Annotated in this window: 57 protein-coding genes, 6 pseudogenes and 1 riboswitch (1 of these 64 running past the window's edge); of the genes and pseudogenes, 19 read left to right on the top strand and 44 right to left on the bottom strand. The window is 34.9% G+C overall.

What is annotated here, in order from left to right; genetic code table 11:
- Window positions 1–50 precede the first annotated feature (50 nt).
- Window positions 51–404 (top strand): DUF5412 family protein, encoded by a 354-nt coding sequence (locus VF726_RS21845; protein ID WP_440172069.1) that lies wholly within the window; start codon window positions 51–53, stop codon window positions 402–404.
- Between the two features lie 33 nt (window positions 405–437).
- Entirely contained in the window at window positions 438–1,328 is an 891-nt protein-coding gene (locus VF726_RS21850; protein WP_440172071.1) for a lysostaphin resistance A-like protein, read from the top strand.
- Between the two features lie 142 nt (window positions 1,329–1,470).
- Here VF726_RS21850 and VF726_RS21855 read toward each other — a convergent pair whose 3' ends face one another.
- From VF726_RS21855 to VF726_RS21905, 11 genes and pseudogenes are all read right to left on the bottom strand, one after another.
- Complete coding sequence (locus VF726_RS21855) at window positions 1,471–2,577, bottom strand: metallophosphoesterase (RefSeq protein WP_440172072.1); 1,107 nt, start codon at window positions 2,575–2,577, stop codon at window positions 1,471–1,473.
- Between the two features lie 132 nt (window positions 2,578–2,709).
- Window positions 2,710–3,165 carry a DUF6882 domain-containing protein gene (locus tag VF726_RS21860; protein WP_440172515.1) on the bottom strand — a complete coding sequence of 152 codons (456 nt, stop codon included), beginning with the start codon at window positions 3,163–3,165 and terminating at the stop codon, window positions 2,710–2,712.
- Window positions 3,166–3,371: 206 nt separating this feature from the next.
- Window positions 3,372–3,895 (bottom strand): annotated as a pseudogene (locus VF726_RS21865) (hypothetical protein).
- Between the two features lie 89 nt (window positions 3,896–3,984).
- Window positions 3,985–4,230, bottom strand: a complete 246-nt coding sequence (locus VF726_RS21870) for a hypothetical protein (protein WP_440172074.1) — start codon at window positions 4,228–4,230, stop codon at window positions 3,985–3,987.
- An 82-nt stretch (window positions 4,231–4,312) separates the two neighbouring features.
- Window positions 4,313–4,792, bottom strand: coding sequence for a barstar family protein (locus tag VF726_RS21875; RefSeq protein ID WP_440172517.1), 480 nt, complete (start codon window positions 4,790–4,792; stop codon window positions 4,313–4,315).
- A 303-nt stretch (window positions 4,793–5,095) separates the two neighbouring features.
- A complete protein-coding gene (locus tag VF726_RS21880) occupies window positions 5,096–6,121 on the bottom strand; it encodes an NEAT domain-containing protein (RefSeq protein ID WP_440172076.1) in 1,026 nt (341 codons plus the stop codon).
- Between the two features lie 84 nt (window positions 6,122–6,205).
- Window positions 6,206–6,457, bottom strand: coding sequence for a hypothetical protein (locus VF726_RS21885; RefSeq protein ID WP_088095455.1), 252 nt, complete (start codon window positions 6,455–6,457; stop codon window positions 6,206–6,208).
- 112 nt (window positions 6,458–6,569) lie between these two features.
- Window positions 6,570–8,102, bottom strand: a complete 1,533-nt coding sequence (locus VF726_RS21890) for a fatty acid--CoA ligase family protein (RefSeq protein ID WP_440172078.1) — start codon at window positions 8,100–8,102, stop codon at window positions 6,570–6,572.
- A gap of 161 nt (window positions 8,103–8,263) precedes the next feature.
- Window positions 8,264–8,692 carry a hypothetical protein gene (locus VF726_RS21895; RefSeq protein ID WP_440172080.1) on the bottom strand — a complete coding sequence of 143 codons (429 nt, stop codon included), beginning with the start codon at window positions 8,690–8,692 and terminating at the stop codon, window positions 8,264–8,266.
- Between the two features lie 255 nt (window positions 8,693–8,947).
- Entirely contained in the window at window positions 8,948–9,937 is a 990-nt protein-coding gene (locus VF726_RS21900) for a lipoate--protein ligase (protein ID WP_440172082.1), read from the bottom strand.
- 9 nt (window positions 9,938–9,946) lie between these two features.
- On the bottom strand, window positions 9,947–10,681 hold the full coding sequence (locus tag VF726_RS21905) for an MBL fold metallo-hydrolase (RefSeq protein ID WP_000784658.1): 735 nt from the start codon (window positions 10,679–10,681) through the stop codon (window positions 9,947–9,949).
- A 180-nt stretch (window positions 10,682–10,861) separates the two neighbouring features.
- Here VF726_RS21905 and yhfH point away from each other — a divergent pair, with 180 nt between their 5' ends.
- The gene (gene yhfH, locus VF726_RS21910) at window positions 10,862–10,990 is read left to right on the top strand and encodes a protein YhfH (RefSeq protein WP_000567010.1); all 129 of its coding nucleotides are present in this window, start codon (window positions 10,862–10,864) and stop codon (window positions 10,988–10,990) included.
- A gap of 38 nt (window positions 10,991–11,028) precedes the next feature.
- Here yhfH and VF726_RS21915 read toward each other — a convergent pair whose 3' ends face one another.
- Window positions 11,029–12,042 carry a LacI family DNA-binding transcriptional regulator gene (locus tag VF726_RS21915; RefSeq protein ID WP_000103731.1) on the bottom strand — a complete coding sequence of 338 codons (1,014 nt, stop codon included), beginning with the start codon at window positions 12,040–12,042 and terminating at the stop codon, window positions 11,029–11,031.
- Between the two features lie 197 nt (window positions 12,043–12,239).
- Here VF726_RS21915 and VF726_RS21920 point away from each other — a divergent pair, with 197 nt between their 5' ends.
- Both VF726_RS21920 and VF726_RS21925 read left to right on the top strand, forming a co-directional pair.
- Window positions 12,240–13,181 (top strand): helix-turn-helix transcriptional regulator, encoded by a 942-nt coding sequence (locus tag VF726_RS21920; RefSeq protein ID WP_440172089.1) that lies wholly within the window; start codon window positions 12,240–12,242, stop codon window positions 13,179–13,181.
- A gap of 84 nt (window positions 13,182–13,265) precedes the next feature.
- A complete protein-coding gene (locus VF726_RS21925) occupies window positions 13,266–13,766 on the top strand; it encodes a DinB family protein (protein WP_440172091.1) in 501 nt (166 codons plus the stop codon).
- A 116-nt stretch (window positions 13,767–13,882) separates the two neighbouring features.
- Here VF726_RS21925 and VF726_RS21930 read toward each other — a convergent pair whose 3' ends face one another.
- The 5 genes from VF726_RS21930 to VF726_RS21950 all read right to left on the bottom strand — a co-directional run bounded on the left by VF726_RS21930 (window position 13,883) and on the right by VF726_RS21950 (window position 18,769).
- Window positions 13,883–14,392, bottom strand: a complete 510-nt coding sequence (locus VF726_RS21930; RefSeq protein WP_440172094.1) for an N-acetyltransferase family protein — start codon at window positions 14,390–14,392, stop codon at window positions 13,883–13,885.
- 71 nt (window positions 14,393–14,463) lie between these two features.
- Entirely contained in the window at window positions 14,464–14,769 is a 306-nt protein-coding gene (locus tag VF726_RS21935; RefSeq protein ID WP_440172097.1) for a DUF2087 domain-containing protein, read from the bottom strand.
- 36 nt (window positions 14,770–14,805) lie between these two features.
- Window positions 14,806–15,012, bottom strand: coding sequence for a hypothetical protein (locus VF726_RS21940; RefSeq protein WP_440172519.1), 207 nt, complete (start codon window positions 15,010–15,012; stop codon window positions 14,806–14,808).
- A 156-nt stretch (window positions 15,013–15,168) separates the two neighbouring features.
- A complete protein-coding gene (locus tag VF726_RS21945) occupies window positions 15,169–17,982 on the bottom strand; it encodes a YhgE/Pip family protein (protein ID WP_440172099.1) in 2,814 nt (937 codons plus the stop codon).
- A gap of 214 nt (window positions 17,983–18,196) precedes the next feature.
- Complete coding sequence (locus VF726_RS21950; protein WP_000963375.1) at window positions 18,197–18,769, bottom strand: TetR/AcrR family transcriptional regulator; 573 nt, start codon at window positions 18,767–18,769, stop codon at window positions 18,197–18,199.
- A gap of 327 nt (window positions 18,770–19,096) precedes the next feature.
- Between VF726_RS21950 and VF726_RS21955 the strand changes: the two genes are divergently transcribed.
- Window positions 19,097–19,951 (top strand): hypothetical protein, encoded by an 855-nt coding sequence (locus VF726_RS21955; protein WP_440172102.1) that lies wholly within the window; start codon window positions 19,097–19,099, stop codon window positions 19,949–19,951.
- A gap of 72 nt (window positions 19,952–20,023) precedes the next feature.
- Here the strand turns inward: VF726_RS21955 and VF726_RS21960 are convergent, their stop codons facing one another.
- Window positions 20,024–20,323 (bottom strand): hypothetical protein, encoded by a 300-nt coding sequence (locus VF726_RS21960; protein ID WP_440172104.1) that lies wholly within the window; start codon window positions 20,321–20,323, stop codon window positions 20,024–20,026.
- Between the two features lie 104 nt (window positions 20,324–20,427).
- A complete protein-coding gene (locus VF726_RS21965; RefSeq protein WP_440172106.1) occupies window positions 20,428–22,794 on the bottom strand; it encodes a DUF6359 domain-containing protein in 2,367 nt (788 codons plus the stop codon).
- A 239-nt stretch (window positions 22,795–23,033) separates the two neighbouring features.
- Here VF726_RS21965 and VF726_RS21970 point away from each other — a divergent pair, with 239 nt between their 5' ends.
- Complete coding sequence (locus VF726_RS21970) at window positions 23,034–24,386, top strand: DUF4026 domain-containing protein (protein WP_440172108.1); 1,353 nt, start codon at window positions 23,034–23,036, stop codon at window positions 24,384–24,386.
- Between the two features lie 39 nt (window positions 24,387–24,425).
- Here the strand turns inward: VF726_RS21970 and hemY are convergent, their stop codons facing one another.
- From hemY to VF726_RS21990, 4 genes are all read right to left on the bottom strand, one after another.
- Window positions 24,426–25,847, bottom strand: coding sequence for a protoporphyrinogen oxidase (gene hemY / locus VF726_RS21975; protein WP_440172110.1), 1,422 nt, complete (start codon window positions 25,845–25,847; stop codon window positions 24,426–24,428).
- Between the two features lie 19 nt (window positions 25,848–25,866).
- Window positions 25,867–26,802, bottom strand: coding sequence for a ferrochelatase (hemH, locus tag VF726_RS21980; protein WP_440172112.1), 936 nt, complete (start codon window positions 26,800–26,802; stop codon window positions 25,867–25,869).
- A gap of 14 nt (window positions 26,803–26,816) precedes the next feature.
- Window positions 26,817–27,863 (bottom strand): uroporphyrinogen decarboxylase, encoded by a 1,047-nt coding sequence (hemE, locus tag VF726_RS21985; protein WP_098270132.1) that lies wholly within the window; start codon window positions 27,861–27,863, stop codon window positions 26,817–26,819.
- 177 nt (window positions 27,864–28,040) lie between these two features.
- Window positions 28,041–30,158 carry a transglycosylase domain-containing protein gene (locus tag VF726_RS21990; protein WP_440172114.1) on the bottom strand — a complete coding sequence of 706 codons (2,118 nt, stop codon included), beginning with the start codon at window positions 30,156–30,158 and terminating at the stop codon, window positions 28,041–28,043.
- Between the two features lie 128 nt (window positions 30,159–30,286).
- Between VF726_RS21990 and hmoB the strand changes: the two genes are divergently transcribed.
- Window positions 30,287–30,790, top strand: coding sequence for a heme-degrading monooxygenase HmoB (gene hmoB, locus VF726_RS21995; RefSeq protein WP_440172116.1), 504 nt, complete (start codon window positions 30,287–30,289; stop codon window positions 30,788–30,790).
- 159 nt (window positions 30,791–30,949) lie between these two features.
- Here hmoB and VF726_RS22000 read toward each other — a convergent pair whose 3' ends face one another.
- The 4 genes from VF726_RS22000 to VF726_RS22015 all read right to left on the bottom strand — a co-directional run bounded on the left by VF726_RS22000 (window position 30,950) and on the right by VF726_RS22015 (window position 34,327).
- Window positions 30,950–32,368, bottom strand: a complete 1,419-nt coding sequence (locus VF726_RS22000; protein WP_440172118.1) for a PH domain-containing protein — start codon at window positions 32,366–32,368, stop codon at window positions 30,950–30,952.
- A complete protein-coding gene (locus VF726_RS22005; RefSeq protein ID WP_440172120.1) occupies window positions 32,361–32,837 on the bottom strand; it encodes a PH domain-containing protein in 477 nt (158 codons plus the stop codon). The genes VF726_RS22000 and VF726_RS22005 overlap by 8 nt, the downstream gene beginning before the upstream one ends.
- Window positions 32,838–32,910: 73 nt before the next feature.
- Window positions 32,911–33,207 carry a protoporphyrinogen oxidase gene (locus tag VF726_RS22010; RefSeq protein ID WP_440172122.1) on the bottom strand — a complete coding sequence of 99 codons (297 nt, stop codon included), beginning with the start codon at window positions 33,205–33,207 and terminating at the stop codon, window positions 32,911–32,913.
- A 316-nt stretch (window positions 33,208–33,523) separates the two neighbouring features.
- On the bottom strand, window positions 33,524–34,327 hold the full coding sequence (locus tag VF726_RS22015) for a MerR family transcriptional regulator (RefSeq protein WP_440172124.1): 804 nt from the start codon (window positions 34,325–34,327) through the stop codon (window positions 33,524–33,526).
- Window positions 34,328–34,460: 133 nt separating this feature from the next.
- Here VF726_RS22015 and VF726_RS22020 point away from each other — a divergent pair, with 133 nt between their 5' ends.
- Together VF726_RS22020 and VF726_RS22025 are read left to right on the top strand one after the other, a co-directional pair.
- Window positions 34,461–35,093 carry a CatA-like O-acetyltransferase gene (locus VF726_RS22020; RefSeq protein WP_440172126.1) on the top strand — a complete coding sequence of 211 codons (633 nt, stop codon included), beginning with the start codon at window positions 34,461–34,463 and terminating at the stop codon, window positions 35,091–35,093.
- 118 nt (window positions 35,094–35,211) lie between these two features.
- The gene (locus VF726_RS22025; protein WP_440172128.1) at window positions 35,212–35,847 is read left to right on the top strand and encodes a pentapeptide repeat-containing protein; all 636 of its coding nucleotides are present in this window, start codon (window positions 35,212–35,214) and stop codon (window positions 35,845–35,847) included.
- A 108-nt stretch (window positions 35,848–35,955) separates the two neighbouring features.
- On the opposite strand, the gene VF726_RS22030 is transcribed toward VF726_RS22025, so the two are convergent.
- The 3 genes from VF726_RS22030 to VF726_RS22040 all read right to left on the bottom strand — a co-directional run bounded on the left by VF726_RS22030 (window position 35,956) and on the right by VF726_RS22040 (window position 43,968).
- Window positions 35,956–36,897 (bottom strand): hypothetical protein, encoded by a 942-nt coding sequence (locus VF726_RS22030; protein ID WP_440172130.1) that lies wholly within the window; start codon window positions 36,895–36,897, stop codon window positions 35,956–35,958.
- Between the two features lie 923 nt (window positions 36,898–37,820).
- On the bottom strand, window positions 37,821–43,118 hold the full coding sequence (locus VF726_RS22035; protein WP_440172521.1) for a SpaA isopeptide-forming pilin-related protein: 5,298 nt from the start codon (window positions 43,116–43,118) through the stop codon (window positions 37,821–37,823).
- 59 nt (window positions 43,119–43,177) lie between these two features.
- Window positions 43,178–43,270: riboswitch (cyclic di-GMP riboswitch) on the bottom strand.
- Window positions 43,271–43,431: 161 nt separating this feature from the next.
- Complete coding sequence (locus VF726_RS22040; protein WP_440172132.1) at window positions 43,432–43,968, bottom strand: TetR/AcrR family transcriptional regulator; 537 nt, start codon at window positions 43,966–43,968, stop codon at window positions 43,432–43,434.
- A gap of 331 nt (window positions 43,969–44,299) precedes the next feature.
- Here VF726_RS22040 and VF726_RS22045 point away from each other — a divergent pair, with 331 nt between their 5' ends.
- Window positions 44,300–44,683 (top strand): hypothetical protein, encoded by a 384-nt coding sequence (locus VF726_RS22045; RefSeq protein ID WP_440172135.1) that lies wholly within the window; start codon window positions 44,300–44,302, stop codon window positions 44,681–44,683.
- Between the two features lie 74 nt (window positions 44,684–44,757).
- Here VF726_RS22045 and VF726_RS22050 read toward each other — a convergent pair whose 3' ends face one another.
- The 9 genes from VF726_RS22050 to VF726_RS22090 all read right to left on the bottom strand — a co-directional run bounded on the left by VF726_RS22050 (window position 44,758) and on the right by VF726_RS22090 (window position 50,946).
- Window positions 44,758–45,024: a CPCC family cysteine-rich protein gene (locus VF726_RS22050; RefSeq protein ID WP_440172137.1), complete on the bottom strand. Its 267-nt coding sequence runs from the start codon at window positions 45,022–45,024 to the stop codon at window positions 44,758–44,760.
- Window positions 45,025–45,044: 20 nt separating this feature from the next.
- Window positions 45,045–45,464, bottom strand: a complete 420-nt coding sequence (locus VF726_RS22055) for a hypothetical protein (protein WP_440172139.1) — start codon at window positions 45,462–45,464, stop codon at window positions 45,045–45,047.
- 168 nt (window positions 45,465–45,632) lie between these two features.
- Window positions 45,633–46,286: a DUF975 family protein gene (locus VF726_RS22060; RefSeq protein ID WP_098130013.1), complete on the bottom strand. Its 654-nt coding sequence runs from the start codon at window positions 46,284–46,286 to the stop codon at window positions 45,633–45,635.
- Between the two features lie 190 nt (window positions 46,287–46,476).
- Window positions 46,477–47,928: a PH domain-containing protein gene (locus VF726_RS22065; RefSeq protein ID WP_440172142.1), complete on the bottom strand. Its 1,452-nt coding sequence runs from the start codon at window positions 47,926–47,928 to the stop codon at window positions 46,477–46,479.
- Entirely contained in the window at window positions 47,921–48,397 is a 477-nt protein-coding gene (locus VF726_RS22070; RefSeq protein WP_000371356.1) for a PH domain-containing protein, read from the bottom strand. The genes VF726_RS22065 and VF726_RS22070 overlap by 8 nt, the downstream gene beginning before the upstream one ends.
- A gap of 79 nt (window positions 48,398–48,476) precedes the next feature.
- Window positions 48,477–48,644, bottom strand: coding sequence for a hypothetical protein (locus tag VF726_RS22075; protein ID WP_063546726.1), 168 nt, complete (start codon window positions 48,642–48,644; stop codon window positions 48,477–48,479).
- 2 nt (window positions 48,645–48,646) lie between these two features.
- Window positions 48,647–49,228 carry a TetR/AcrR family transcriptional regulator gene (locus VF726_RS22080; protein ID WP_042515605.1) on the bottom strand — a complete coding sequence of 194 codons (582 nt, stop codon included), beginning with the start codon at window positions 49,226–49,228 and terminating at the stop codon, window positions 48,647–48,649.
- 201 nt (window positions 49,229–49,429) lie between these two features.
- Entirely contained in the window at window positions 49,430–49,726 is a 297-nt protein-coding gene (locus VF726_RS22085; RefSeq protein ID WP_440172146.1) for a hypothetical protein, read from the bottom strand.
- A 14-nt stretch (window positions 49,727–49,740) separates the two neighbouring features.
- Complete coding sequence (locus tag VF726_RS22090) at window positions 49,741–50,946, bottom strand: lipase family protein (RefSeq protein ID WP_440172523.1); 1,206 nt, start codon at window positions 50,944–50,946, stop codon at window positions 49,741–49,743.
- Between the two features lie 114 nt (window positions 50,947–51,060).
- Between VF726_RS22090 and VF726_RS22095 the strand changes: the two genes are divergently transcribed.
- The 3 genes from VF726_RS22095 to VF726_RS22105 all read left to right on the top strand — a co-directional run bounded on the left by VF726_RS22095 (window position 51,061) and on the right by VF726_RS22105 (window position 52,368).
- Window positions 51,061–51,387 (top strand): hypothetical protein, encoded by a 327-nt coding sequence (locus VF726_RS22095; RefSeq protein ID WP_000511535.1) that lies wholly within the window; start codon window positions 51,061–51,063, stop codon window positions 51,385–51,387.
- A 220-nt stretch (window positions 51,388–51,607) separates the two neighbouring features.
- The gene (locus tag VF726_RS22100; protein WP_103627462.1) at window positions 51,608–51,937 is read left to right on the top strand and encodes a DUF1433 domain-containing protein; all 330 of its coding nucleotides are present in this window, start codon (window positions 51,608–51,610) and stop codon (window positions 51,935–51,937) included.
- A 110-nt stretch (window positions 51,938–52,047) separates the two neighbouring features.
- Window positions 52,048–52,368, top strand: coding sequence for a hypothetical protein (locus tag VF726_RS22105; RefSeq protein WP_103627463.1), 321 nt, complete (start codon window positions 52,048–52,050; stop codon window positions 52,366–52,368).
- Between the two features lie 130 nt (window positions 52,369–52,498).
- On the opposite strand, the pseudogene VF726_RS22110 reads toward VF726_RS22105, so the two are convergent.
- Window positions 52,499–52,824, bottom strand: a pseudogene (locus VF726_RS22110) (lipase family protein); the annotation flags it as partial.
- A gap of 48 nt (window positions 52,825–52,872) precedes the next feature.
- Here VF726_RS22110 and VF726_RS22115 point away from each other — a divergent pair.
- Both VF726_RS22115 and VF726_RS22120 read left to right on the top strand, forming a co-directional pair.
- A complete protein-coding gene (locus VF726_RS22115; RefSeq protein ID WP_440172150.1) occupies window positions 52,873–53,175 on the top strand; it encodes a hypothetical protein in 303 nt (100 codons plus the stop codon).
- A 237-nt stretch (window positions 53,176–53,412) separates the two neighbouring features.
- A complete protein-coding gene (locus tag VF726_RS22120; RefSeq protein ID WP_327977914.1) occupies window positions 53,413–53,724 on the top strand; it encodes a hypothetical protein in 312 nt (103 codons plus the stop codon).
- Between the two features lie 139 nt (window positions 53,725–53,863).
- On the opposite strand, the pseudogene VF726_RS22125 reads toward VF726_RS22120, so the two are convergent.
- A pseudogene (locus VF726_RS22125) lies at window positions 53,864–54,063 on the bottom strand (peptide ABC transporter substrate-binding protein); the annotation flags it as partial.
- Between the two features lie 229 nt (window positions 54,064–54,292).
- Here VF726_RS22125 and VF726_RS22130 point away from each other — a divergent pair.
- Window positions 54,293–54,553, top strand: coding sequence for a hypothetical protein (locus VF726_RS22130; protein WP_001060877.1), 261 nt, complete (start codon window positions 54,293–54,295; stop codon window positions 54,551–54,553).
- A gap of 55 nt (window positions 54,554–54,608) precedes the next feature.
- Here the strand turns inward: VF726_RS22130 and VF726_RS22135 are convergent.
- Window positions 54,609–54,904, bottom strand: a pseudogene (locus tag VF726_RS22135) (lipase family protein); the annotation flags it as partial.
- Between the two features lie 114 nt (window positions 54,905–55,018).
- On the opposite strand from VF726_RS22135, the pseudogene VF726_RS22140 reads away from it, so the two are divergent.
- Both VF726_RS22140 and VF726_RS22145 read left to right on the top strand, forming a co-directional pair.
- Window positions 55,019–55,343: pseudogene (locus tag VF726_RS22140) on the top strand (DUF1433 domain-containing protein).
- A gap of 464 nt (window positions 55,344–55,807) precedes the next feature.
- Window positions 55,808–55,894: pseudogene (locus VF726_RS22145) on the top strand (DUF1433 domain-containing protein); the annotation flags it as partial.
- Between the two features lie 117 nt (window positions 55,895–56,011).
- Here the strand turns inward: VF726_RS22145 and ecsC are convergent.
- Window positions 56,012–56,719, bottom strand: a complete 708-nt coding sequence (gene ecsC / locus VF726_RS22150; protein ID WP_000634125.1) for an ecs operon protein EcsC — start codon at window positions 56,717–56,719, stop codon at window positions 56,012–56,014.
- A 13-nt stretch (window positions 56,720–56,732) separates the two neighbouring features.
- Window positions 56,733–57,671, bottom strand: the 3' portion of a protein-coding gene (gene ecsB, locus VF726_RS22155) for an ABC transporter permease EcsB (protein ID WP_440172152.1). It continues 273 nt past the right edge of the window; only the last 939 of its 1,212 coding nucleotides appear in the window; its start codon lies off the right edge, out of view; its stop codon occupies window positions 56,733–56,735.

Raw genomic sequence — 57,671 nt, forward strand, 5'->3', positions numbered from 1 at the left:
TCTATTTTGATTTAATACAGGTATAGCTATTAAGGGAACGAGGGGGGAACATGAAAAAGATTTTCTTCACCATTCTATTCATCATTATTGTATTAATTAGTTTAGGATATTGGAAATTCTTCACTTTATCTGGGGGTTCAGGTGGTGAAAAGATTCACTCCATACTCTCACCAGATAAAACGTATACGTTACATATATACAGGCATAATGGCGGCGCAACGACTAGCTTTGCTATAAGAGGAGAGCTTGTAGCAAATAATAAAAAATTTATGAACACGAAAAATATATACTGGAATTATCGTGAAGAAGATGCAACTACACAGTGGTTAGACGATCATACAGTGATGATTAATAAACATAAATTACATGTCGAGACGGACACGTATGATTTTAGAAAAAACTAGTTTTACAGTTATAGTACGAAAGGTCGGGAATCTATGGACAGTTATTTTTCAAAAATGGGGAAGTTAATTGGTGGATTATGTGTACTTGTCATTTTGCTTTCATCCCTTTGGCTTATATGGATTGGCGAAACAAATATTCGTTATAGTGGTGATCATAAGGGCACGATGCCTTTTTGGCACAAGTGGGTCCCTGTTATGATCGGTATACTCCTTATCCGTTTCTTACCGTTTCATCATAAAAACTATAATCCTCTTCAACAGTTTGAACAAAGGCGCATCATGATTCAAGCTATTGTCTTATTCTTGAGCGGATCCCTCTTCACAATTAGTCTTCTCACCACGAACTTTGAAGGGATGGCATTACAATTTTGGTTTATGATATTTAAAATCATTTTATTATTATTCACGCCATTCATGCTTCTTTTGTTTTATAAAAGTAATCCAAAAAAAGAGAAACTAAAATCTATGAAATCAATAGAGAATCATAAATGGTATCGTTTTACACCACTTATTGTCATTATAATATGGGGGTACTTCAACTTCTTTTCTACATTCTCTACACCATTTGTTTCGGCTAAAATGGAACCCATGGTTTTAATATTAATCTTACTTGTAGGCTTTCTTATAAATAGTGTACTGGAAGAGTTTTTTTATAGGGTTTGGTTGCAAACACGTTTGGAATTATTACTAGGCACTTGGCCGGCTATTCTTCTTACATCATTGTTATGGGCCAGCTGGCATATCGCATTACATGGCTCTGGTCATTGGGATATTGATACCGCTACGGTTATTGTGAACCTTGGTATCGTAGGTCTATTCCTTGGATATTTGTGGACACGTTATCGTAAAGTATGGGCAATTATTATTGTCCATGGACTAATTAATGCACATCCACTACAACTAATTGAAATTTTTTTCAAGTAACGGGCGCGATCGCGAAACCAAAAAGGATTATACATATTAGTCATGTATAATCCTTTTTTACAATTCCAATCCTAGTAACAGATGAAAATTTCAGCTTACTGCGTATGTGACTCTACTTCTAAATAAGTAAAATTTTATAACACTACTCAAACGTAACTTCCACCTGCACAATCTCAGATCTACTCCCAAGCCTAAGCGGTGGTCCCCAGAATCCGAAACCAGAAGAAACAATCGCATGGAATGCACCTTTTTGTGCGTATCCCCAGTCTAGTTCGTACATTCTTCTCGTTACAATATGATTCGGCGCCATTTGTCCGCGGTGCGTGTGACCGGATAATAGTAAATCTACACCAGCATCCGCTGCTTGTTTCAACTCAAATGGTTGATGATCCATTGCGATAACTGGCATAGATTTATTCACCGTACTCATTAAACTTTCAAAACTTTGGCGATCTCGCTCTGTTTTATCTCTTCTTCCAACGATATAAAAATCATCTTCAATTGTAATCACTTCATCTAACAGAATACGAATATCAATCTTATCCATCTCTTGTAAAAATTCAGGAACCGCTCGTCCGTAATATTCGTGGTTTCCTAACACACCATATACGCCTAATGGAGCCTTCATTTGTTTCATAATTGGTCCCATATTCTTTTGAATGAATACACCTGGATGATCATCGATAATATCACCTGGCAGTAAAATAATATCAGGCTCCATCTCATTTACATGACGGACAAGTCTTTTTAAATGCGCAACGCCAGATAATTTACCGAAATGCATATCAGAAGCCATCGCAATGCGTAAGCTTTTACGTCCCTCTACTTTTTTCGGGATGTGCACCTCGTACTTTCTTACTACTGGGCTATATGCGTTGAATACCCCATATGAAAAAATAAAGATGAACGCAAGTAACACGGCCGTTCCTGTCCAAATAATTGCCGTCTCTTTCTCCACCCCAAACTGTAGAAGGAAAACTGTAATATCAGCAAGTGGCAACAACATAAGCGCATATTGTATGACCGCAAACCAAATTGAACCAATCGTTCGTAGGAATGGAAGGAACTTAAACACTTGCACGAGAATGTACGCATACGAAATAAAACCGACTACGAAAGCGTAATATCCCCAAGACTCCCAGCCGAACACCGCATGAAGCCAAACCCATCCGTTCCAGCCAATGTAAAACATGAGTAGTGTGTATACAATTAAAATAGTAAATATATTGAGATACCGAAAATTTTTCACTGATAGCCTCCTTCTTGATTTCTTCTATTATATCTTGTTATGCACGTTAAACGTAAATATTAAGCACTTTGTTCATCACATTAAAAACCTCTAAAGGTTGTAAAAAATGCACCCCTTAATTTGGGTGCATTTTCATTCTACCTTACCTAAAACAGCCATAAATACATCACTTCTCTCACCTGGTGCCATATACATTCCTTCCGCATCTAAATATTCAATAGAAAAGGCTGCTAGCTCATACGCCATTTCTTGATCACATTCAAAAAGCGAATTTATAAAAACCTCTTTCCCTGTAATCTTTTGTAAATCTTTCAAACAGTTAGACTTAAGTCTTGCATAATCAGCCACACTCTCATTAGCCCAAGACCACATCCAACTGTTACTCTTTCCAGACCAAGAACCTATAAAAACAACACGAAATTCAAGCAAAACTTGACCATTATTTTTAAACTGTAATATACATTGATCTTGATTATACCAATACTCATCAAAGTTATAGATATTATAATTCGAAATGAATTTTTGCTGTTTACTTTCTAATTTGTCATAACACATAACAAGATAATTCTCGAATTGTTCATCCGTCATTGCCAATTATTACACGCTCCGTTCCAATCACCACTATCTCATTGCCAGTAAACCGAATTACCTTATTAGGACTTTGGATTTTTTTCTCTCATTGATTCTAAACATAAAAAATAAGCTTCAAACTTCCTTAATGTTAATAAGTTTGACGCTTACTATCAATTACAATTTATTTAACTATAAACAATAGATTTTACTCTCTAAAAACTTTATATTTCCAAATTATTACTCACAACAGTTAATAATGCACCATCATATTGAATAAAAGCACACGCCGATGATGGGATAATGTGATTTTAGGAACAAAACAATCCCCCATTACATACTCTATAATCCTATTTTGATTTATTTTTTCAAATTCAATATGAACCTTTTCTCCAAAACAAACTACAGCTAAATTATTTTCTATCGTTACACTATAAAATAATTTGATAATATACAGTACGTCTTTCTTTTGTATAGATTCAAAAATAAAGAAAACATTGTCCCTTCCAAAGTCTAGCACCTTATAAAAAATATTTTTAGAATCGACTTCCTCTTTAAAATGTAATATTTCTGATTTACTTACATGTATAATGAATTGACGAATCCTCTGTTGAAAAAGCAAATTCAAATTATCAATATTAAAATCATCATTATTATTTAAATCCGTTATATATATATCAGTAAAATCATTCACCCGGTATATATTACTATCTTCAATACACTGAACTTTTTTGAATTCAAAGTTCATTTTAGTCCTCCTTATTCAGTTTTATATCTTTTTGTGCCCCTTTAGATTTTGCCCCAACAGCTTAGAACTTTGCGATAAAGCGCAAAATATTATTCAAGCGAATCTCCAAATATATCAATCCATTCCTCTAAAACTCTACCAAAATCATTAATATTATCCTGTTCATCAAAGCCTTTTTCAATTAACTCATCTGCCAAAATGTCTCTCAACTCATGTATTATTTCAATTTCTAACATACGAAAGTCTTTACAATCTACAATCCATAATAGTTCAGGTGCCTTTCTCCTTACTATCTGCTGCAATAATTCTTTTGTATCTTTCTTACCATTATACAAGTTGATTTTTCCTTTCTATAAACAAAGACGAATTCCTGACAGAGACTTCGTTTTTCATCTTATAATTATTCCCTATGTACAGTTATTTTAAAATATCAAATTCAACTATTCCAGTGGCCTTAAACCTCTCAATAATATGCTTCTCTTTATTATCTGTACAACAAAAAATCACATGAAAAGAGGTTGGGAAAGTTACTAACTCACCATACTCCCTGCCTTCTGCCCACTCCATACACGTAGTAGATAATATTCTTATTAACACTTCAAAACCCTCATTGTCGTTCACCAATAATTTATCTGTATCATTAATCAAAATTAAATATTGTTTAGACTCCAGCCAGCTTAAATCGTTTATGCACTCATCAAAAGCATTCCAGTTACCACCGAAATAATCTGGGAAATTCATTTTCTTTGAGAATTCGCTAAATACCCCATTCATATCCATACAGTTACTACCATCAATAGATATTAATTGGATATTCTCTTCTATTCTTAAATGTTTGGAACAATTAAATTCATTTATAAATAGTAAATGTATAAATGGAGGCGTTAACGATTTTATTTTATTTTATTATCAATTCGCATAATCTTATCATCCTCTTCACGTCGTAATTGAACAAAATTTTTATAGTGATTTTTTTGTATAATATGCTTTTTCATTTTGACCAATTACAAGCCTTTACTAGACATACACCACTTGAAGAGTATACATATTGACGACGTACTTTTCCACTACTATCCGTCTCATATAACGGATTAATACTACCTCCCACACTATCCTATTAATAATTGACACATAAAAAAAGCACACAATCCATTCACAAAAGTGAACGTTGTGCGCCTTCATTTTCTCACTCTATTTCATTTATTTCTTCAACTTATCTGTCTTCGCAATAAATTGTGCTGCTTCCGCACGGCTTACTGCTTTATCTGGTGCCCAGCCATTATCTGTTCCAACTGAAATGTTTTCTTGGATTAAAATATTGGCATACTTCGCACCCCAATGATTGTTTAAGTCTGCAAATTCTTTTGGTAGTTTAATATTTTCATTTCTTTCTAATTTATACGCATTTACTAACATCGTAGCCATTGATGCACGGTTAATCATTCCGTTCGGATTAAAGTTACCCTTCTCATCACCTTTTACAATACCTGCTTTTTCAACAGCAGCGATATATGGAGTTGCCCAGTGATTTTGTGCATCAGGGAATGATGGCTTTGCATCTTTATTAATTTCTAACCCTAAAACAGTTGCTAATATTTTTGCAGCTGAACTACGATCAATATTTTCAGCCGGAGCAAATGTACCGTTTGGCTTACCGTGTACTGCTTCTTTATCTACTAAGTATTGAACTGATTCTTGTGCCCAAGCTGGTACATCTGGGAATTTAGACTTCTGTTCAATTGCACTTGCATCGATTTCAAACTGTAGTTGATATTTATGATCATATTTAATTGCTGGAATTAATATATGCATTTGCATATTATATTTTTTCGAGAACTCACCAATTTCAAATTGAACCACTTTCGTACCGTTATTCGCTTTATCTTCGGAGATTACTTTTACATCATGGAATGTCCCTGCTTTATTTGGATCTTCTACTCTAAGGTACTGAAAATAGCTACTATCTTGAACTGTTAACGTAACGATTTTCTTATCACCTTGAATGGTTACTTTTGGATTTTTTAAATATGTAGACGCAACTGATGTATCATTCGTTTGATCTTTATAAGTCTTTAAAATAACGTCATATGTGCCATCTGCTAGTTTACTATTTGCTTTCATTTCTACTGCCGCTTCTGCTTTCGCAATCGGTGCCATAACACCACTAAATGGAACTGCTAAAGTTGCTGCTATAACGAATGCATTGATATATTTTTTCTTAATCATTATCAACATGACCTCTCTCTTTATATGATTATACCCAACATAACCATCATATTGATAATGATTATCAATGTCAAATAAAAAATATCATTTCCTGCACAAATATGCCTTTCGTTCATTTTTAAATAGTAAATAATGTGCCGTATGAACTTTCCGTTCTAAATAATCAATAGAATACGAGCTTGATGGATCAACTAAATCCCCTATTGCACCTGAAAGATGATCAATGACTTGCTGCAGTATTTCTAAGTTTTTCTTCTCATTTTCAGCATTCATTTCATCCATAATGTCACAAATCAAGTATTGAACTCTCCGTAAACGTAATTCCTTTTGCTCCACGTATATCTCCTCCTTATTAGTCATATTACGGTTTAAATATATGGGGTTATAGCTTAACCAATTCTAAAAAATACAAAGGCAACCATCTTCATAAAGATGGTTGCCCCTATTGTTATACTTGCATCGCTTTCTCTTTTAACGCTCTTCTTAACAATTTACCCGTCGTATTCTTCGGCAATTCTGCTAAAAATTCAATACTCATTGGTACTTTATATTTTGCTAAATGTAACGTGCAATAATGCATCAATTCTTCTTCTGTTACTTGAGCTTGTTTCAGAACGACGTAAGCTCGTACTGCTTCTCCTAAATTTTCATCAGGAACACCAATTACGACAACTTCTGCTACAGATTCGTGTGTATATAATACTTCCTCTACTTCACGAGGGTATACGTTATAACCGCCAACTAGGACGATATCCTTTTTACGATCAACGATATAGAAGTAACCTTCTTCATCCATTTTCGCTAAGTCTCCTGTATATAGCCAGCCGTCTTTTAGTGTTGCTGCTGTATCTTCTGGTGCGTTATAGTAGCCTTTCATAACGTTAGGTCCGCGAACAATTAATTCACCGACTGCACCAACAGGTACTTCTTCCCCAAGTTCGTTCACAATTTTATTTTCTACATGCCAAATATTTGTACCGATCGACCCTGGTTTACGCGGACGATCTAGCGGGTTAAAACAAGTAACTGGTGATGCTTCTGATAAACCGTATCCTTCTGAAACGATAACGCCAAAACGGTTTTCAAAGTTTTGCAGAAGAGCAACAGGCATTGATGCACCACCTGAAATACAAAGACGAAGTGTCTTCACATCTTCTGCACTTGCTTCTTCAAATAAATATAAATAATTGTACATTGTCGGTACACCAGCAAAAATTGTTGGTTCGTACGTGCGACAAATACGGAATACTTCTTTCGGACTAAATTTCGGTAACATTAAAATAGTTGCTCCGTTCACAATCGGTGCATTTACCGCCACTGTTAAACAAAATACATGGAACATTGGCAGTGCCGCAACGACGCGATCATCAGCCGTATATTGTAAATACGACGCTACATCGCTCGCATTACTATATAAATTTTTATGTGTTAACATAGCGCCTTTCGGTTTTCCAGTTGTGCCTGAAGTGTACAGAATAACCGCTACATCTTCTTCGTCTAGCTCTGGGCCTTCGTAAGTTAAATCTCCAGCCCCTATCATTCTCGTAAACGTTTTCATTTTTTCGGTTTCTGTATGGTTAAAATCTGATGAGGTTTCGCATATGATGATGTTTTCAAGTGAAGGAAGTCTTGTTGTAAGAGATTGTATAACAGGTAGAAGGACGTCGAGTACGATGATTGTTTTTACATCTCCATTTTGTAAAATGTAATGCATTTCGTCTGCTGTATAAATTGGATTCACTGGAATAACTGTTGCTCCAGCTTTCATTGTTCCATATAAACCGACCAAAAAATGTGGTGAGTTTCCAACAACTAATGCGACATTGTCCCCTTTTCCAATGCCCATTGCTGCCAAATTGCCAGAAAACCTTGTGACCATTTTGTTTAATTGGTCATACGAGACCGACTGATCCATAAATATATAAGCCGGTTTATCCCCCTTCTTTTTCGCCGTTTCAGCCAAAGATTGAACGAGATTCACACAAACCCCACCTTTATAAAATTTAGAATATTTAAAAATTCTAAATTAATTATATTAAAAGAAAATTAAAGTGGCAAGTGATATTCCATTAACTGCATATACAAGGATCGCCTCCTCTCGGTTTACTTTGGAAGAATAAGGGGATTTTATTTGTTAGCACATTATGAAACGAAGGCTAAAATCATTTTAGGATAATATGCATTCATCTCTTCTCTCAGTTTTTCTAGTTCCTCTTTATTCAAGCTCGTATGCTCTCCAAACAAGTTAATCGCGTCCGCTCCATCTTCATGAAAATACACCGTAACATACAATGTCGGTAACCCTGTATTGTCTTCATCTATTGAAAAAACGACATCTGGTGTCTTATTAACAGTGCTGAATGTTTCATTTCTTTTCCACTTCTTATTTTGAAACATGTCTTGTATTTCCTGTATCTTTCGTCTGTTATCTGTATGCGTAAAGTATATAACATTATCTTTCGCTGGCTTTCCAATCGATAAAAGTATGCGACTTGAGGGCGTTTCATCGTTACAAGCTGTCATTCCGATGACAAAGCTAAGCAATAATACAACGTACATTACTCTTTTCATTTCGATCCGCCTCCTTTTGAATATGTATATTCCTTTATAAGGCATAGATGTCCTGTGATTTTATCGTATATAAAATTATATCGGCGATTTTTCAGATATATCGAACGTAACTCGAAATATATCGGCGATTTTCCAAATATATCGACCGCAAATCGAAATATATCAGCGATTTTCCAAATATATCGACTTACCGACAAAACGCGACAATCAATGCAAAAAGAAAGAGGCTGCCCGTTATGGCAGCCTCCCTTATTTTTAGAAGAATAAATGTAAGAAATCTTCTGTTGTAATATTACCGAAGTAACGCGCGATATCTACGCCTTCTAAAGCTGTAGTGAATGCATCTTTATCAAATTGTACACCTGTTAGACGTTCTTCAATGTCATGAACATCTAGTGATCCGAAGAAGTCACCGTAAATTTTACATTCTGTTACTGTTCCTTTTTTCACTTCTAGACGAACATCAACTTGTCCAACTGGGAAGCGGTGTGAATGTTGTAAGTTGAACTTCGGAGATTTTCCGTAGTTCCAGTCCCAATTTTGGTAACGCTCTTCAGAAAGTTTATGAATTGCTTTCCAATCCTCTTCTGTTAATTCGTACGTTGGGATTTCTGTTTCCCCTTCGAAAATTGTTTCTAGAAGAAGTTGTCTAAATTCTTCTGTCGTCATTTTTTCGTTTAAGAACTCTGTAATATTCGCAACGCGGCTACGGATTGATTTGATTCCTTTTGATTGGATCTTATCCATTTTTACTTTTAACGCTGATACGACGTGATCGATTTCAGAATCAAATAGTAACGTACCGTGACTGAACATACGACCTTTCGTTGAGAACTGCGCGTTACCTGAAATTTTTCTGCCTTCAGCTAAAATGTCGTTACGACCACTTAGTTCTGCATTTACGCCTAATTTACCAAGCGCTTTCGTTACAGGCTCGGTGAATTTTTTGAAGTTACTGAAACTGTCCCCATCATCTTTCGTAATAAAGCTGAAGTTTAAGTTTCCTAAATCATGATATACTGCGCCTCCGCCTGATAGACGACGAACGACATGAATACCTTTTTCTTTTACGTAATCTGCATTAATTTCTTCTACTGTGTTTTGGTTTTTACCAATAATAATCGAAGGCTCATTAATGTAGAACAGTAAATATGTTTCGTTAATATCTAAATTCTTCACACAATATTCTTCAATCGCTAAGTTTATTCTAGGATCTGTAATCCCTTTATTATCAATAAATAACATCGTATCACCTCATGAGTTCCATACGTAGCCACTATGCGCTAACGTAATATGGCCACTGAAAATTTGTTTTGCTTCTGTTACTAAATCAGCTGGATTGCCTGTATGCGGTAAGTGCGTTAATAAAAGTTCTTTTACATTTGCATCTTTCGCAATACTTGCTACTTCTGTACTATTCATATGTCCCGCTTTTGCAGCCTCTTGATGTGCATACATATTACACTCACAAATGAACAAATCAGCATCTTTCGTGAATGGAATAAATTCAGGAATATAACTGGAATCAGCGCTGTACACTACGATATCATTACCTACTGTAATACGCATCGCAAAGCATGTAACAGGATGAACAGTTTTTAAGAATGAAATCGAGAACGGTCCAATTTGAAGTGTTTCTTCTGAATTGTACGGGATTCCTTTCGTATGCGGTTCATGCGTTAAAGAATGGAATCCATTCTCATCAAATGTATGACCGTATATTGGTAGTTCCGGTAGTTGTCCCTTTGTCGCACTCGTAATTAGTCTCGCATATTGCAATACCCCAATGTCTGCAACATGATCGTGATGATAATGCGAAAGTACAACTGCATCTATATCAGATGGTGTTATATATTTTTGAAGCTGTGCTAGTACACCACTACCACAGTCTACAAGTAAACGAAAACCATCGTGTTCAAACAAATACCCCGACGTTGCTTCTCCCGCTTCTGGAAAGCCGCCCCAAAAGCCGACAACAGTCATTTTCATATGTATCCATCCTTTCTAAAACCGAGTAGAAATGCAATTTTTACTTACACCCTACATTGTTAACTATAATCCATTTCCTAAACTTTTTCATTAATTTTCAATTTTGTTATAAAACAGTTATTGACTTTTGTTTTTTGTACTAATACAATGATAGTAAGAAATGGAAATGGAGGGATTGACATGATCGATCAACCAATGGAGTTTTTCAGAAATTTACCGACGAAAACTTGTGCGCACTGCGGGAAAGAAATTGATGAGCAGCATGAAGCATACCATAACAAATGTGATGACTGCGTTCACGAAGAATAGTAGTTTGTGAACATAAAAAACCTAGCAGACATAGTCTACTAGGCTAATAACATCGTATCCTTCATCGTTGAACCTTTCACCAAGAGCTCCAGTTCAAACTCATACAATTCTTTTTTTCGATAATTTTTCGTATGGATTTTATCCATCATCAGGTCGACAACTTTTCGGGCCATCTCATCGATTGGCTGTTCAATTGTCGTAATACCTGGCTCTGTAATCTGTGATAAAATTTGATTATCAAAACCGATAACAGCGAGATCATCTGGAATGCTCCAGTCATGGCGTTTCGCCTCTGAAATAATTCCAGCTGCAACCTCGTCGCCTCCTGCCAAAATCGCGGTAGGATTTTTTTTGTCCTTTAATACTTCATGGAATATTCGTTTTCCATCCTCCCAAGAGAAAGCGTTTTCAAGAAAATCGATCGCTTCTACTTGGCGGCTCTTCTCTGTTATCGCACGTAAAAAGCCCATTTTTCGCTGTTGGCTAACCACTTTGGTTTCGTTACCACGGCAAAAAATAAGATTACGATATCCTTGTTCTAACACATGCTTAGCAGCTATGTATGCTCCTTGCGCATGATCAAATTTCACTGTCGGAACATTTGCTTCCTCAATATATTCATTACATAACACGATTGGACCGTGCTGTAAGTATGGCTCTACATCTTCCCATGAATTTTCTAGTGAACATAGAATAATCCCATCTACTTGTTTCGTAGATAATAATTGTAAATACTCCATCTCTTTTTCCGGTAAATATCTTGTTTGACAAATAATCAGTTTATATTTATGTTCAGAAGCAGCAATCTCGATTGCTTCAATAAATCTACTGAAGAAAGGATTTGTAATCCTTGGAACTAGCACCGCAATTGTTTCCGTTTTTTGTTTACGAAGCCTTCTCGCCGCAGAATTAGGAACGAAGCCTAAATGCTTCATCGCTAATTGAACCCTTTTTTTCTTCTCATCTGAAACATATGGATGATTATTGATCACCCTAGAAACCGTTGTCCTTGATAACCCCGCTAATTTCGCCACGTCCTCTATAGTCGACACGAAATTCTCCCCCTTTGCATGAAAACGTTTTCTTAAACTGATTATATAGTATATTATTGGAAACTGCAACATGGGTTGTTATGATTTTACTATATTAATATTATACATAGGGAAAAGTATGTTAATGGGAGGGGAAAACATACTGCTTTTAGAAGTTTATAGTAAGCATATTTATAAAAATTTGAAGGTGATATTTCATGAATCGGACAGATCGTTTATTAGCCATATTAATTGAATTACAAAGAAGACAAACTGTTACAGCAAAAAGCTTAGCTGAAAAATTCGAAACAAGTATAAGGACTATTTATCGAGACATGGATGCACTTAACGAATCGGGTGTTCCTATTTATTCAATGCCTGGTCACGGTTATTCATTAATGGATGGTTATTTCTTGCCCCCCATTCAGCTTACGCCTGAAGAGGCTGTTACTCTTTTACTAGGCGGTGATTATATCGAGAAAACTTTCACTTCTTCTTTTTCTGTACATGCACGATCAGCAAAAGAGAAACTTGAAATTGTTCTCCCTGCTGATCAACAAAAGAAAGCCCAGGAATTACGAGAAACTTTTCGTTTCCTTTCTCCTATATTTTCACATCAGCAATCTGAACAAGAAAAACTAGAAAATCAACTTCTCCTATTGCAAGAATCTATTCAAAAAGAACAAACTATCTCTTTTTCTTATCGGAAACCGAGAGAAACTACAAAAATAAAGCGGACCGTTCATCCTTATGGCTTAGTCAATATTTCAGGAATTTGGTACATCGTTGCCCACTGTTTACTTCGAAAACAAATACGCAATTTCCGCTTAGATCGTATGGATACGTTACAGCAAGAACAAGAATTTTTCACAAAACCGAAAGACTTTTCTTTACAAAACTATAAGCCTGAAAGCAATCGTACTGTTATGATTCATTTATTGTTTCCATCTCATATTGCACATAAAATTATTGAATCACGATATTATTTTATAGATTCATATGAACATAGAGATAACGGTTTTCACGTCTTTTTGAAATCAAGAAATATAGACGAAGTGTTTCAATGGGTATTGAGCTGTGGGAGCCAAGTGCAAGTACTTGAGCCAAAAATTCTTTCTGAGAAAATCCGTGATGAAGCAAAAAAAATATTAAAACTTTAATTTCACTACTGACATAATGCTGTCAGTAACCCTCCTTTATAGTAGGTATTAACAAATACATTTTCATAAAAAGGAGTTAGCAATATGAAGAAATTTGAGGAATTAGCTACGTATTACATAGAGGAATTAGAAAGGTACTCTATAGAGCAATTTAGGACGAAGCCGTCTAGCGAAGAATGGTCTCTTGGTCAAATGTATAATCATTTAATTGCTTCTACATATATGCAGTTAGATGCAATCGCGAAATGTAAAACTGAAACACCATCAGCAACTAACAAGAAAACGGATATGGGTGAAAAAGTATATAAACTTGGTGCTTTCCCGGATATACAAATCAAAGTACCAAATCATTCTGGATATACACCTGAAAACCCCTCTAATAAAGAAGAAATACAAAAACGTATGCTAGAATTAATTACAGTTGTTAAAGACATTGAGCCAACACTTTCTTCTATTCCAAGTGATTGTAAAGTCGAACATCCTGGGCTTGGTTACTTACATGCAGCAGAATGGTTCCAACTTATTTCTATGCATTTTGCTCATCATCTTCGTCAGAAAGAAAGATTGGAACTTAAGGTTTGCTAAGTGTTAACAATTCCACTAAAAAGAGACTGCCAATATTGGCAGTCTCTTCACTAGAATATGCACCGCCTATACAATTCATAAATTCCCACTTGCTATCAATAGAAGACTCCTCTTTGTTATTCAATATAAAACCCCATCAATACGTCATCCCCATATGATCCATCTTCATATTTAATTTGCTTTCTTTGTCTTCCTTCTTCTACAAATCCCATACGTTTGTATACCTTAATCGCCCTATCATTAATAGAAACTACGCCTAAGCAAATTTTCTCTAAACCTTTCTGCTCTTTAGCCCAACGAATAAGAAATTCAATTAGCTTCGTACCAATGCCTTGATTACAGTACGCCTCCTTAATCCCCATTCCCATTGTGCCTGCATGTCGTAAGCGGTCTAGTTCATATCGATTGAAAAGTAAAAAGCCGACCACCTTATTATCTACTTCATAAACTATGTAGAGATTACCTTTCTCATGACTTTTCCGTATCTTTTCTCTTTCTGCATTCATATCATTTGGCAATTTATTTGGAGATACTATAAAAAACTTTGTAGTAGTTTTCGATAATATAATTTCTTTTCTAATATCCATAATTGCTTCTGCATCAATCTCTTTAGCTAATCGTATCACTAAATCACCTCGTACCTTTTTCTAAAAACTACAAAGAAGAATAGATAACGTGAGGATCCCCCGCTAATTCATTATTTTAACTCCTCCCACTTCGTCCAAACTTCTCTCCCATTTATATGGTACATATTATCCTCGCGATCCATAAACCCGTGCACAATAAACTCGCGTCTAATCGTACAAAAGTCATCGTGATATTGTTTTATAAATGTATTCATTTCTTTTTCTGTATAGTGATTTTCAGCGTTTAATTTGCTAATTAAATGCTCTAACAATACTAGCTTTTTCTTCTTTTGACCTGGAATCGATTTTAAACGATCCTCTTTATCGAAAAAGTTACGAATCGTCGTATCTCTGAATTTCATTTCATTTTCGGTCATTTTGTTATCCTCCATCGGCTTTTAAATAATACAACTTTATTGTTTGTCCTTATTACTTTTCTTCATTCTTTTACTTACAACATCCATCAGGTAATACCCGCTAATTAACACATAGTAGAATATCAGTATTCCGAATGTATCTTTTATACTTGTATATTCCTCTTTGTGAAATAAGATAGGTGAAAGGGTGAAAATAAGAAAGAAGATTAGTGGATACAAAATAAAATAGTAAGTAAGTAAGATTTCCTTTCATCATATCAACTCCCCTATATCTAGTTTTCTCTATAAATTATTGTAAATCCTTTTCCTTCGTCTCTATATCTTGTAAAAAGGTTTATATAAACTACAGAAAAGACCCCCTACATTAAAATAAAAAAAGCACCGAAAAGGTGCTTTTTTCTACGCTTCAATCGATTGATTTTCCGCAATATTTCTAAATTGTCGTTTGTGCATCCACGTTAATGACGCGATCGTTCCAATTGATAATACAACGATGAAGATCATGAGTATTCCTATGTTTTGCCACATGAAGTTAAAGTCTCCACTTGATACGACTGCTTTCAATCCAGATACAGAATATGTCATCGGTAACCAAGCATTGAATGGCTGTAAAAACTTCGGAATCAATTCTAGCGGGAATGTTCCAGCACTTGTTGTAAGCTGAATAATTAATGTGATGATGGCGATGAAACGCCCTGCATCACCAAATGCTGTTACTAAACATTGAATTAATGCGATAAACGCTAAGCTTGTAACGATGCTAAAGAGTATGAAATACGGAATACTTTGTACTTCTACACCTAATCCGAATAATAATATAACATCCGCTACTATCGCTTGAATAATACCAACTGATAGTAACACGCCGAACTTACTAATAAACCAACTAAATCCTGATTTCGGAACGCCCACTGTATCACGTAATGGATATACGATTGATAATAGTAATGCCCCAACAAATAAACCGAGTGATAAGAAATACGGTGTAAATCCAGTTCCGTAGTTTGGAACTTCCGCCATTTTCTCTGTCTTCACTTTTACAGGACTTGCAAACATATCATACGTTTTATCCGTCCCTTTCACTTCACCGGTTTTCTCTGCCCCTTCACCAAGTTTCTCAGCAAGTTCACCTGAACCATCGTTTACTTTTACAAGTCCATCCGTTACTTTTCCTGATCCGTCTGCTAGTTTATTTACTCCGTCGATTAGCTGGGTTGAGCCTGTTGACATTTGATTTAGGCCACCATTTAGAGTACCTAAGCCAGTTGTTACTTGATTAGATCCATCTGCTAATTGATTTACTCCACCTGCCATTTGGTTTGCTCCTACAGATAATGTTCCTAAACCGCCTGTTACTTGGCCTGAACCTTCTGCTAATTGATTTACACCACCAGCCAGTTGAGTTGCTCCTGTAGATAATGTGCCTAAACCACCTGTTACTTGGTTTGAACCTTCTGCTAATTGATTTATTCCACCGGTCATTTGGCTTGCACCTACAGATAATGTGCCTAAACCACCTGTTACTTGGTTTGAACCGTCCGCTAATTGATTTATCGCATCAATTAATTGACCGGATTCGTTTTTAAATTTATTTGCTCCTTCTTTAGCAGTATTTAACTTCGCACCAAACCCTTGAAATTTTTCAACAAACCCTTTTTGTGCATTGGATAATTGATCAATACTAACAGTTAAAGATTGTAATTCTACTGTATTCGGTAGTTTACTTTGCCCTTCACCTGTTTTTTGATTTATTTCACCTGTTAATTGTTTTACTTCTTCATTTAATTTATTTGTTCCACCTGCTACTCCGACAGCTTTTTGCTGAACTGTCGTTGTACTTTTTACGGCACTTGTTACGAATGGTTGTAACTGCTCTTGATATTCTTTTGGTAAACTTTCAATTTGCTTTTGTAAATTTGCTACATCTTGCGCTGCATTTTTTGCATCTCCTGCTGTTGATTGCGTAAGTTCATTTAACTGTTTTACATTCGCCCCAGCACCATCTATTTTCTCATTTACTGTATTCAATATAGAAGGGCCTTTCGACTGCATTTCCCCCAATCCTGCAACAGATTTTTGTACATTACTATTTAAATCTTGCAATCCCTTTTGAATCTCTTGAGACCATTTTTCTAATTGACTTTGCCCTTCAGCAAGTTTTCCCATACCATTTGATAGATCCGTTGTTCCTTTTTGTAATTCACCGGATTTACTTACTAATTTGTTCAAACCACCGGTCACTTTTTCAGATCCATCATGTAATTCACCAATTCCTTTTTGCATTTCACCCGTTTTGTTATTTAACGTATTTAAACCGTTCGTTACTTTTCCCGATCCATCTATTAATTTTCCGATACCTGTTTGCATCTCACTTGTTTTACTATTTAACGTATTTAAACCGTTCGTTACTTTTCCCGATCCATCTATTAACTTTCCGACACCTATTTTCATTTCACCAGTTTTGTCATTTAACGTATTTAAACCTACTGTCACTTTTCCGGACCCATCTACTAATTTATTAGATCCATCTGCTAATTTCTGAACTCCATCCTTCATCTCCCCAGACTTCCCTTGAAGTGTATGAAGGCCGTCCGTCACTTTACTTGAACCATCATGTAGCTCACTTGATCCGTCGTGTAGTTTATTTGCTCCTTCCGCCCCATCTGCTAATCCTTTTGAGACGTCTTGAATGGAATCAAACATTTTCTCTGCATATGTTTTCGTTAACGTACTTGATACTTCACCTTTAATTTTTTCAATGGCTGTTCCGCCAATTTGTGAAGATAAGAAGTTTAAGCTTTCGTTTGGAATGTATTCTAAGTTTAATGGTTTTGGTTCATCTTTTAATAACGTTGTAGCGTTACTTGAGAAGTCATCTGGAATGCGTACTAACATGTAATACTTTCTACCTTCCATTCCTTTTTTCGCTTCTTTTTCACTTACAAATTCCCATTTGAAACTTGTATTATCTTTTAAGTTATCAACGAGCCCTTTTCCGACCTCAATTGGTTTCCCATCAAATACTGCACCTTTATCTAAATTGACTACCGCAACTGGTAAATCATCTAACTGTTTATATGGATCCCAAAAGGCCCATAAAAACATACCTGCATATAAAATTGGCACGAATAAAACCGCGATAATTGGAATTAATATTTTTTTACTTTTTATAATTTCAGTAAACTCTTTACGAAGTAACTGATCCCATTTCATCATTTCTACCCCTTTTCCGAATGACCGAATTGTTCATCTGGTCACTTTCTCCCAAATAAGAAGGCTATACTTATTCATACATATGCCTTATCCCCGAATTTATACTATGCAACTGTTCCTTACTATGAAGTGAATATTTCTATTATCCCTCCTAAAATTATTATATGACCATTTTGTTCAAATGGTCATTTTTTATAATAATAAAAGGATTATCTTAATTTGACAATCCTTTTAATAAATAAAGTTCAAATAATTCTGCAATTTTTTCTTTTTCTAGCGGTTCATGATTTTTTTCCCAATCAAAAATAAGCGATACATATAAGCGAAGCATAATAAATGCTGTAATTTCTGGATCACATTTGCTAATTTCACCTTTATCAATCGCAATCTTTAAATACGATTGAATGACAGAAACGATTTCCACATCTACTTGTTGCATCACTTCTTGTACTTCTTTCGTTCCCATATCGCGCTCTTCTTGAATTAACTTAATCATGAGCTGATGTTCTTTTCTGAATTCTAATATGCTATATAATGCTCTATGTACATTTTCAAAAAATGAAACATCTGAACGAATTGCATTTTCTGCAACTTGCTTCATTTCTGTAATTAAATTAGAAATAATTTCACCAAATAGCTCTTCTTTATTTTTGAAAAAAGTATAAATCGTTCCTTTTCCTACATTCGCTAATTTCGCTACTTGATCCATCGTTGTTGCTTTATAACCGAACGCTGAAAAAGACTTTGTTGCAGCTTCAATAATAGAACGTTTTCGATCTATTGCCACATCGTCACCTCCAAAAATGACCAATTGGATAATATAGTCAATCAGTACATCTTTGATATTACCACACGCTTACATTGTATACAAGTTCTCTTTTTTATTATTTCCAGTATAAAAAAATTCCAGTCAAATTATATAATACTGTCATAGTGTATCAGAAGAAAAGAGAAAAAGAAAAGGTGTTCTTAAGATCTACAGTTAAACCTTACTTAACGACAACAAATTTCCCTTTTTTCAAATAATCAAATAAAAAAAACAAGAAAATCTTTACATTTAATAGTAATATAGAAAATAGACAAGTTTATCAAAATAGTGGAGGCTTTTTCAGTCATGATGCGTGCGCTTCGTTTAAATATAAAGCAAGCTTTTTGTAATCGTATTTCTTTAATTATGATGCTTAGTGGATTCGTTCTTATTTGTATTTATCACTATTACTATGTACTCCGTTATTTAGGAGACGCAGCGAATGGTCCTATATCAACAGATATAAAATGGATTGGATTTCGCGACAATGAAATGGATGTTTATTTATTATTAATGCCAGTCATTGCGAGTTTCCCCTTTAGTACAAGTTACAATTCGGATAAGTCAGATGGTTTTAAACCGTTCGTGAGTAAAGGGATTTCTATATTTCCTTATTCAGTAACGAAATATATCGTTACGTTTTTTTGCGGCGGATTTCTTTATACGCTTCCATTCATTTTATCGTTATTATTTTGCAAATTAACCATTCCAGACGGAACACCGACGGCTGGTTCAGGCATTATAAATGATGATGGAATGTTCGCAAACCTATATTTAGATGCGCCTCTCACTTACATTACTGTATATATCGGAATTAATTTTTTATTTGCAGGTTTAATGGCCCTTTTAGGACTTGCTGCATCTGTATGGTCACAAAAGGACTATATGGCGATTCTCTTTCCATTCGCAGTTGCCTCCATTCCGTACGTCCTGCTAAATACAATATTCCCTACAATAGGCGGGGCACCTTTTCATTTATATGATCCAAAGCAACCATTGCAAGGCATGTCACCGTACATTTTAACGATGCAATGTACTTTCTTCCTTCTCGTTAGCTTATTGATGTATATACAAGGAGTAAAGCGGGATAGAAAAAAATATAGAAGAAGACTGCAAAAAAGAGATCGGTGTAGAAAAGCGTTTCAAGCAATTTCAGACTAAATCGTTGAACGAATAAGAGCGTAATTCTCTAAGCTAGCTTAGAGAATTACGCTCTTATTATTATCCTCCCCTTTACGGCGTACCTGCCACTCCCCATAAAATAACGACCGCCGTAAAATATATCGCTTTAATACCTACAACTAAACATAATGAAATAATTGCATATTTACTTAGTTCTCTCCTTGCACCTATTAAAGTAAAAATCACTGCCAAACTAAACGTTACATAGGACAAGGCTGTATGTATTAAGTTATATGTAATATCTAAATTTTGTGTAAGCCCTGTTACATCAGCTACAAACTGAAGCATGACGATCGTACTAAAAAAAATTGCAAGCTGATTTATTAATTTTCCATTTAACCATGCTTGCATTTTTAACCTCCTCGTTATAAAAAACTGAATTTTTAATTAATTTTAACATGATTTTTACAGAAAAAGAACGCTCAGTATAGTTCTAAGCGTTCTTTTTCAAAGATTTAAGAAGCTTTCTTCAAATCAATTTGAGCAAGTACTGGGTCGTGATCGCTTACACGTCCATGTTCTTTCATAATGTTTGAGTTTAAGTGTACTGGATCTACGATTGTGTGTGGTGCGATGTTGTTTGTTACTAAAATATGATCTAACACTTGTGCATTTCCTTCATGGATGTACGTGTAGCGATTTTCTTTCGGCACTGTGTTTAACATATTTTTCAAAATTGTTCCTTCCAACGTTTTTAATGGTTTAGCAAACTCAAAATCGTTCATATCTCCTAACACAACAACTGGTGCATTCGTGTTCTTTTTCTGAATACCTTGTACGAAATTGTTTACTTCTTGTGCTAATTGAACTCGTTTTTCTTCACTCGTTAATACGAGCGGCTGCACTTTTCCAAATGGCGTTGCATCTCCTATTTTTGAGTTTAAGTGATTTGCAACGACAACAACGTTTTGTCCTTGGAACGTAAATTCTGCCGCAAGCGGTTTACGTGTACTTTCAAATAATGGGTTTTCGTCTCCAATACGAACGACATTTTTATTAAGTAACTTCGGTACTGCTGCTAATTTCACGCGTGATGGGTTATAGAAGAAACCGACGCGAATGTTCGCTCCTGGTGCTCCTCCGTCTAGATTATTATGCGGAGCAATTTCTACATACTCATACTTTGGCCCGCGAATTTCTAGAACTGCATCAATGATACGTTTTGCGCTTAATGAAGCATCTGTTGTACCGTCATTAATCGATCCGTTATTATCTTGCATTTCCTCTACACCGATAATATCGGGCATTTTTAAATTGTATTTAATAGAATACGCTAACGCTTTTACTTTTTCATCTGTTGTTTCTTTTTTATTCGCCGAGAAGTTTTCAATGTTATATGTAGCAACTGTTAACTTATCAAGACGCGGCTGAATATTTGCTCCTACTTGCTTAAATCCGCCATCTACTACAGATGGTAATTCCGTTATTGGCGCAATGCGGAATGAACCGTAATCATATCCGACTACTCCTGTTATATCTCCTGTGAAAGTATCTCCTACTTTTGCTACATAATCACGAGGTACTTTGACAGAAAGACGCTCTGGATTTAATTGATTTTCATCTAATACAGGTGTGCCATATTTCGTTACGACTTTATTCCCGCCATTTTTCACTGTTACATATAAGTTCCCGTTTTTCTGAGGGGCAATGATTTTTGGCGTTGGCATCGTAACACGCATACCTTCTATACTTTCATAAAAGTCGATTGCATCTTCATTTGGATCAAATAAACCAAATGCATCATTATCGATAATTTGATCAGGAATTTTCACACCGTTTTCTCCAAGTACAATCGGTGCTGGTAAAGCTTGATCTTTTGCGATTACAGCAACGCGGCTCGCTTTAATTTCCGTCGTCGTTAAGTCTGTGTCAAATCTTTCTGCATATCCAGGCCCAACATATTCTTCTACTTCTCCATCAACTTGAATAAGATCTCCTACCGCTACATTCGCATCTTTTTTGTATACGTACATACCTTCTGAAGTAGCTGGATCATTATCCGGCTGGTTATCTTCGATATAAAAACCGTTTTTATCAAGCGCTGTTACAACGCCTTCCACATTGTATACTTTCTTCCCTTTGTAAGGAGAGACATGTGATTTCCCTTGAATATCATGAATACGAACTTGTTCATTGTTTACGATAGTAAATGAAAATGTCGAAATCGCTGAAGAAGTAAGCCCTTCTTTCTCTGCAATTGCTTTAATCACACTATTTTCATTTATTACAATTTGTCCGTTATAACGAACACTCTTGTTTGTAGGGTTAGAGCCATCTAACGTATAGTAGATTGTTGCTCCTTCTGTATTCGTCGTTAAAGTTACCGCTGTTCCTTTCGCAACTTCTCCGCTACCAGGCGAAGCTACTACATCGCTAACACGGTTTTGTCCTTCCCCTTGAAACTTATGAGCTGTTACTGATTTTAAACCTGGGCTACTAAAATATAATTCAAGCGTCCCTGTTAAACTAACTTTCTTCCCGATATTTTCAGGATGATCTTTCACGTTTACTGCCGCTCTCACATCGCCTTTTGGCAACTGAACAGGCATGATTTTGTCCGGATTCGTTTCATTTGGCGAATCCGCGATTGCTACGTTTGTATCATCAAACTTAGCCGGATCTTTCGTGTATTTAGAAGGACTTTGCGTATATCCAACAATATATCCTTCCACTGTCCCCTTCGTTTTCCCTTGCTGTTTAAATACTTGAATTGCTTTTTCTACTGACATAGAAGTAGTTTCTTCTGCTTGTACTAAAGTTCCAGTAAATGAAAGCAATAGTATAAATGATAAAAAGACACTTAACAATTTCTTCACAGCCATTTTCCTCTCCCTATTTCATATTTTCTCAGCATGTCTATCATATCAAATGATTCGTTATATAGAACTATATTTCGACAAGTTTTACAAAAAATTTATTTAATTTACAAGCTTTCAAACTATAATACAAAATAATAATTTTACAGCCTCTATGAATGCACTCTATAATATTAGAGAGAAAACAGAAAATATCGAAATTTCATTGGCATGGAAAATGGATTCATTTGAATAGGAGTGATTGGATGGAAGTGCAAACAGAAACATACCGCGCAGCTATGAATGGAACATTAGAACGTCATTTTTCAGATATGATTGCCGTTATACCAAATAGAATTACAATTGAGCAGTTAAAACAACGGCTAGAAAATATCGCTACTAAAGTTGATGAGTTGAAAATTGTTTATAGTGATGAGACAAGCCTTATTGTTGAGTTGCATATGGATGAAACAATCATACCGTATGAACTGCATATTGATGAGGCGAATGAACCAGAAGAATATAAACTGTACAATAGACAAGATTCCACAATAGTAGACCGTACTTTTGAAGATGCAGCTTTTGGTACTGAAATTTTCACTCGTACGCTATTTGTAGGTGATGTACTGGACTGCTTTTTCCAGCAAATACAATTTTTATGGCACCTCGCTCCAGACTTGTTATTTGTAATTGATTCAAGCGCAGCAATGAAAGTGATATCTAGAAACTATATTGAATATCACGTTGAAAATGAATTATTACCTGACATTCCTGACTTATACGTTATTCATTCCGTTTATGAAGACGATAAAGAAGGCGAGCCTACGCAATATTGGTTTCATACACACGGCCTTTTAAGAGCGGGCGTAACAGAAATAGAATTAATTATTCCAAATCGCATTTCTTCTTATTACGGCATTGGCGATCTTTTTCAAACCTTTGCTAATAATGCCGTTGAGAATGGCCAAGTCCCAATGAATGAGCCTATCGTTATCGCACATAGTCAGCAAGGTTCTATACATACAGTAGCTGTTCCGTGGGAAAAAGGCTTATCTTATATCGGACATAAAACGAGTATAGATCAATTATCTTCAATTGAGGATGAAGAAGTGAAGCTACAACCAATTGATGCACAAAACACATTCTTAGGCGGGATGGATGACCGAGATGAATACCATCAATCGCCATCTGTTCTCTTGTTCAAATTTGATACTTCAGAAGAATGTATCGAAAGCTTTTTCAAAGAACACGAGGAAGCTACGGGGCTCATGTTTTATAAAACAAATAGTGAAACGGCGCGTATGGCTTACAATGCGAAGAATACTTTCGGGTATTTCAGCAACATTTTTCAAATTGAACAATCAAATGAAGAGTTTCGTTTCCTCGCTAAATTTGGTGTTTCCTATGAAGAGGGTAAAAGCGAACATATGTGGTTTGAAATGCAACATATTACGGAAGACCTTATTCAAGGAATACTCATTAACGAACCATATTTTATAAAAGATATGAGTGAAGGAAATAGTTATCAGTTAGATTTTGATAACTTAACAGAGTGGGTTATTTATGCAGGAGATGCCGTTATAAAGCCAAATAACTTATATATGTTTATCGGTGAATAAGTAACAAAACGCCTTCAATATGATTGAAGGCGTTTCACTTTATTGTACAATTAATTCGGTATCCATTACTTTCTCCAAATGAGAGAGTACACGCTTTGCGGCTTTCTCACCTTGATCAATACAGTCCGGAAGACCAGAACCAGCGTAAGAACTACCTGCCAAGTATATACCTGGCAACTCTTTCTCCATAAATATTGTGAGTTTCTTCATTCGCTCGTTATGGCCTACTGTATATTGGGGCATCGCTTCTTTCCAGCGGCTTACGACTGTAAACTCTGGATCCTCTGTAATATCCATCGTCTTTCGTAAGTCTTCTAGTACAAGCTGAACGAGTTCCTCTTCTGTTTGTTCTACAACTGCTTCATCACCAGGGCGTCCAACGTAACAACGAAGTAGCATTTTTCCTTCTGGCGTTGTATGTGGCCATTTTTTATGTGTCCACGTACATGCTGTAATTGTGTAATCACTATTTCGAGATACGACAAACCCTGTGCCATCAATATCGCGCTGAATGGCTGATTGCGGGAAAGCCATTGCCACATTCGCAACTGATGTGGACGGGATGTTGCGGAAGAAACGAAACTGCTTGTACTGAGCAAACATAGATGGCAATACTTTATGCGAACTTGCCACTACGACCGCGTCCGCTTCTATTTCTTTTCCGTTACTAAGCATAATCGCATAGCTATCACCTTGTTTTGCAACTTTTTCAATACGAGTTCCCTTTATTATCGTACCTTCATGCATCTTCATTTCGAGAGATTCTACGATAGATTCTAAACCTGTTTTCACTGTTTGGAAGATTCCTTTTTTCGGTTCAGATGTCTCTTTTTTCGGAGCAAGTGTACGCATACCGAGTGAAATACTGCGATGTTTCTGCTCAATTTGATACATTTGCGGGAATGTTGACATTAAGCTCATTTCATCAATATCCCCTGCATAAATACCCGATAGTAATGGTTCTATTAAATTTTCAACCACTTCGTTGCCGAGGCGATGTCTGAAAAAATGCCCAAGTGATTGGTCAGATACTGGCTTTGATCTCGGCATTAACAGATCAAAACCAGCTCTTAGCTTACCAATTGGAGAGAACAGCCCGGAAAATAGAAACGGCGTAATTTGCGTTGGAATTCCCATCATTGATCCGCTCGGCATTTTATGTAACCGATTGTTTACGAGGATAAATGATTGACCGGCCTTATTATTTACAAGTTCATCGCCAAGACCTAATTCTTTCGCTAATGTAGCTGCACTTTCTTTTCGTGCTAAGAAAGAATCCGGTCCGCGTTCAATTATAAATCCATCTTTTCGAACGGTTTGAATTTTCCCGCCAAGTTTACCCGATGCTTCTATCAGTAATGTATCGATCGGCAAGTTGTTATCATGAATTTCTTTTTGCAAGTTATACATTGTTGTTAATCCTGTGATGCCACCGCCGATGATTACAACTTTTTTCCTCAAGCAGGCTCCCCCTTTCTTTTTACATTACAGATTCTTTTTTCTTTAATACAACATCTGTTAAAGAGTCGATAAATGCGTCCGATGCATTTGGCATTTCTGGACGATAATATTTCGCGCCAATTTCATCTGTTACAACTTTACACTCAAAGTCGTTGTCATATAAAACTTCTAAATGTTCCGCAACAAATCCAACTGGTGCGTATACGAATGAAGTATAACCGTACTTTTCATTTAATTCTCTCGTTAAATCTTGTACATCTGGACCAATCCAAGGATCTGGCGTGTTTCCGGCGCTTTGCCAACCTACTGCATAGTTAGCTATTTCAGCGCCACGTGCAATATAATCAGCTGTTTCATTTAATTGATCTGGATATGGATCGCCCATTGCGATAATTTTCTCTGGTAAGCTATGAGCAGATACGATTAATACTGCTTTTTCACGCTCGGCTTCTGACATACCGTTATATATACCTTTCACTGCATCAACCCAGTACTGGATGAATTTCGGTTCTTTATACCAGCTATCAATGCCGTGAATTGTTAAGTTTCCAAGTTTCTCAGCTTCTTCTTGTGCTCGTCCAACGTATGATTTCACGCTAAACGTAGAATAGTGCGGAGCAAGAACAAGTGCGATTGCATCTTGTATACCGTCGTTATGCATATCTTTCACTGCATCTTCAATGAACGGTTCGATATGTTTTAAGCCAAGATACATATGGTACTCCACTTCATCTTGTACTTCATTTAAACGCTGTTCTAACTTTTTAGCTTGCTCTAATGTAATAGTAGCTAAAGGAGAAATACCACCAATTGCACGGTAACGCTCTGTTAAATCTTCTAGCATTTCAGGACTTGGCTTTCTTCCTCTGCGAATATGTGTATAGTAACGTTCAATATCTTCTTCTTTATATGGCGTTCCGTATGCCATTACAAGCAAACCAATTTTCTTTTTCATACAGCCAATCTCCTTTACTTCGCTAACTGCCCTTTAGAGTATTCATGAATAAATGTAGTTAAACGTTTTAATGTATCTGGATTTACTTCTGGGAATACACCGTGCCCTAAGTTAAAGATATAACCTGGCTGTTTCATCCCTTGATCTAAAATACCTTTTACATGTTCTTCAATAACAGACCATGGTGCAAGTAAGAATGACGGGTCCATATTACCTTGTACCGCCTTATGAACGCCGCGCGTGCGTGCCTCTTCGATCGGTAAGCGCCAATCTAAGCCTACTACATCAAGTGGTAAGTCATGCCATTCATTTACTAAATGTGCAGCTCCTACGCCGTGCATAATCATTGGTACACCCATCGTACGAACTTCTGCAAAAATACGCTCCATTGCTGGTTTAATAAATACGCGATAATCGGCTACATTTACTGTTCCAACCCAAGAATCGAAAATTTGAACTGCTTTTGCTCCTGCGTTAATTTGCGCTTTTAAATATGTAATAACCATATCTGCTAGCTTATCCATTAAAGCAAACCAAGCTTTCGGCTCTGCATACATGAACGCTTTCGTATTATGGTAGTTACGAGATGGACCGCCTTCAATCATATAGCTCGCTAATGTAAATGGAGCTCCTGAAAAACCGATTAACGGTACGTCTAGCATTTCTGTCGTTAATAAACGAATCGTATCTAATATGTACGGTACGTCATCTTCTGGATTGATTTCCCCTAGTTTTTCTACGTCTTGTAAAGAACGGATTGGATTATCGATAACTGGACCAATACCCGATTTAATTTCCACATCCACACCAATTGCAGGTAGTGGTGACATAATATCTTTATATAGAATTGCTGCGTCTACGTTATATTGATCAACTGGCAACTTTGTCACGTAAGCACATAACTCTGGATTGTGTGTAATTTCAAATAAAGAATACTTTTCTTTTATCTTTCTATATTCCGGCTGCGAACGACCTGCCTGACGCATATACCATGCTGGTACATAATCAGTGCGTTCCCCCCTACATGCTTTTAAAAATGTCTCATTTATAGTTCTTACCAAGACCCTTGCTCCCTTCCTTACCAATGCTTCGAATACGTTCGATATTTATCTTTTTTTAATATACAGCTTGTAAAAACAAAATGCATAATATTATGTACGTTGTTCATTAAATTGACACAAACATCCTTAAAAACGCTTACTATTTTCACAACATTCTTATTATAACACAGAGAAAAACTATGGTTTAGCTACTTTTGACTTTTCTCCTTCGCGATTTGTTTGTGTGTTATATGGCACAACGTAAAAACTCGGTTTTGAAAAGATGTTAACAAACTTTTCTTCATATTCTCCGGCACCATTTACAGTACCTACATGCGTATGAATTCCATTTTCTACTCTATAAATACGATACATAATTCTATCATCAGGAAGTGGTGTCCAGCTTAATTTCGCTTTAAATAAACCGAAAGGGCTAAATGCTAATTTCATTTTTACATTTTCAATTTTGCGCAGACGAATCGGAGCACCGATTGTTTCCACACCTTCTGGCTTCATAAACTGCTCTTTCCGTTCTACATTTGCCTTCGTTAAAATTTTTTTAAACAATTTCGTTGCTGACGCACTTTCTCCTTGCAACTGATGCTTTCTATCCGTACGGTCATAACCAATCCAAACAGCGCCTACTAAATTTGGCGTATAGCCAACGAACCACATATCTCTCGCTCCATTATCGTCATTTGGCAGTGAAGTTGTACCTGTTTTTCCAGCTAACGCCCCGTTATATATACCAGCTTTTGCTGTCCCTTCCTTTACAACTCCTTCAAGCATTTTCGTCATATACCAAGCCGTTTGTTTCGAGAAAATGTTCGTTTCTGCTTTTGGCGATTCTCCAATAACTGCGCCGTGTCTATTTAACACTTTATCAATAACGTGCGGCTCAATAATATCACCATTTGCTAAAAACGCACGATACATTTTCACAAGATCAAATGTTGAAACACCATTTTTCAATCCGCCAAGTGCTGTACTTAAACCAGCATCAGCAATATGAACATTACCTTTCTCTAAATATTGCTTCCCTTCTTCAACCCCTAGTTCATTTAATAAAGAAACTGCCGGTACGTTTGCTGATTCTAAAATTGCATCGTACATCGTCATTTCTTTCGTATATTGACGATTGTAATTGCGGGGTTCATACCCTTCAAAAGAAGTTCTTTCATTCTTTAATAAAGAATACGGATTATACTTTTTCGTTTCGAGTGCTGGTGCATAAACGATTAGTGGTTTTAAAACAGAACCGGGCTGCCTTTTTGCAAAAACACGATTAAACCCTCTTGGCACATACTTTCTTCCGCCAATCGCCGCTTTAATTCCGCCCGTACGATTATCCATTAATAAAAACGCACCTTGCGCCCCTTCTTCTTTACCAGGGAAATTTCTCGCATCTTGAAACTGGTTATACGCTACCTTTTGAATCTTTTCATCCATCGGTACGACAAACGTATATCCACCGCGAAGCACTTCTTGATGAGACAACCCGTATAAACGAGCTGCTTCATCTATGACCATATCAACATACGGCATATATGCGAGCTCATTTTCGTCTAAGTTTTTATATAAAGCAATCGTCTTTCCTTGATAACGTACGCTATCTTCGGCAGTCAAATAGCCTTGTTTATGCATCAGTGACAATACGAGATCGCGGCGCTCCTTACTTTTCTCTGGAGAGAAATAAGGTGAATATCCGTTTGGCGACTTCGGAAGACCTGCAAGCATTGCTCCCTCTTCTACTGTTAAATCCTCTACATTTTTATTAAAATACAACTTTGCTGCTGCTTGAATACCGTATGCCCCATGACCAAAATAAATATGATTCATATACATTTCAAGAATTTGTTGCTTCGTATATTTTTGCTCTAATTGAAGAGAAATTGCGACTTCCTTCAATTTACGCGTAACTGTTTTTTCACGAGTTAAAAAGACGTTTTTCGCGAGTTGCTGCGTAATCGTACTACCGCCTTCGATCTTCTCTCCAGCTAACGTATCTTTATAAAGAGCACGGAATATAGACGGATAATCAATTCCTTGATGCTCATAAAAACGAGAATCCTCTACCGCAACAAACGCCTGCTGCACGTATTTTGGAATTTGCTCGATTGGTACGAGGTCTCTATTTTCTACGTATAATTTCGTAATTTCTTTCCCTTTCTGGTCAACGATACGTGATGAAGAGTGGAAAACAAGCTGCTTTTCATCCATCATATAGCCACCAGCTAACACGATAAGTTTATAAAGTACAACCGCTAATACGAGCGTTGCTAACCCACCTAATAAAGTCCACTTTACTTTCTTCATACATCGGCCTTCTTTCCAAATGATGGTACATTTATTATTTGAAAAAGAAGTATCTTTATGTATATAATCTTCGAAGTTTTTTACGAGAGTTGATATAATAGAAACAAACAATTAAAGGGGGCATTAAAATGAAGGCTATTATTTCATACGAAACACCTCTAGAACAAGCACATTTCACTGCAAAAAATAATGAAAAAGATATGTTTTATAAAGAAAATACAGAAGAATCTGTAGAAGGTTCTCTTCAGTATGACGTACTAGACGCTGTTGGCGAATTTAAAGGACAACCTGGCTATATCGTTTGTAACAACATTTCTGTCACAGACGAAGGTCGCCCAGTATTTGAAAACCGATTCAAAAATCGTGCAGGTCTTATTGAAAACGAACCAGGATTTCAAGCAATCCGCGTTCTACGCCCATTAAGTAACGATACATATGTCATCTTAACGATGTGGGAAACGGAGCAAAACTTTAAAGACTGGACAGAATCACGTTCATTCGAAAACGCTCATAAAAAACGCTCTGCACAAGCAGAAGGACAATCTCAGGCTCAGGCGCATCCACATGCGGAACAGCAGAAAAGTATTTTCTCTCGTCCGTCATTTGTGACTACTTTTGATGTGTTAGTTTAGTTTTCGAAGTTCGGAGTTGTCGGTACATGAAATTATATCGATCACAACTCAGCATATATCAGCGATTTTTCGAATATATCGACCGTAACTTACAATATATCGACGGTTCGACAAAGAATATCGACCGCGCGACAAATAACGACAAAAAAGGAAACACCATTACACACTGGTGTTTCCTTTTTCTTTGTACCAATTATATATACGAAGCGCATCTTCTTTACGTATATGCTTCACTTTATATACATGCCCCGCTACTGATACGACAGCTGTACATAGCTCGTCTTTCTTTTGAAAATGCGACTGACTGTATCCTACTGCTTGAACATGCCTTCTTCGCATGATCCCCGTATATTTCGCGAGTCCTCGGTATACCATGACTAACTGATTGTCCCGTATTATATATCCACCACTTTTATACCGGGCGTATGCAAGTAACGTAAATATGATAAATAGCGGTATTAACGTGAATAACGCAACACTTTGTTTAAAATATATACTCGCGCCGGCGATCGGCAGTGCAAGCACTGCACTTGTAATCCAGCCCATTATTACGTAACGACGTAATGCAGCCTTCGGTAAATGAACGATTTCCTCTTCCATTTCATACGGCAACTGTAAATATGAGAGTAACTGCTGCACATCTTTTTTCTTCATAAAAGGATGTAACATTACTTCATTTCCTGCCGCTTCTATACTTTGAATGACCTCTACTTCGACAGAGCAATAACCGAAAGGCTGGCGGAGAATTCCTTCTTTCACAGTAATTGCTTGAATACGGTGTAGTTTTAAAACAAACTCTTTCTTATCAAATAATCCTTGCACGATGCGAATTTCATTTCCTTTTCGCTCAATTTTAAAGTTCGCATATTTTAACGCATAACCAGCTGTTGAAATGACCCACGAAATCGCCATTAAAATCGCGGCCATAACGATTAATTCATATACACCGTTATCCATCACATACGCTTCTACTTTATTGATGAGCCATTCTGGTAGAAATTGATTAAACTCTGTGTAAATAAGAAGTAATCCTGAAAACACTAATCCGAATCTACCAGACGTAATGGAAGCTGCTAAAATCTCTTTCATCGTTAACTGATAAATCGTCTTACTTTCTTCTGACATGGGTACTTCTTCACCCGCAGCGCTTCTTTTTTTATTTAATAATGCAATGAGTTCCTTCGCTTCATCTTCTTTAATACCAGCTAACATCACTTCTGGCTCAGTACCGCCGCCTGCCACTTCAATATTTAATTTCGTCAGTCCAAGTATTTGATAAATGATGTTAGAAGACGTACTAATATTTTGCACACGTTCTTTATTTAAGTAACTTTCCTTCTTAACGAACACACCATGCTTTATATGTACAATATTATTTTCAACCCAGTACACTTTGAAATACCATTTTATCGCTGAGAAAATTGCCATAATAAATAATATGGCCAAAAGAACAAGATGAAAGACATACCAAGGTTTTACTTGGCCATCTGATTGAAATAGAACAAGAAAAATAAAAGGCAATAAACCCGCAATTCGAATCCCGAATAAAATTGTAATCGGATGTTGCCTCTTATACATCCTCATCACTCACTTTCGCAAGTTCTCCAATTTGTCTTTTCAACTGCTCTGCTTCTTCTTTCGTTAAGCCTGGAATACTATGAGACGTTGCCGCTGTTGAAATATGTAATTCTGCTAAATTATACTTTCTCATAATTGGGCCCTGTTCAATCGTTACGTGTTGCACGCGGATCATCGGAATGAGTACTCGTTTTACAATGAACATTCCCTTTTGAATCTCAATCTCTTCTTCATTTAATCTGTAACTATAATAACGTTGACGTAAGTTTGGAAACACAAAATAATCAAGCGGGATAAATGTAATAGCGCCTGTTACTAATAAACCAAACAACCAGCCCCACCAATTAAAAGTAATCATAAAAAAGAAATATGCAATTACGACTGCTAGTATAACTGCCGCCCCAATTAAAGCGTGAATTCGCCACACTTTCAGCATATTAGAATGAATCTCCCTTTCTAACGGCTGCATCTCATCACTCCAATTATATGAATTTATTAATTATATATTAGTTTGTTTATACATATTTGTAAAATTATAGTTTTCACATCGTATCCATCATTTCTTTAAAATTCCCTTCATTAATCGCATACACTTGAAACTGAATGTAATCTATTTCATTCGTATACGGACGAGCATATGGCAAAATGGTGAATTTAGAAGCTGATCTCCCTAACATATCTACAATCATTAAAGAAACGTCAATATACTCGAAGTCTACACGGAACACTACCGCTTCCCCCGTAAACTCATAATCTTTAATCGCATCATACGACTTATTCGCACTAATTAGCATCACTTTTAGTAGTTGGTTTAAATTTTCTGGTTTAAAATTAATCATATATGCAGCTCCTTTTTTCAATGAAACACTATGAAAACAGTGTAATCTTATCATTTCATAGCTTTACACATGAATTATATAAAAAATAAAGCTAGTTTTTTATAAATTTTTTGATATAATTACTTACGGGAAACGGGAAGATATTTATCTTCCCTTGTGTTTTTATTTGCATCTAGTACTTTTGCTAGATGCCTTTTTTTATGCTAAAAAAGGTACCCTCAAATACTTTGAGGATACCTTTTCAACAATTGTACTTACATCATCCAGCCTCATCTTCTCGTTTATATTATTTCTGGGTATGTTCTAAAGTGCGTTTTCACTCATTTTCTATAAACAATTGCATTTGGCAACTGTAAGAATCCGTACTAAAAAACTCATCTAATAATTCCACTTCAATGAAATTTTTGATTGTTACATTATTTTTGTCTATATAATCTTTTAATTTCTCCATACTTTCTTCTTTACTATTCTTTTTATAGGCCAGTGTCAAATAATTACCTTCTGGTAATATATCTATATCTTGCTCTTTCTCTGTGTAATCATATTTACATAACACAGAAAAAGCATACTTCGGTTCAAATCTGTATTTTGAATGAATGGTATATGCTATACCAATCTCCATCGTTGTTTCTAAATTTCTCTCCTGAATAATTTTATCTACATCTGAATAATAAAGAAATTCTTTAAAATTACCGACTTCTTTACATGGAGCAGTGACGATATAACGTTGCTCAAAATACTGTATTGTTATTTGATTATGTACTAGTACCTTTTTAGCGACTTGTACACTATTATCTAGTTTATCAATCGTATGAATGACTGCTTGCATCTCTTTTATCTTTTGCTTAGTTTCTTCTCTTTTTAATGCAAAAAATTTTAATAATTCATCCATATTCTTTTCCGTAAAAATCTTTTGCAGTTCTTTCGTACTCGTTCCTAAAGCTCTACAAACTTTAATTATATCAATATAAACAAATTGATCTACTGAATAGTATCTATAACCCGTTTTTGTATCAATGTATACTGGGATAAGAATGCCTGTTTGATGATAATATCTTAAAGCCTTTATTGTAATGCCTTTCATATTAGCAACTTCACCAATAGAAAATAAATTTCCCAATTTATATTGCCCCCTTATTCTTGACTCTCCTCTTAAGGGAGACATTATTATTTTATCGTTAAAGTTAATAGAAGGATAATAAAAAATAGATGCCATTACAATCATCGAATTTATAAAAAAGAGGTTAAAATAGATGATACATTATAAAGTCATTGATTTAGAAAATTTCCCAAGAAGAAACTATTATGAGTATTTCATGATGACAGACACTACGTTTGAAATGACAGTCAAAATCGATGTTACTCGAGCAGTAAAAAAATGCAAAGACGAATCTATAAGTTTTTATGCTTACTCCATTTTTAATTTGACTAAATCGGTTAACAAGATCCCGAATTTGAAGTATGCCCATAAGGATAAGCAATTAGTAGAATGGCAAGAACTAGTGCCGACATTTACGAACTTTAATCAAGAAACAGGGCTATTTTATAATTTATGGTTAGAAGAATTAACAGACTATAAATCAGTTGATCGTGAGTACAAAAGGCTTATAAAAGACTACGCAAATACAACAGATATCGTACCAATGGGAGTTGTTCCGCCAAACGTGGTGAATATTTCATCCATTCCTTGGATGCATTTTGAACATTTTTCATCTCATCAAGGAGCTATCAAAAATAATTTAACACCTATGATTACTAGTGGAAAGTACGAGAAAGTTGGTTCACAATTGTTAATGCCAGTGAATATTAAAGTTCATCATGCAACAGTAGATGGCTATCACGTATCGTTGTTTTTTGAAACACTGCAACGTGAAATGAACCGTTAACTTTTATTACTAAAGTCAATAAAAGCGTAGTATAAAAAGAGACGGAATTTCTACAAAGCTCTTTCTATAGGACATACCATTTTTTCTGCTAACTAATTTAATGAAAGAAGGATATAATATGAAAATTGATAGACCAAAAATTTCGCCAGAGTTATCTTTAAAGAATTTTCACGATATTTTTTATGAAGAAGATCCAACATTAGAAATGTGTGAAATTATCGATTCTACTTTTGAAAATGAATCTGTAGATAGAGTACGTTTATATAGTGCAGTGATAAAGAATTGTAAGTTCACGAATACAGACTTTAGCAATATCGATATTACAGATGTTTGTTTTGAGAACTGTGATTTATCAAATGTTAATTTAAGCAATTCTTCTGTTCACAGAGTCGAATTTAAAAACAGTAAATTAATTGGAGTCAATTTTACAGAATCTAGTTTAGGGAATGTTGAATTTGAAAATTCAATTTTGAATTTAGCCTCATTTGGAAATTCTAAGCTAGAAAAGATTATATTTAATGAAACTTCATTAAATAATACAGACTTTTTTGACTGTAAGCTAAAGAAAGTTGAATTTGATTCATGCAGCCTTGACGAAGCAAATTTTGATCAAACATCACTGAAAGGAATAGATATTAGTTCCTCTACTTTTGATACACTTACCGTTTCAGTGAACGATTTAAGGGGATGTAAAGTATCACCATATCAAGCTATTCAGTTTGCATCTTTATTGGGATTAATCATTAAAGATTAGTTAAAAAGAACGATTGAAAATGTAAAAAGGTATCCTCGTACTACTTAAAGGATACCTTTTTATTATCTCTATTTTGTTACTGTTTTGTATCATGTTCTTTTCAACAACTTAGTGCAATTCAACAATTGTACCATCTTCAAATACTTTAAATACGCCAGTAAATCCTGCTCCAGCTGCGCCTTCTATTTTATATGTCGTACGCACTCTAATTTGATAATATTTCTTTCCATTCTCTACTTGCGTATTCTCTAGCGTGTAATCATAGTCTTCTTTATATTCATTTTTGATATATTCTTTCGCTTTCTCAAACGTAAATGCATTTTGATTCTTTCCTGTCTCTACCTTTTTATTATTTTCTGTCGTTACGTTTTGAGTCTTATCTGCTTCTACTTTTTTATTATTTTCTGTCGTTACGTTTTGAGTTTTATCTGCTTCTACTTTTTTATTATTTTCTGTTGCTACCTTTTGATTCGTTACTACATTTGTTTTTTGTGCTTTCGCTGCTTCACTCTTTGCAGTTTTTTCTTCTTCATTCATTTTAGTAACTAATCCTACCGCTTTTTTATTATATTCTTCAAGGTTTTTGTTATCTTTTGTTTCTGCAACTAGCTTATTTAAGATCTCTTTCGCTTCTGCATAATTTTTCTTACTAATTAACTCTTCACTTTTCGTCAGTTGCTCACTATACTTCTTGTTTTGCTCTAAGATGGCTAGTAATGCTGTGCGTTCTTCCTTTGCTTGTTTTACAAGCGTAGCATTTCCATTCTTCATGTTCTCTACTTTTTCAAATGACTTGATTGATTCTTCTATCTTTGTTTCCTCTTTTAACTTCACTGCTTCAATCATTACTTTCGTTTGTTCTACAAGCATCGTTGCATCTGAATCGTCTTTTTTCTCATCTAGCGCTTTTTCAAATGACGATAAGGCATTTTTATATTCTTTATTCGTTAACGCGGTCTTCCCTTCATCCATTGCTTTGTCAAAATTTCCATTACTACATCCAGCTAACATTAAGAACGTAATTCCAATTACCATTAATAACTTTTTCATTTTTTCTCCTCCTATATATCCCCAAAACGATAAAGTGAAACTTTAATCAGTGGGGCGTTTCGTTCCTCCCCCACTGATTATTAGCCCTCACCAATCGGGCCTTTACGGGCAGTTGATTCCCACCTAACTTCTTTGCTTTCGCTGAATTTTGAGGTGGGGGTCTTACTGCCCGTTAAGGCGGGGTAACAGCATATGTATAAAAGTCTGTGTAGTAATTAGACTGAAAATAAAGATGTACTTTGTGTGTGGGAAAGGAAGTACATTTCATTTACTATCATTACTTAAAACTCCTAAATAGTTGGTAGTTGGTTTTCTTCTTCTTTTAAAGACAGAAAGGAATTTTAATAATGTGCGTAAAGCTCTCACCAGGCTCTTTACTACACACACTCTTATACACATAGAAAAACTATTTTTAGGTTGCTATTTTTTAGCTTTACATATTTTCGTAACATAAATAAAAACAAAAGAAAACAAAACGTAACATAAGTTACCGTTTGTAACTTTTATGTAACACAAATGTAACATAAGGGTTTTAAATATACAATAGTTTTTTTTACATTATTTTCCCCTATCTACATTTTAAGGTGCTAATACTGTACTAAAACGAGTTTCATCTCCCGTCTGCTATTGGACTATCATCCTTTGAGTACTTTAGGAAATAGACTTCTTTCCTAAAGTACTCAAATTAATTACAAAGATAACTCTTTTTTCATCCAAACATTGCGAAGGCCTTTAATCTTTTTACTTTCACATTACATACATATAGCTAAATTTTTTGATATAACTGCATTAAGGAAATAGGACGAACTTTGTCTTCCTTTTTGTTTTTATTTGTATCGAGTTCTTTTGCTAAACACCTTTTTATGTAAAAGAAAACAAAAAAAGGTATCCTCAAATACTTTGAGGATACCTTTTCACTTTTATTATCTCTGCTGTTTTCTACCTAATACGAGCAATCCAAAACTCATCATGATAAGAAGTGCTCCCATATATGGTTCCACAGGCATTTTCTGTCCTGTCTTCGGTAATTCTTTTTCAGGTTTTTCTGGATTCATCTTTTCTGGTTTTCCTGGATCTGGTGCTCCAGGTTTTTCTGGATTCGGTGTTCCAGGTTTCTCCGAATTTGGTGTTCCAGGTTTCTCTGGATCCGTTGTTTCTGGCTTCTCTGGATCCGTTGTTTCTGGTTTCTCTGGATCCGTTGTTTCTGGTTTCTCTGGATCCGTTGTTTCTGGTTTCTCTGGATCCGTTGTTTCTGGTTTCTCTGGATCTGTTGTTTCTGGTTTCTCTGGATCCGTTGTTTCTGGCTTCTCTGGATCTGTTGTTTCTGGTTTCTCTGGATCCGTTGTTTCTGGTTTCTCTGGATCCGTTGTTTCTGGTTTCTCTGGATCCGTTGTTTCTGGTTTCTCTGGATCCGTTGTTTCTGGTTTCTCTGGGCCTGGTGGTGCTAAAGAGGTCAGTTTGTTTAATACTTCTAATTGAACTGAGCTTATCATCCCTTTTGTAATTTCAAATGGAATTGGATTAGTTAATTTTTCATAACCTTTTGGTGCTTCTACTTCTACAAGTGTGTAGTTACCTACAGATAAGTCTGAGACTTTCGCTTTTCCTTCTTTATCTGTTGTTACTTTCGTTACTACTTTGCCCTTTTCGTCATGAACTTCAAACACTGCCCCTGATAATACATTCTTACTTTCAGCAGCCATTTTTGTAATTTCTACTGAGCCTTTGTCTAACTGCTCATTCTCTACTGTTAGTGATAAAACTTCTATCATACCTTTTTTGATTTCGAATGATACTGATTCTGTTAGTTTTTTGTAACCTGGTAAGCTTTCCGTTTCTACTAATTTGTATTTTCCTACTGATAGATCTGAAACTTTCGCTTTCCCTTCTTTATCTGTTGTTACTTTCGTTACTACTTTGCCTTTTTCATCCTGCACTTCAAAGACTACGCCTTCTAATGCTTTCTGACTATCTTTATCTACTTTTGTAATTTCTACTGAACCTTTATCTAACTGTTCATTCTCTACTTTTAGTGATAAGACTTCTGTCATACCTTTTTTAATTTCAAACGATACTGATTCTGTTAGTTTTTTGTAGCCTGGTAAATTTTCTACTTCTACTAATTTGTAACTCCCTACAGATAGGTCTGAAATGTTTGCTTTTCCTTCCTTATCTGTTGTCACTTTCATTACTACTTTTCCTTTTTCATCTTGCACTTCAAAGACTACGCCTTCTAATGCTTTCTGACTATCTTTATCTACTTTTGTAATTTCTACTGAACCTTTATCTAACTGTTCATTCTCTACTGTTAGTGATAAAACTTCTGTCATACCTTTTTTAATTTCAAACGATACTGGTTTCGCTAGTTTTTTATATCCTGGTAAGCTTTCTACCTCTACTAGCTTATATTTCCCTACTGATAAATCTGCAACGTTTGCTTTTCCTTCTTTATTTGTCGTTACTTTTGTTACTACTTTATCTTTTTCATCTTGCACTTCGAATGTTACGCCCGCTAATACTGCGCCACTTTCTTTGTCCACTTTTGTAATCTCTACTGAACCTTTATCTAACAGTTCGTTCTCTACTGTTAAAGCAAGAGGTTTTGTCATGCCTTTTTCAATTTGGAAAATAATCGGATCTACTAATTTTTTATATCCTTTTGGTGCCTTTACTTCTACTAACTTGTATGTGCCAACTGATAAATTAGTAACTTGTGCTTGACCTTTTTTATCTGTCGTTATTTTAGCGACTACTTGTCCTGCTTCATCTTGAATATCAAAGACTGCATCAGCTAAAGCACCCTTATTTTCTTTATCTACTTTTGTAATTTCTACATTTCCTGTATCCACTAATTCATTTTCGACTGTTAGCTTTAACGCTGTTACTCTACCCTTTTCAATTTCGAATGAAATTGGTTTTTCAAGTGGTTTGTATCCTGCTGGTGTTTCTACCTCCACCAACTCATACTTCCCGATAGATAAATCTGAAACGTTTGCTTTTCCTTCTTTATCTGTTGTTACTTTTTTAACTACTTTTCCTTTTGAATCACGTACTTCAAATACAACATTTTCTAATGGCACTTTACTATCTTTATCTATTTTTGTTATCTCTACATTCCCTGTATCCACCATTTCATTTTCTACTTTTAATGATAGAACTTCGGTCATGCCTTTTTTGATTTCAAATGATACTGGTTTTTCTAGCTTTTTATAACCTGGTAAACTTTCTACCTCTACTAATTCATACTTTCCTACAGGTAAATCTGAAACATTTGCTTTTCCATCTTTATCTGTCGTTACTTTTTTAACTTCATTACCCTTTTCATCTTGGACGATGAATGTTACTCCCGCTAGCGGTGCTTTATTATCTTTATCTACCTTTGTTATCTCTACATTTCCCGTATCTACCATTTCATTTTCTATTTTTAATGATAAGATCTCGGTCATGCCTTTTGTAATTTCAAACGATACCGGCTCTATTAATTTCTTATAACCTGGTAAACTTTCTTTTTCTACTAATTTATACTTTCCTACTGATAAATTAGCAATTGTTGCTTTTCCATCTTTATCTGTTGTTACTTCTTTTACTACTTTATCTTTTTCATCTCGTACTTCGAAAACTACGCCTTTTAATGCTTTCTGGCTGTCTTTATCTACTTTTGTAATTTCTACTGAACCTTTATCTAGCTGTTCATTCTCTACTTCCACTGATAGGACTTTCGTCATACCTTTTTTAATTTCAAATGATACTGGTTCTGTTAGTTTTTTGTAACCTGGTAAGCTTTCCGTTTCTACTAATTCATATTTTCCTACTGATAGATCTGAAACTTTCGCTTTCCCGTCTTTATCTGTTGTTACTTTTCTTACTACTTTTCCTTTTGAATCACGTACCTCAAATACAACATCTTTTAATGGTGCTTTACTATCTTTATCTACTTTTGTAATTTCTACTGAGCCTTTGTCTAACTGCTCATTTTCTATTTTTATTGATAAAGCTTTTGTCATACCTTTTTTAATTTCAAATGGTACTGGTTCTGTTAGCTTTTTGTAACCTGGTAAGCTTTTCGTCTCTACTAATTTGTACTTTCCTACTGATAGATCTGAAACGTTTGCTTTTCCATCTTTATCTGTTACTACTTTTCTTACTACTCCATCTTTCTCATCTTGGACTTCAAATTCGACACCGGCTAATACTGCCCCGTTTTCTTTGTCTACTTTTGTAATTTCTATATTACCTTTGTCTACCATTGCATTTTCCACTTGTATTGGGAATATGCCGTCCCCTGTTACGTTTACTTCGAACTCTGTTTCTTTTAATTGGTATCCTTCAGGCGCTTTCGTTTCTTTTAAAATATATTTTCCTGGTGCTAACGGTTTAGAGATTGCCTTACCATCTTTATCTGTAACAATATGTTCGATTACTACAGCGTCTTTTACTATATCAAACTCTGCATTTGCTAATGGTTTTTCACCATTTTCCGAATCAATTTTCTTTACTTCAATTTGACCCTTTTGCATAGTATTTTTAATTTCAATTGTTTTTGTTTCTCCAGCTTGAAGTGTAACCTCTACTGGACTTGTTAATTTTTGATATCCTTCTGGCGCTACTGTTTCATAAACTTTATACGTCCCAGGAGCTAAAGTTTGAGGTACTGAAAAACCTTTTTCGTCCGTTTTCAGTTTTGCAACAACTTCATCTGCACTATTTCGAACTTCAAATTCGGCACCTTTTAACCCTTTGTTCGGATTCTCAGAATCTATTTTATGAATCGATACTGTACCGTCTTTTGGGGCTTCAGGCGGCGTAACAGTTACTTCTTTTGATGTTAATGTTTCATCATCAAAATGTAATTCCGCTTTATTAGGAATCTTCTTATCTACGTAAGAAGATAAATCTGCATTAGCTTTAATTTTCGCCTTAATACCGAGGTTAATTACCTGGTCTTCATATGATTTATAGTCAAAATTCTCACCAAACGTAAATGTTACTTCACTTCTTTGTTTATCTATATTTAACGTTCCTTTAGAAGTAATATCTTGGCCATTTTGATCATACACTTTTGCCTCTAATACTTCTAAGACATCTTCTAAATCATCACTAATTATCATTGACGTATAATTAGGCGGTTCTTTCGGTATATGTGTACCAACTTGGTATTGAATAGCTTGATCGATTTGTGTTAACTGCTGATTCTCTACAAGTTTACCATTCTCATCAACTATATTTTTTTCAATGCTAGGTGGATTATCGTCACCTGAACCGGTTCCTCCCCCACCACTTACGAATACTTCTCCAACTTTTTCTTCAGTTACAATATTTTTACCTTCTAATTTCACAGTATTTTTATGAGGCTTTGCAGCAGGATTAGTAATTTTTGTTTTGTATCTTAAAATATAACCTTTTGAACTGTCCGGAAATTCAATTGTAAATCCAGCTTTCGTTGCATTAATTTTAATTTTAGATAAATCTGCTGGCTTAATATTTGTTGCTGCATAGCCATCTTCAAAGACAGCCTCTTCTAATACTAAACTATCTGTAATTAATTCATGCCCAGGTCCCAATGTGTCTGTTAATTTAAGATCTTGCATTTCTGTTCCAGTTGCATTTACATATACAAGCCAATCAGCAATGGACGGATCTTCTTGATTATAAGAACCCCATTTCAATAAATTATCTGTATTGGGCTGCGGCTTCGGTCTCTCTGTCGTATTATTTACACTTACTTCTTTATTTACGATTTGACCATCCACGTTAAATTCTAATGGGATTTTTTTAACACCATCATATGCTTCTAGACCAAAGTAGAATTCCACGAATAAAGAACCTTTAACGTTATTCTTTCCTTCTACGTAATCACCCATCGTACATGTCAATACACCCTTTTTCATCTCACATGTACCAACTATTTTCCCTTCAGCATCTTTTAAAGGAAAACTCATATTCATAAGGTCTTTTCGAAACTCTTTTGGCATATCAATTGTGAATTGATCTCCACTTTTTATTTTTTCTTTAGCTGACCACTTCACTTCTACTTTCATGCCATCCGAGGCTTGATATGGTTCAGATGTCGTGCCATCAGTACGGGAAACATTAATTTCATCCACTGGACTTTTCATCACAGCAGCTTGAATAACTGGGGCCCACACATTTAGCACTGAAAATAATACTAGAAAAACTAATGAAACCATTGAAATATGTCTTTTATTACTTTTCATTTGTATAATTCCCTCCTATTTTTTATATTTATACAACAAAAAAAGACCGTCCGGTTGCATCAAAAATGTGCAACCAGACGATCTTAGTAACCAATATGTATTACCGTAGACTCTAAGCTTTGCGACCTATCCTTTCGAATAGTGTGCTAAAAATATCTTTTATTCTTTTTTTGTTTCATTTTCCTCTTAACCCAAATATTACTATACCGTCTGGACGGTTATAATTCAACACTTTGTATAATTGTTCTATTTTTCTAACAAAAAAAATAATTCACCACTACATTAAATAAGTAATGGTGAATTATATAGTTCGTATATACTATTTATATGAATTATTAATAAGAACTTGAATCACTTTTTCTCTTAATTCGGGGCTTAGTCTCCCAACCCCTAAATATTCCGAATACCATAATCCATCTGCTGCTAATCTAATAATTGTGGCACAAACCGAATCTATCTCATCATTTTCTATTTTATGTTGCAGTTGCTGAAATGATTGTTGTAACGGTTCAAGTAATTCAGGTTTTAGCATTAATGCTGCCATCATACTACTCCCCAGCTCTTCTACTCTTCTCTCATTACTTAATCTTTCCTCTACAAAAGAACGTACCCACCTTCCTTTCTTCTCTAAGTCTTCCGCTACTTTATTGTGAATAGCGTCTTGACACTCCTCCGTCCCTTTGAGTATCATACCCTCTATTAAAGCTTCTTTAGTTGAAAAGTGATACAACAATCCACCTTTACTTATCCCCGCCTCTTTTGCTACCGCTTCTAAGGTTAATTTAACAACCCCTTTACATTGGACAATTTGAGAAGCAGCTGCTAAAATCTTTTGCCGTGTTATACTTATACTCATTCCTTTTTAAAACCCCATTTCTACTAAATTTATATAAATACGTATCTTATTTTTAATATCGCTGAGTAATAATAGACATTTTCTTAATACAACAAAAGCTTCATCGCCTTTGAATTGTTCGTTGCTTCTTCTATTAAAAATTTCCATATCATTCAATATGATAACATTAAATATACAAAGTTGACTATACATCTATACTTTTATGTTCGTTGAAAATATATCCATAAACACGAAATGTATAAAAATTGATTATCCTTATATATCTAATCTATAATTTAAAGAGGTTTATATTTTCATAAAAATAAAGTGAAATTTTATAAGGATGATTCCATTGAAAAAATTTTCTATTAGTTATTTAATATGCTTACTGGTTTTTTCTATCATTGTGAACGTTTTACAGTATACACGCGTTCCAAATTATGCAGATTCATGGGGGCCGATTTGGGTATCTATTATTATGTTTTCAATTCTTGGAAGCATCCCTGTTCTTATCGGTTGTTTAATAGGTGAATTTTGTTATAGAAAAATAAAAGGAAGTCACGAATTAAAAATTGGTATTCCTTTATTTACATTGTTAGGTATTTCCTACAATCATTTCTTCTTTATGTGGTTTAACAACAGAGATTTTCTATCCTTTTATTTAGAAGCTTTTCTGGAAACAGGCCTTCCTATTACTGTATCATCTTTACTGTTTTATCTTGTAAGACGGCGTTAATTCTTTATTCACTACATAAAAAAATGTTATTACTCCTGTTTACATCGAGTAATAACATTTTTATTTCAAGCTATTTAACAAATTTGCTTCCAACTAGCATCCTTCACATCTTCACTAGTCGGCTTTCTAACTGATTTCACAAAACATTCATCACAAGCACCAAATGCAATGAAGTTTTTCTGTGCTTGTCTTAACGAGACTTCATTTGCCCCGCCTTCATAGTCAGGGTCATTAAACTGAACCCCATCATCTTCCCAATAACATATGCTGCAAATTTCATATGTACCCGGCGGTTCTTCTTCTATTGTTCTATACCCGCAGCATGGACATGTATATTTCATTCTGTCACTCCATCATTCATTTATTTTTTCTCCCATATATTCCGGCCCATAAAGAATGTACCAGCGCAAATCATAGTTATTACCATGAAAGTAGTATTAGAATCTTCATATGTAGTTGGAATTCCAACCGTTACGGAAACAATAGTAAAAGCTAAAAGTAAATATAATAATAAAGATATAATATAGCTTAGTTTAAATCGTAAAATGATAAATCTAAACAATAGTTCACCAAGTAGACAGCCACCTAAAATGATAGGTACTCCAAAATACAATGTAAGGACTCCCATTTGCGCAGTAGATTGAATTATTTTACCAAGTAAGTTCGGCGAAACCAGCTCACTATTGTTTCCCATCCTATCATATAAATCAAGTGCCGTTGCTGAAATAAAGAAACTTAATATAGAAAATGAATACGGTATTAAAAATTTGCTCACTCTCATTCACCTCGCTTTTCCTTCCACATATATTATTCATTATTTTCACATTAAAAAATAGCCCTCTATGCTAAAACATAGAGGGCGGAATTCTATACCTTATCCTGAAGTAATCCCCGTAAACAGAACATCTAAAATATCTTTGCCCTATATTCTTTAGGGGCCAGGTGGTTATTAGAAATTAGTATCTTCTTTTTTATAATATTCTTTTGAAATCTCTTCATAAAATGCAGCTGATGTCGTGTAGAAATATGGTACTAACCATAAGAAACCGATTCCTAAAGTAAGAATACTTAAAATGAACCAACCTAAGAAGCTTAAGCATAGTAAAAAGTAATCCATTTTATGTCCATTCATCATACGACGACTTTCAGTAATCGCTTGATTCGCTGTATATTCTGGGTGATCATTCAAAATAAAATATGTCATAGAATAAGAAAATGATTTAATAATACCTGGAATAATAAGAAGTAATGTCCATAGAATTAAGTACACATTCATTAGTAAATATGTTAAAAACGATTTCATAAACTTACTTCCATCGTTAAACCATCTAAATATATGACCAATACGAGCATTAGTCCCACGAATTACATTTAAAACAAAATAAGAAGCACCCACTGTTAACGGACCGATAATAAACATTGCAATAATAGTTACCGTAAGCGACTCATTTGCTTCTTCCCAGCCCCAAAACATCGAGAAAATACCTGTGGTTAGCATTTCAACAGCCCCAATAAGGATTCCGACTAATAAGGTTGCCCCTACCGCTAATCCCCATTTTCCTTTTAATGCATCAAGTGCTTCTCTTTTTAACTGACTTATCATATATAGCCTCCTAATATTTTTTCTATATTAGTATACCATTTATATCAAAAATTCCACAGATTTCCCTGAAATAGAAGTATACTACTTTTTTGATATATGTGCGCTGTAGCTATACTAATATATGGATTAAGCCCCTCATTTTCCTATAATAAAAAAAGCCTGCCTTTCATAATAGGCAAGCTTTTTCAAGTTAATCCTCACTTAATTCCTTCTTATACCAATCCTGCATTCTCCCCGCATCTTCTACTCTCGTATGCTCTAATTTATAATTCGATGATGCGTTAGAGAACTTATACGTACATAAACTTGCACGGCGCTGGAAATAGGATTGTGTCTTTTCCATTGATTGGACGTGTCTTCTTCTAACAAGTCCTGTATATTTTCCGACGCTGCGATATACAAGCGTAATTTGCTCTCCGTTTACACTGTAACCATTTGTTTTAAATGTTGCGTATCCAAGTATAAAGATGAGAATCGCGAGCGGAATTAATGCCCACATGATGAAGTACTTTTCAGAGTATATACTTATTCCAATAAGCGGGATTGCTAGCATTGCGAAGAATATAAAACTATCAATTAAGTAACGACGCAATGCTGATTTTGGTAATGAAATAATGTTTGTATTCAGTTCGTATGGTAATTGTAAATGTGCGAGTAACTGTTGTACACGATCTTTTCGAATGATAGGATGCAGTGTAACTTTTTCTTTTTCGTCACCCAGTCCTTTACTTTGAATGACTTCTACTTGCACAGCGCAATAACCGAATGGCTGACGTAAAATACTTTCTTTTATCGTAATACCTTGAATACGGTGCAATTTTAGGACGAGTTCTTTTTTCTCAAGTAATCCTTGCGAAATGCGGACTTCATCATTCCTTCGATTCACCGTGAAATCTCCATGTTTTAGCGCATAACCGATTGTCGATATAATCCACGAAAGGACAATCAAAATGGCTACCATGAAAATCAAGCCATATATATCGTGGTCCATTACATACGACTTTACGCCATTCTCGATCCATTTCGGAATGTACTCATCTACTTGATGATATACGAAAAAGATTAATGAGAATAATAGTCCAAACTGACCAGATGTAACAGATGCTAGTAAAATTTCTTTCCAAGTTAATTTATATTCTGTCGATTGTTTCTCTTCTGTAACGATTTGTTTTTCTTCTGTATTTTCTACTGCTTCGTCTAACGTTTCTTCTGCTTTCACTTCTGGAGTTGGCTCATTTAGCAAAGTAATAAGCTCTGTTGCCTCTTCTACTGTAATACCAGCTAAGCTAACTTCTGCATCGTCGCCCCCACCAGCTGTTTCGATTTGAATTTTCTTTAAGCCAAGAATTTGATATAACACGTTAGAACTTGTATTAATTGTTTGCACACGTTCTTTATTTAAGTAGCTCTCCTTCTTCACAAAGAGCCCTTGTTTCACATGTAATACGTTATTTTCAACCCAATACGTTGTGTAATACCATTTTTCAAACGCTGAAAAGACGGTGAGTAAACCGAATGCAGCGGGAATTAAATACCAAAACGGGAATTTTCCGTTTAAACTAAACATGAAAATAATGAGTGGTACAAAGTCTGTTATTTTCAACTCTAATAACATCGTGATCGGATGCTGCCTCTTATACATCCTCATCACTCACTTTCGCCAATTCTGCGATTTTCGTTTTCAACATTTCTGCTTCATACATCGTTAAGCCTGGGATGCTGTGAGAAGTTGCCGCTGTAGAAATATGTAATTCTGCTAAACCATATTTTCTCATAATCGGTCCTTGTTCAATCGTCACGTGCTGTACACGAATCATCGGTACTAATACGCGCTTTACGACGAAAAGACCGTGCTGAATTTCAAGTTCTTCTTCATTTAGTTGGTAGCTGTAATAACGTTGACGTAGTTTTGGGAATAAGAAGTACGAAAATGGCGCGAATGCAACTGTTAGCCCAATCATCACATACAAAATCCATGCCCACCAATCAAACTTTATCATGAGGAAAAGGTAAGCTAAAATGACGAGAATACCGATCCCTTCTTCAATTACAGCACGAACTTTCCACACCTTGACCATGTCAGGATGAATTTCATTTTTCAATGGATCCATGTAACCACTCCAAATCTAGTAATCTAATATATGAATAGTCTCAATCTATATTTTACATAACTTTACAGAAAATTGTAATTTAATCTTCTTTCTTCTCCGGAATAAAATATCCGAACCAAAGTAGCCAAATGAAACCTATTAGTTTCATCCAACTTCCATCCGCTTGAAAAACTTCAATCATACCTGGAATTTTATACACTCCAATAAATCCAAGAAAACCGAGCCACCAGTTTTTTTTCATTTTCACTTTTATTCCTCCTTCATGACGTTTTTCACATTTCGAATCCAAATTTCTTTATACTTTAACTGGAATCCCATGAGCATGTAATTACTCATATTATCGATCACAAGCGCTAGCGTATGAGCGTTTTCTTCCGTTGCATCTTGTGACACAACGCCTAGTCCCGCGCCTTTCTTCAATAGATCGTGGAAACCATTTAAAAACTCTTCTTGTATTTCAAATAAGCGTTTCTGATACTTTTCATTTCGCGCCGCAGTTACGATAAATTCATTTATGACACGTAGTATTCCTTCTTGTCCTTCATACTCAGAGAGCATATGTAAACCATCTGCGATTAACTTTTCTGCAAAATTTCCTCTTGTATATTGCTCTTTATCAAAATAACTCACGAAATGATATCCAGAAAAAACTTCTTCAAATAAAAAGTCCACTAACGCTTCTTTAGAAGAAAAATGATAATAAATAGCCGGTTTTGAAATACCTACCTCTTTCGCAATCATGGAAAGGCTCATCTTCTCAATGCCGTGCTCTGCCATGAGTTTAAATGATGCCTCGACAATGTTTTGCGATGTTTGTAAATTCTTTGTCATACTGTACCTCACTTATTTTTACTTACCGGTCGGTAAATAAATTGTAAAATAAAAAATCATCGTTTGCAAGTTTGATTCAAACCTGTATATTACTTTTTCAATCTACATTACGGATCTAGGATCATATTCCTTAATAATGACTACAATAATCTTGAATCCAGTTAAACTACAAAAAGCACCTTTGTGAGTGCTTCTTGTAATTTAATATTTAGGACCCATATAATCATAGCTTTGGTCCAGCGCTTTTAATAAATCAATCGCACCCTTTAACTCTCTTTTATCAGACTCTAATTCTTCCATCCTTCTTTCGATATCTTTTTTAAAAGATTCTAAATGGCTAATGGCTTTTTTCCCTACTCCAAGTTGCGACCAGCTTGAAAGAAGTAAATTATGTACATTACTTACAACTCTTTTATTATGATTTAAGTCTTGAATCATATGGTCAAATTGTTGTAAAGCTTGGTTCAATGCTTCTTCATTTAAGTAAATTCTCGGCATCTTAATCTTCTCCCTTAATATTGTTGATCCGTCTTCTTATAATCATCGGCTTTCTTCTCAATAAAATCTGAAATTTCCGTCGCTGTTCGTATGTACCAAAAACTTAAATGCTCTACATGTGCACGTATATTATTTACTTTAGCTTCTACCCGTCTACTTTCAGCCGTTTCTAATAATGTCATCATATTAGAAATTAACCTCGGTACTCTATCTTGAAATTCTTGTGCGTTTCGCTTCATATCTCTTACAGCTTGTTCTAAATTCTCTACCACTACACGAATCTCTCCCCCGCCTAATAACGCGCCTGGTGAATCATAAACTCTTTCATTCGTGTCTACATTTAACAAGTATTTATTGGATAAAGACCCATTCTCTCCAAACCGGAAGTTTTGATCTGTTTGATAATGATAACCAGGGCCACTTATCGAATTTAAAAATCGAGTAACCTCCATCCCAAGCTTTTGCTGTAATGATAGCTTTGACATTTCTTCTTTCGAAATTGGTGGGGTTACCGCATAAGTCGATCCTATATGACTTTCATATGCACCAAATGGTCCATAGCCAATTGAATCATTTCCGTGAACAACACTTACAATTCTATTATTAAACTCGCCATTATTTGCTCTTTCTTGTAAATCAGGCGGTAACAAATGTTTTGCACTCGGCGCATTCCATGACATACATCTTACATTATCATTAGATGCCGCTGCATACTCCGCTAAAGCTCCCCCTAACGAATGACCCGTCGTATATATCTCCACATCATCTCTGTCCTTATATGTATCCGTTACTTGTTTCACGACCCTTTCAGCTTGTTCGAATTGATTATGTGTTTCCCAGCGCTGATTCTCTTCATTCCAATATTTCTTTGAACCTTCATTCTCAGTCCCTGCTACAGGAGGTGCTGCTGGTTCATGAACACCTTCTCGTAATACAAAATGATTCGTATCCGTTTTTAAATCCTTCATACCTTCCCCTGGCTTCATCGGAATGCCTAGAGAGTTTTTCTCTATAATTTTATCTCCTTCTGTTCCTCGGAAAGCTACCATAACTTGCTTTTTCCCATCGACATCTCGTTCAAAGACTACTGCGTCCATTCCGGTTTGTTTGTCGTGGAATGTTTCTCCTACTTTCCATGTTTGTAATGTTTCTTTATTCCTATTTTTCACTGTAATTTCGCTTCCCAGCTCTTCATCTGTCATATATGCATCTTGAGCCATTCGATAATAACTTATATCTAATAATTGTTCCGACCCTTTATTCTCCAAAGTATTCCCCTCCTAGATGATTTAGTATATTCTTAATAATAAGAATAACATTTTCGGAGGATATATATGGGGATAAAAATTAAAAAATATACCTTCTTAACTTTATTTATCCTGTTAACTACAATGATTGGAGGGTGTAACATGGGACAAAATGAAAAAGAACAACAAATAGTTAATAAAGCAACAGAAACTACCATTCAGTATTTCAAAGAAAAAGAAAATTTAGAAGTGACTATTACGAATCATCGATTTCCTTCTAATGACATCGAAACTATTTTTATAACTGGTCATATCAAAGATGATACAAATAAGAAATTTACTACTTCAATTGATTATAAAGATGATTATAATATCGGTTCTATCTCTACCACTAATTTCAGCCTAAAACACTGAATAGACAATCTGAAATTTTCCTTTTAAACATTAATCATTAGAACAAAAAGACATCCTAAATGTGTGATTAGGATGTCTTTTTTATAAAACAAATCAATTCCTATTTGGATAAACGAAAAAAGGTTTCATCTGTATTTTTATTATTTTCTTTCAAAACACTCCCTCCTTGTAAAAAAATGATATATCCTAATAACTGGGACAACATCATTGGAGGGAGAAAATGGTTATCAAATTCAAAAAAATTAGTTTTTATTTCCTTTTAATCTTAGTATTTGCTACTTTAGGAGGGTGTACAATAAATCCAAAGAATGATAAACAACAAATCATTAATAAAGCAACAGAAACTACCATTCAGTATTTCAAAAAAACAGAAGGCTTAGATGTAACAATTACTGATCAAGAATTTGGACCAAAAGACTTTCAAACTATCTCTATATCAGGCTATGTGACTAATGATAAAACGAAAGAATTTACCGCTTCAGTTGAATACGCAAATAATTATCATATCGGCGCTATTTCAACCACCAAAAATTTAGAGCTTAAAAACTAATAATCGGGGCACTTTAGAGTGCCTTTTCTTTATGCTTCACCACACAATGTTCAGTGAATATAAAATTTATTGCAGAGGAATATAACGCACTATTAACGGAGTGATTATTCGTGAAAAAATATAGTATAAGGTTATTCATTATTTTTACACTTATCCTTTTAGGAGGATGTACTATAGATCAAAAGAATGAGGAACAACAAATTGTTAATAAAGCAAAAGAAACAACCATTCAATATTTTAAAGAAAAACATAATTTAGATGTAGTAATTACAGGGCATAGCTTTCCTCCAAATGATTTTCAAACTGTATTTATAGATGGTTATGTTAAAGATGATAAAAGTAAAGAATTCTCAGTAGATGTAGAATTTGGTGATGGGGACTATAGGGTAGGTTCTATATCTCGTTCTGAAAACTTTAAATTAAATTATTAATAATAAATCTAAAAAAATTTAATAATATTTAAGATTAATATAATATATAGGGCTTGGTTACCAAGTCTATCAAAGACACTTTATGGTGTCTTTTTTATGTAAAATATTTTAGCGTATAAATTTTCTTATTAACAAAATGATTTATATCTGTTTTTAAATCCTTCATACCTTCCCTGGCTTCATCGGAATGCCTAAAGAGTTTTTCTCTATAATTTTATCCCCTTCTGTCCCTCGGAAATCTACCATAACTTGCTTTTCCCTATTTATATCTCGTCCAAAGACCACTGCGTTCATTCCGGTTTGTTTGTCGTGGAATGTTTCTCTTACTTTCCATGTTTGTAAAACTTTTTTTTGATCTGTATAATCCTTTATCTCATAATTTTTACCTAAATCATTCCTATATGCTCCCTTTGCCAAATCATAATAAATTCGATCTAAAACTGCACTCTCTTTCATTCTTTTACTCCTATAATAAATAGTTTATTATTAGGAGAGGGTGATTTTTTGAAAAAAAAGGGATTTTTGTTAATAATAATTATATTTTTTATTGGAGGGTTTATGTATGTAAACAAACAAAAGAACAATGAAGAAATAGCATTAAAAGAAAAAGCGACAAAGATCGCAATCCAACATTTTAAAGAGGATAAAAAACTAGATGTTACAGTGACAAAAGTCGAATTCGGCCCTGCAGATTTTGGAGTAATTTTTGTATCGGGTCATGTAACCAATAATCCACATCGTAAAATAACTGCAGATATAAATTATAGAGATAAATATAAGGTTGAAAGTATTAGTTATGATGACTGAAAATAATATGAAAATACAATATATTTTTGTTGGGCATTCATATTAATTCTAATTATTTCATGTGTATATAAAGGCTAGGATGACTATTCAATCAGCCTGACTTCTAACATTAAAAACTTAAAAACTAATAACCTTTTACTTTAGAGTCCCGTTTCTTTATACCCATCCACACCATATTCTGTGGATATACAATTTAGTTAAGAGGAATATAACGCAACATTCGTGGAGTGATTATTCGTGAAAAAATGTGATATAAGATTATTCTTTATTTTTACACTTATCCTTTTAGGAGGATGTACTATAAATCAAAAGAATGAGGAACAACAAATAGTTGAAAAAGCAAATGAAACAGCCATTCAATATTTTAAGGAAAAAGAAAATCTAGATGTAGTAATTACTGGATATGAATTTGCTCCGAGTGATTTTCAAACTGTTTTTATAAAAGGACATGTTAAAGACGATAAAACTCAAGCATTTACAGTGCATGTCGAATATGGAGATAGTGATTATAGAGTCACTTCTAGAACATATTCTGAAAGTCTAGAATGAAAAAACTAGGTCATTAGATACTCACTAGAGTTTCTTTTTTATGGACTAGTTAAAAAAGAGCCTCCTTAGAGGCTCTTTTTAGTTACCATCATACCGCAATGTCATTTCATTATTTAACTTCAGTCCATTTAAAATTAAATTATCCCTCAAAATCATTCGTCACAAGCCCTTTAATAGACGAGCGTTATAAGTATGAGCGTCCCGTTTGATAGAAAGGAGCTACTGCACCATCTTCTAACAAGATTTTTTCCGCCTGTATCATCGCTTCCCAACATGCTTTTTCATCACCAAATAAATCAGTTTTCCCTTATGAATTAGTTCATCAATTACCTTTGTTGTCGGTGACCTCAATACTGTTTCCTAAATTCTCATCACCACGATAAGCAAACCTTGACAGCTGATAATAACTAGAATCTAAAACTTTATCATTTTCCTTCAAAACATCCCCACTACCAGATAATTTAATATATTCTAAATATAAAATAACATTAATGGAGGGATTTTGATTGAAAAAAATGGTATAAGATTATTCATTATCCTTACACTTATCCTTTTAGGAGGATGCAGTATGAATAATAAAACAAATGAGGAAAAAGAAATAGTAGCAAAGGCAGAAGAGGTAACCATTAAATATTTTAAAGAAAGAGAGGAGCTAGATGTAGTAATTACAGGACATGAGTTCTCCCCCAATGATTTTCAAACTGTATTTATAGATGGACATGTTAAAGGAGATAAAAGCAAAACGTTTGGAGTAGGTGTAGAATATGGGGGTGGAGAGTATAATATAAGTTCTAGATCATACTCTAAAAATCTAAAATTAAAAGAATAATCATTAGACACTCACTAGAGTGTCTTTTTTACGTAAAATATTTTAGCATATGAAATTTTTTCTTAACAAAATGACTTGTATCTGTTTTTAAATCCTTCATACCTTCCTTGGCTTCATCGAAATGCCTAAAGAGTTTTTCTCTATAATTTTATCCCCTTCTGTTCCTCGGAAAGCTACCATAACTTGCTTTTTCCCATCGGCATCTCGTTCAAAGACTACTGCATCCATTCCGGTTTGTTTGTCGTGGAATGTTTCACGGACCTTCCATGTTTGTAAATTATCATCATTCGCATTATTCACTGTAATTTCATTTCTTAACTCTTTATCTGATTTATACGCATCTTTAGCCATTCGATAAAAGCTTAAATCTAACACTTCTTGTGTATTTTTGCTATCCAAAATATTCCCCCCCTCGGGATATTTAGTATATTCTAAATTATAGAACAACATTAACGGAGGGTAAACATGAGAATTAAAATCCGAAAATTTACCTTTTTTGTCTTTTTTATCTTTGTAAGTACAATAATTGGGGGATGTAATATGCAGGAAAATAATAAAAAAAAAACAAATAGTAGATAAAGCAACAGAAAAAACAATTAATTACTTTAAAGAGAAACAAAATTTAGATGTAACTATTACTGATTACAGGTTCCCTTCTAATGATCTAGAATCAGTCTTCATAACTGGTCATATCAAAGATGATGAAAGCAAGGAATTCACTGCTACAATAGATTACAATAATAATTATAATGTTGGTTCTGTTTCAACGAATTTTTCTCTAAAAAAATAATACAATATGGATAAAAAAATGAGGAAATAGCATTAAAAAAAAAAGCGACAAAGATCGCAATCCAACATTTTAAAGAAGATAAAAAGCTAGGTGTCACAGTGACAAGAGTGGAATCCGCCCCCTCAGATTTTTGGGTGATTTTTGTATCAGGTCATGTAACAAATAATCCAAACCGTAAAATAACTGCAGATATAAATTATAAAAATAAGGTTAAAAGTATTAGTTATGATGACTGAAATTAATATGAAAATAAAGTATATTTTTGTTGGCCCTTTATATTAATTCCAATTATTTCATATGTATATAAAGGATGAGATCAATATTCAATAAGCTCAACTTCTAACGTTAAAAATTTAGAAGCAATGTATCAAACTTTTGGGCACCTAACAATAAGGTGTCTATTTTTATTTTCAAAAGGAGCCCCTCAAATAATTCTTAAAAACCTAGATTGATTTGAACCTATTAAAACATTCTCGGCAGATGTTGAATACGCTAATGATTATCACATCGGTTCCATTTCCACATCTGAAGGTTTTGATTTAAAACAATAAATCTAACGGTTTCATTTCAACATAACTATTTAAGTTTGCTTCTTTCATTCAGGAGTGTTCCTTATAAGAAAGAAAAAATAAAAAGCATCCTAAATCACAATTTAGGATGCTTTCTTGTTAATCCTTATTCAATAATCGCATACGATAACAATTCATCGTTACTTCTCCAAGTCGTTGCAGTAATTGATAGTTTGCATATGCGCCGACCGGGGCACCGATTATTGGTACGAGCTGAAGCATTTTTGCTAAATCGATATAGTCTCGGTACTCTGTTTGGAACTTTTCCCAGTCCATATGATTTTCTTCTTCTGTATCCCACGTTTCAATTGCTTTCCATATTTCTTTTCGGTGGTCGTCACTTGAAAAGGCAAGTTGGAAAACGTGAAGGATAAAAAGGCGCTCTTCTTTGTCGCTCGTGTCAAATCCGTACAGTGTTGCTGCATCGAATAAAAATTTAATTTTAATGCCGAGTAAAAGCGGAAAGTCAGCAAGGCCAAGGAGAATACCGCCAGCTCCCGTCCCTGCTCCTTCTGCCGCTGCTATTTTTTTGTACTCATCCATTTTTTTACGTACTTCGTCGTCTCTTCTTTGCAATGACCAGTTCGTCTCTTTTAATTTTGGCTTTATGAAGTTTGATCCGGCACTAATCGTTTGCACCATCATCCGAATCGTTTCCGTTAATACTTTTTGCACTTTCGCCGGAATAAGCTGTTGTACTTTCGTCTGCACTTTCTTAGAGAACCGTGTCATCATAGAAGAATCTTTCATGAATGTAGCTTTCCACTGCTCCAGTTCTTTTATAACCTTTTCTTCATATGTAATCATAGGTTCATTCCCTTCAATTTAAACGCTCAATACGTTTCGCCCCGTATTGATAAACGAAACCGATACTAAATAGTATGCTTACGACTAATAAAATTCCCGTCATCATGAAATCTTTCGTCGCAAGAGCAAATATACCTGTAAATACAACGCTGCCAGTAAGAAGAATTGCATTTAATAAAGTAAGAAAATCTTTCTTCTTCTCTTCTCCCCCGACCGGATACAAATCAAGCCAAATCTTCATGCGGTGATGCTTCCATAAAGTTAATAGCTGATAACCGATTAAGTATAGGAAAATAAGGCTTACGATAAATCGTCCATATAAAAACGGAATGAAGTAAAGAATAACTCCGCCAAGAGCGAGCAGGCGCACATATAAGCCAAAATAGTTACCAGATCGTAAAAACGTTCTCGTATATAAGTATAAATATGTACGCTTTTCACCAATCATTGAAAGAATGAAATCAAGCCATTTTCTCCGTGCTACTCTTTCTTTTAATGCTGGTACATCAACGAACATATTCGCGATGCGGTACAGCAGCATCATCTTCTTACCTTCTTCAGAAATTAAATACTCCCAGTTTAGCGGCTTTCCTTTCACCATTTGATGCAGCATCACAAGGTATAACACCATGAGAAGGACGATTCCGCCAATAAACATAACGGAAGTACGCTCTACAAGGAAGTATACAAATAAGCCGTTTAAAATAAAACGAATGAACCAATCTGCTCTTTGTATATTTTGGTCTGTTAAAAATGACTTTTCCCACGCGACGAATAAGTTCCACGCTTTTACAATGACAAACGCGAGTACAATCCATATGTAAGCCGCTCCAGTTTGCTTCATTTGCTGGAAATATAACGGAGCAAGCGCTGCCGCTACAATTGCGATTATGTATAACTGAATCATAAACGTAAAGAGAAATGCCTTTGTGAAGTAAGGTTTTAACTTTTC

This window comes from Bacillus sp. Brlt_9, from assembly GCF_051948935.1.
In the GTDB taxonomy this organism is placed as follows: Bacteria; Bacillota; Bacilli; order Bacillales; family Bacillaceae_G; genus Bacillus_A.

What these genes read in the sequence shown, in the direction of transcription:
- VF726_RS21955 (WP_440172102.1), top strand. Translation starts at nt 19,097, where the DNA reads ATGATGCGTGCGCTTCGTTTAAATATAAAGCAAGCTTTTTGTAATCGT.
- VF726_RS21990 (WP_440172114.1), bottom strand. Translation starts at nt 30,158, where the DNA reads ATGAAGAAAGTAAAGTGGACTTTATTAGGTGGGTTAGCAACGCTCGTA.
- VF726_RS22025 (WP_440172128.1), top strand. Translation starts at nt 35,212, where the DNA reads ATGAAAATTGATAGACCAAAAATTTCGCCAGAGTTATCTTTAAAGAAT.
- VF726_RS22065 (WP_440172142.1), bottom strand. Translation starts at nt 47,928, where the DNA reads ATGTATAAGAGGCAGCATCCGATCACGATGTTATTAGAGTTGAAAATA.
- VF726_RS22055 (WP_440172139.1), bottom strand. Translation starts at nt 45,464, where the DNA reads ATGAGAGTGAGCAAATTTTTAATACCGTATTCATTTTCTATATTAAGT.
- VF726_RS22060 (WP_098130013.1), bottom strand. Translation starts at nt 46,286, where the DNA reads ATGATAAGTCAGTTAAAAAGAGAAGCACTTGATGCATTAAAAGGAAAA.
- VF726_RS22030 (WP_440172130.1), bottom strand. Translation starts at nt 36,897, where the DNA reads ATGAAAAAGTTATTAATGGTAATTGGAATTACGTTCTTAATGTTAGCT.
- VF726_RS21925 (WP_440172091.1), top strand. Translation starts at nt 13,266, where the DNA reads ATGAAGAAATTTGAGGAATTAGCTACGTATTACATAGAGGAATTAGAA.
- VF726_RS21880 (WP_440172076.1), bottom strand. Translation starts at nt 6,121, where the DNA reads ATGATTAAGAAAAAATATATCAATGCATTCGTTATAGCAGCAACTTTA.
- VF726_RS22095 (WP_000511535.1), top strand. Translation starts at nt 51,061, where the DNA reads ATGGGGATAAAAATTAAAAAATATACCTTCTTAACTTTATTTATCCTG.
- VF726_RS22010 (WP_440172122.1), bottom strand. Translation starts at nt 33,207, where the DNA reads ATGATTAATTTTAAACCAGAAAATTTAAACCAACTACTAAAAGTGATG.
- yhfH (WP_000567010.1), top strand. Translation starts at nt 10,862, where the DNA reads ATGATCGATCAACCAATGGAGTTTTTCAGAAATTTACCGACGAAAACT.
- VF726_RS21845 (WP_440172069.1), top strand. Translation starts at nt 51, where the DNA reads ATGAAAAAGATTTTCTTCACCATTCTATTCATCATTATTGTATTAATT.
- VF726_RS22020 (WP_440172126.1), top strand. Translation starts at nt 34,461, where the DNA reads ATGATACATTATAAAGTCATTGATTTAGAAAATTTCCCAAGAAGAAAC.
- VF726_RS21860 (WP_440172515.1), bottom strand. Translation starts at nt 3,165, where the DNA reads ATGACGGATGAACAATTCGAGAATTATCTTGTTATGTGTTATGACAAA.
- VF726_RS21945 (WP_440172099.1), bottom strand. Translation starts at nt 17,982, where the DNA reads ATGAAATGGGATCAGTTACTTCGTAAAGAGTTTACTGAAATTATAAAA.
- VF726_RS22090 (WP_440172523.1), bottom strand. Translation starts at nt 50,946, where the DNA reads ATGGCTCAAGATGCATATATGACAGATGAAGAGCTGGGAAGCGAAATT.
- VF726_RS21920 (WP_440172089.1), top strand. Translation starts at nt 12,240, where the DNA reads ATGAATCGGACAGATCGTTTATTAGCCATATTAATTGAATTACAAAGA.
- VF726_RS22050 (WP_440172137.1), bottom strand. Translation starts at nt 45,024, where the DNA reads ATGAAATATACATGTCCATGCTGCGGGTATAGAACAATAGAAGAAGAA.
- VF726_RS22040 (WP_440172132.1), bottom strand. Translation starts at nt 43,968, where the DNA reads ATGAGTATAAGTATAACACGGCAAAAGATTTTAGCAGCTGCTTCTCAA.
- VF726_RS21960 (WP_440172104.1), bottom strand. Translation starts at nt 20,323, where the DNA reads ATGCAAGCATGGTTAAATGGAAAATTAATAAATCAGCTTGCAATTTTT.
- VF726_RS22005 (WP_440172120.1), bottom strand. Translation starts at nt 32,837, where the DNA reads ATGCAGCCGTTAGAAAGGGAGATTCATTCTAATATGCTGAAAGTGTGG.
- VF726_RS21935 (WP_440172097.1), bottom strand. Translation starts at nt 14,769, where the DNA reads ATGACCGAAAATGAAATGAAATTCAGAGATACGACGATTCGTAACTTT.
- VF726_RS22080 (WP_042515605.1), bottom strand. Translation starts at nt 49,228, where the DNA reads ATGACAAAGAATTTACAAACATCGCAAAACATTGTCGAGGCATCATTT.
- VF726_RS21965 (WP_440172106.1), bottom strand. Translation starts at nt 22,794, where the DNA reads ATGGCTGTGAAGAAATTGTTAAGTGTCTTTTTATCATTTATACTATTG.
- VF726_RS21895 (WP_440172080.1), bottom strand. Translation starts at nt 8,692, where the DNA reads ATGAAAAGAGTAATGTACGTTGTATTATTGCTTAGCTTTGTCATCGGA.
- VF726_RS21850 (WP_440172071.1), top strand. Translation starts at nt 438, where the DNA reads ATGGACAGTTATTTTTCAAAAATGGGGAAGTTAATTGGTGGATTATGT.
- VF726_RS21900 (WP_440172082.1), bottom strand. Translation starts at nt 9,937, where the DNA reads ATGTTATTTATTGATAATAAAGGGATTACAGATCCTAGAATAAACTTA.
- hmoB (WP_440172116.1), top strand. Translation starts at nt 30,287, where the DNA reads ATGAAGGCTATTATTTCATACGAAACACCTCTAGAACAAGCACATTTC.
- VF726_RS22130 (WP_001060877.1), top strand. Translation starts at nt 54,293, where the DNA reads ATGAATAATAAAACAAATGAGGAAAAAGAAATAGTAGCAAAGGCAGAA.
- VF726_RS21970 (WP_440172108.1), top strand. Translation starts at nt 23,034, where the DNA reads ATGGAAGTGCAAACAGAAACATACCGCGCAGCTATGAATGGAACATTA.
- VF726_RS22085 (WP_440172146.1), bottom strand. Translation starts at nt 49,726, where the DNA reads ATGCCGAGAATTTACTTAAATGAAGAAGCATTGAACCAAGCTTTACAA.
- VF726_RS21905 (WP_000784658.1), bottom strand. Translation starts at nt 10,681, where the DNA reads ATGAAAATGACTGTTGTCGGCTTTTGGGGCGGCTTTCCAGAAGCGGGA.
- VF726_RS22100 (WP_103627462.1), top strand. Translation starts at nt 51,608, where the DNA reads ATGGTTATCAAATTCAAAAAAATTAGTTTTTATTTCCTTTTAATCTTA.
- hemH (WP_440172112.1), bottom strand. Translation starts at nt 26,802, where the DNA reads ATGAAAAAGAAAATTGGTTTGCTTGTAATGGCATACGGAACGCCATAT.
- VF726_RS22070 (WP_000371356.1), bottom strand. Translation starts at nt 48,397, where the DNA reads ATGGATCCATTGAAAAATGAAATTCATCCTGACATGGTCAAGGTGTGG.
- VF726_RS22000 (WP_440172118.1), bottom strand. Translation starts at nt 32,368, where the DNA reads ATGTATAAGAGGCAACATCCGATTACAATTTTATTCGGGATTCGAATT.
- ecsC (WP_000634125.1), bottom strand. Translation starts at nt 56,719, where the DNA reads ATGATTACATATGAAGAAAAGGTTATAAAAGAACTGGAGCAGTGGAAA.